The 51,282-nt window shown below is 61.5% G+C and carries 55 protein-coding genes; 26 read left to right on the plus strand and 29 right to left on the minus strand.

Annotated elements, in window-relative coordinates; translation table 11 throughout:
• From BRA42_RS12635 to BRA42_RS12660, 6 genes are all read right to left on the minus strand, one after another.
• The coding region (locus tag BRA42_RS12635; protein ID WP_342772160.1) for a hypothetical protein at positions 1-485 on the minus strand (485 nt) is incomplete at its 3' end.
• Positions 486-555: 70 nt separating this feature from the next.
• Complete coding sequence (locus BRA42_RS12640) at positions 556-1,401, minus strand: metal ABC transporter permease (protein WP_292409691.1); 846 nt, start codon at positions 1,399-1,401, stop codon at positions 556-558.
• Position 1,402: 1 nt separating this feature from the next.
• Positions 1,403-2,170, minus strand: a complete 768-nt coding sequence (locus BRA42_RS12645) for a metal ABC transporter ATP-binding protein (protein WP_292409689.1) — start codon at positions 2,168-2,170, stop codon at positions 1,403-1,405.
• Positions 2,167-3,132 carry a metal ABC transporter solute-binding protein, Zn/Mn family gene (locus BRA42_RS12650; RefSeq protein WP_292409687.1) on the minus strand — a complete coding sequence of 322 codons (966 nt, stop codon included), beginning with the start codon at positions 3,130-3,132 and terminating at the stop codon, positions 2,167-2,169. Before BRA42_RS12650 ends, BRA42_RS12645 begins: the two co-directional genes overlap by 4 nt.
• Positions 3,133-3,198: 66 nt before the next feature.
• On the minus strand, positions 3,199-3,642 hold the full coding sequence (locus BRA42_RS12655) for a metal-dependent transcriptional regulator (RefSeq protein WP_292409685.1): 444 nt from the start codon (positions 3,640-3,642) through the stop codon (positions 3,199-3,201).
• 44 nt (positions 3,643-3,686) lie between these two features.
• Entirely contained in the window at positions 3,687-4,925 is a 1,239-nt protein-coding gene (locus BRA42_RS12660; RefSeq protein WP_292409683.1) for a tRNA (N(6)-L-threonylcarbamoyladenosine(37)-C(2))-methylthiotransferase, read from the minus strand.
• Positions 4,926-5,062: 137 nt separating this feature from the next.
• Here BRA42_RS12660 and nadX point away from each other — a divergent pair, with 137 nt between their 5' ends.
• The 3 genes from nadX to nadC are packed head-to-tail and all read left to right on the plus strand — an operon-like array spanning position 5,063 to position 7,576.
• Positions 5,063-5,821, plus strand: coding sequence for an aspartate dehydrogenase (gene nadX, locus BRA42_RS12665; protein WP_292409681.1), 759 nt, complete (start codon positions 5,063-5,065; stop codon positions 5,819-5,821).
• A 2-nt stretch (positions 5,822-5,823) separates the two neighbouring features.
• Positions 5,824-6,717, plus strand: a complete 894-nt coding sequence (gene nadA / locus BRA42_RS12670; protein ID WP_292409679.1) for a quinolinate synthase NadA — start codon at positions 5,824-5,826, stop codon at positions 6,715-6,717.
• A gap of 4 nt (positions 6,718-6,721) precedes the next feature.
• Entirely contained in the window at positions 6,722-7,576 is an 855-nt protein-coding gene (gene nadC / locus BRA42_RS12675) for a carboxylating nicotinate-nucleotide diphosphorylase (protein ID WP_292409677.1), read from the plus strand.
• Here the strand turns inward: nadC and BRA42_RS12680 are convergent.
• Both BRA42_RS12680 and BRA42_RS12685 read right to left on the minus strand, forming a co-directional pair.
• Entirely contained in the window at positions 7,515-8,453 is a 939-nt protein-coding gene (locus BRA42_RS12680) for an MEDS domain-containing protein (protein ID WP_292409675.1), read from the minus strand. The genes nadC and BRA42_RS12680 overlap by 62 nt on opposite strands.
• Positions 8,454-8,651: 198 nt before the next feature.
• Positions 8,652-9,077, minus strand: coding sequence for a hypothetical protein (locus BRA42_RS12685; RefSeq protein WP_292409673.1), 426 nt, complete (start codon positions 9,075-9,077; stop codon positions 8,652-8,654).
• A 110-nt stretch (positions 9,078-9,187) separates the two neighbouring features.
• Here BRA42_RS12685 and BRA42_RS12690 point away from each other — a divergent pair, with 110 nt between their 5' ends.
• Positions 9,188-9,730 carry a HEAT repeat domain-containing protein gene (locus BRA42_RS12690; RefSeq protein ID WP_292409671.1) on the plus strand — a complete coding sequence of 181 codons (543 nt, stop codon included), beginning with the start codon at positions 9,188-9,190 and terminating at the stop codon, positions 9,728-9,730.
• 305 nt (positions 9,731-10,035) lie between these two features.
• On the opposite strand, the gene BRA42_RS12695 is transcribed toward BRA42_RS12690, so the two are convergent.
• The gene (locus tag BRA42_RS12695; protein ID WP_292409669.1) at positions 10,036-10,575 is read right to left on the minus strand and encodes an archaemetzincin family Zn-dependent metalloprotease; all 540 of its coding nucleotides are present in this window, start codon (positions 10,573-10,575) and stop codon (positions 10,036-10,038) included.
• A 17-nt stretch (positions 10,576-10,592) separates the two neighbouring features.
• Between BRA42_RS12695 and BRA42_RS12700 the strand changes: the two genes are divergently transcribed.
• Positions 10,593-11,000, plus strand: a complete 408-nt coding sequence (locus tag BRA42_RS12700) for a UPF0146 family protein (RefSeq protein WP_292409667.1) — start codon at positions 10,593-10,595, stop codon at positions 10,998-11,000.
• Here BRA42_RS12700 and BRA42_RS12705 read toward each other — a convergent pair.
• A complete protein-coding gene (locus BRA42_RS12705; RefSeq protein ID WP_292409665.1) occupies positions 10,997-12,364 on the minus strand; it encodes a replication factor C large subunit in 1,368 nt (455 codons plus the stop codon). The genes BRA42_RS12700 and BRA42_RS12705 overlap by 4 nt on opposite strands.
• 246 nt (positions 12,365-12,610) lie before the next feature.
• Between BRA42_RS12705 and BRA42_RS12710 the strand changes: the two genes are divergently transcribed.
• The 3 genes from BRA42_RS12710 to BRA42_RS12720 all read left to right on the plus strand — a co-directional run bounded on the left by BRA42_RS12710 (position 12,611) and on the right by BRA42_RS12720 (position 14,767).
• Positions 12,611-13,621 carry a methanogenesis marker 2 protein gene (locus tag BRA42_RS12710; protein ID WP_292409664.1) on the plus strand — a complete coding sequence of 337 codons (1,011 nt, stop codon included), beginning with the start codon at positions 12,611-12,613 and terminating at the stop codon, positions 13,619-13,621.
• Positions 13,612-14,373, plus strand: a complete 762-nt coding sequence (mtxX, locus tag BRA42_RS12715) for a methanogenesis marker protein Mmp4/MtxX (RefSeq protein WP_292409662.1) — start codon at positions 13,612-13,614, stop codon at positions 14,371-14,373. The genes BRA42_RS12710 and mtxX overlap by 10 nt, the downstream gene beginning before the upstream one ends.
• Positions 14,374-14,560: 187 nt before the next feature.
• Complete coding sequence (locus BRA42_RS12720) at positions 14,561-14,767, plus strand: histone family protein (RefSeq protein ID WP_066955067.1); 207 nt, start codon at positions 14,561-14,563, stop codon at positions 14,765-14,767.
• 317 nt (positions 14,768-15,084) lie between these two features.
• On the opposite strand, the gene BRA42_RS12725 is transcribed toward BRA42_RS12720, so the two are convergent.
• Positions 15,085-15,810, minus strand: coding sequence for a peptidylprolyl isomerase (locus BRA42_RS12725; protein WP_342770736.1), 726 nt, complete (start codon positions 15,808-15,810; stop codon positions 15,085-15,087).
• A 197-nt stretch (positions 15,811-16,007) separates the two neighbouring features.
• On the opposite strand from BRA42_RS12725, the gene BRA42_RS12730 reads away from it, so the two are divergent.
• Together BRA42_RS12730 and cyaB are read left to right on the plus strand one after the other, a co-directional pair.
• Positions 16,008-17,537, plus strand: a complete 1,530-nt coding sequence (locus BRA42_RS12730) for an ATP-binding protein (protein WP_342770737.1) — start codon at positions 16,008-16,010, stop codon at positions 17,535-17,537.
• Between the two features lie 8 nt (positions 17,538-17,545).
• Positions 17,546-18,076 (plus strand): class IV adenylate cyclase, encoded by a 531-nt coding sequence (gene cyaB / locus BRA42_RS12735; RefSeq protein ID WP_292409656.1) that lies wholly within the window; start codon positions 17,546-17,548, stop codon positions 18,074-18,076.
• On the opposite strand, the gene BRA42_RS12740 is transcribed toward cyaB, so the two are convergent.
• Both BRA42_RS12740 and BRA42_RS12745 read right to left on the minus strand, forming a co-directional pair.
• Positions 18,063-18,704 (minus strand): metallophosphoesterase family protein, encoded by a 642-nt coding sequence (locus tag BRA42_RS12740; RefSeq protein WP_292409653.1) that lies wholly within the window; start codon positions 18,702-18,704, stop codon positions 18,063-18,065. The genes cyaB and BRA42_RS12740 overlap by 14 nt on opposite strands.
• A 3-nt stretch (positions 18,705-18,707) precedes the next feature.
• Positions 18,708-19,817 (minus strand): TIGR04013 family B12-binding domain/radical SAM domain-containing protein, encoded by a 1,110-nt coding sequence (locus BRA42_RS12745; RefSeq protein ID WP_292409651.1) that lies wholly within the window; start codon positions 19,815-19,817, stop codon positions 18,708-18,710.
• A gap of 165 nt (positions 19,818-19,982) precedes the next feature.
• Between BRA42_RS12745 and BRA42_RS12750 the strand changes: the two genes are divergently transcribed.
• Positions 19,983-20,744, plus strand: coding sequence for a helix-turn-helix transcriptional regulator (locus tag BRA42_RS12750; RefSeq protein WP_342686224.1), 762 nt, complete (start codon positions 19,983-19,985; stop codon positions 20,742-20,744).
• Here the strand turns inward: BRA42_RS12750 and BRA42_RS12755 are convergent.
• Positions 20,714-21,484: a hypothetical protein gene (locus BRA42_RS12755; RefSeq protein ID WP_292409646.1), complete on the minus strand. Its 771-nt coding sequence runs from the start codon at positions 21,482-21,484 to the stop codon at positions 20,714-20,716. The genes BRA42_RS12750 and BRA42_RS12755 overlap by 31 nt on opposite strands.
• A 245-nt stretch (positions 21,485-21,729) precedes the next feature.
• On the opposite strand from BRA42_RS12755, the gene BRA42_RS12760 reads away from it, so the two are divergent.
• The 4 genes from BRA42_RS12760 to pfkA all read left to right on the plus strand — a co-directional run bounded on the left by BRA42_RS12760 (position 21,730) and on the right by pfkA (position 25,840).
• On the plus strand, positions 21,730-22,869 hold the full coding sequence (locus tag BRA42_RS12760) for a PAS domain-containing protein (RefSeq protein ID WP_342771175.1): 1,140 nt from the start codon (positions 21,730-21,732) through the stop codon (positions 22,867-22,869).
• A gap of 238 nt (positions 22,870-23,107) precedes the next feature.
• Complete coding sequence (locus tag BRA42_RS12765; RefSeq protein ID WP_342770739.1) at positions 23,108-23,476, plus strand: PRC-barrel domain-containing protein; 369 nt, start codon at positions 23,108-23,110, stop codon at positions 23,474-23,476.
• 109 nt (positions 23,477-23,585) lie between these two features.
• Complete coding sequence (locus tag BRA42_RS12770; protein ID WP_342771176.1) at positions 23,586-24,872, plus strand: phosphoglycerate kinase; 1,287 nt, start codon at positions 23,586-23,588, stop codon at positions 24,870-24,872.
• Positions 24,869-25,840 carry a 6-phosphofructokinase gene (pfkA, locus tag BRA42_RS12775; protein WP_342770741.1) on the plus strand — a complete coding sequence of 324 codons (972 nt, stop codon included), beginning with the start codon at positions 24,869-24,871 and terminating at the stop codon, positions 25,838-25,840. Before BRA42_RS12770 ends, pfkA begins: the two co-directional genes overlap by 4 nt.
• Before the next feature lie 147 nt (positions 25,841-25,987).
• On the opposite strand, the gene BRA42_RS12780 is transcribed toward pfkA, so the two are convergent.
• The 11 genes from BRA42_RS12780 to BRA42_RS12830 form a co-directional block, all read right to left on the minus strand.
• Positions 25,988-26,407, minus strand: coding sequence for a pyridoxamine 5'-phosphate oxidase family protein (locus BRA42_RS12780; protein WP_292409638.1), 420 nt, complete (start codon positions 26,405-26,407; stop codon positions 25,988-25,990).
• 85 nt (positions 26,408-26,492) lie between these two features.
• Positions 26,493-27,668: a hypothetical protein gene (locus BRA42_RS12785; RefSeq protein ID WP_292409637.1), complete on the minus strand. Its 1,176-nt coding sequence runs from the start codon at positions 27,666-27,668 to the stop codon at positions 26,493-26,495.
• A 131-nt stretch (positions 27,669-27,799) separates the two neighbouring features.
• The gene (locus BRA42_RS12790) at positions 27,800-28,615 is read right to left on the minus strand and encodes an ABC transporter ATP-binding protein (protein ID WP_342770742.1); all 816 of its coding nucleotides are present in this window, start codon (positions 28,613-28,615) and stop codon (positions 27,800-27,802) included.
• A 106-nt stretch (positions 28,616-28,721) separates the two neighbouring features.
• A complete protein-coding gene (locus BRA42_RS12795; protein ID WP_342770743.1) occupies positions 28,722-29,450 on the minus strand; it encodes a DUF1673 family protein in 729 nt (242 codons plus the stop codon).
• On the minus strand, positions 29,447-30,151 hold the full coding sequence (locus tag BRA42_RS12800; RefSeq protein WP_342770744.1) for a hypothetical protein: 705 nt from the start codon (positions 30,149-30,151) through the stop codon (positions 29,447-29,449). The genes BRA42_RS12795 and BRA42_RS12800 overlap by 4 nt, the downstream gene beginning before the upstream one ends.
• Entirely contained in the window at positions 30,151-30,888 is a 738-nt protein-coding gene (locus BRA42_RS12805; RefSeq protein ID WP_342770745.1) for a hypothetical protein, read from the minus strand. Before BRA42_RS12805 ends, BRA42_RS12800 begins: the two co-directional genes overlap by 1 nt.
• Positions 30,885-31,364: a hypothetical protein gene (locus tag BRA42_RS12810; protein WP_292409627.1), complete on the minus strand. Its 480-nt coding sequence runs from the start codon at positions 31,362-31,364 to the stop codon at positions 30,885-30,887. The genes BRA42_RS12805 and BRA42_RS12810 overlap by 4 nt, the downstream gene beginning before the upstream one ends.
• Complete coding sequence (locus BRA42_RS12815; RefSeq protein WP_292409625.1) at positions 31,361-32,092, minus strand: hypothetical protein; 732 nt, start codon at positions 32,090-32,092, stop codon at positions 31,361-31,363. Before BRA42_RS12815 ends, BRA42_RS12810 begins: the two co-directional genes overlap by 4 nt.
• A complete protein-coding gene (locus BRA42_RS12820; protein WP_292409623.1) occupies positions 32,083-32,697 on the minus strand; it encodes a DUF1673 family protein in 615 nt (204 codons plus the stop codon). The genes BRA42_RS12815 and BRA42_RS12820 overlap by 10 nt, the downstream gene beginning before the upstream one ends.
• Positions 32,694-33,071 carry a hypothetical protein gene (locus BRA42_RS12825; protein ID WP_292409622.1) on the minus strand — a complete coding sequence of 126 codons (378 nt, stop codon included), beginning with the start codon at positions 33,069-33,071 and terminating at the stop codon, positions 32,694-32,696. Before BRA42_RS12825 ends, BRA42_RS12820 begins: the two co-directional genes overlap by 4 nt.
• Positions 33,072-33,296: 225 nt before the next feature.
• Positions 33,297-33,743 (minus strand): hypothetical protein, encoded by a 447-nt coding sequence (locus tag BRA42_RS12830; RefSeq protein ID WP_342770746.1) that lies wholly within the window; start codon positions 33,741-33,743, stop codon positions 33,297-33,299.
• A 213-nt stretch (positions 33,744-33,956) separates the two neighbouring features.
• On the opposite strand from BRA42_RS12830, the gene BRA42_RS12835 reads away from it, so the two are divergent.
• The 3 genes from BRA42_RS12835 (at position 33,957) to BRA42_RS12845 (ending at position 38,944) form a co-directional block, all read left to right on the plus strand.
• Entirely contained in the window at positions 33,957-34,625 is a 669-nt protein-coding gene (locus BRA42_RS12835; RefSeq protein WP_292409617.1) for a DUF169 domain-containing protein, read from the plus strand.
• 574 nt (positions 34,626-35,199) lie between these two features.
• Positions 35,200-37,692 (plus strand): PAS domain S-box protein, encoded by a 2,493-nt coding sequence (locus BRA42_RS12840; RefSeq protein ID WP_292409615.1) that lies wholly within the window; start codon positions 35,200-35,202, stop codon positions 37,690-37,692.
• 166 nt (positions 37,693-37,858) lie between these two features.
• Positions 37,859-38,944 (plus strand): AI-2E family transporter, encoded by a 1,086-nt coding sequence (locus BRA42_RS12845; protein ID WP_292409613.1) that lies wholly within the window; start codon positions 37,859-37,861, stop codon positions 38,942-38,944.
• Positions 38,945-39,429: 485 nt separating this feature from the next.
• On the opposite strand, the gene BRA42_RS12850 is transcribed toward BRA42_RS12845, so the two are convergent.
• Positions 39,430-39,831, minus strand: coding sequence for a cupin domain-containing protein (locus BRA42_RS12850; protein ID WP_292409611.1), 402 nt, complete (start codon positions 39,829-39,831; stop codon positions 39,430-39,432).
• A 213-nt stretch (positions 39,832-40,044) separates the two neighbouring features.
• Between BRA42_RS12850 and BRA42_RS12855 the strand changes: the two genes are divergently transcribed.
• The gene (locus tag BRA42_RS12855; protein ID WP_292409609.1) at positions 40,045-40,602 is read left to right on the plus strand and encodes a DNA-3-methyladenine glycosylase; all 558 of its coding nucleotides are present in this window, start codon (positions 40,045-40,047) and stop codon (positions 40,600-40,602) included.
• Here BRA42_RS12855 and BRA42_RS12860 read toward each other — a convergent pair.
• The gene (locus tag BRA42_RS12860) at positions 40,535-41,455 is read right to left on the minus strand and encodes an ATP-binding protein (protein ID WP_292409607.1); all 921 of its coding nucleotides are present in this window, start codon (positions 41,453-41,455) and stop codon (positions 40,535-40,537) included. The genes BRA42_RS12855 and BRA42_RS12860 overlap by 68 nt on opposite strands.
• A gap of 134 nt (positions 41,456-41,589) precedes the next feature.
• Between BRA42_RS12860 and BRA42_RS12865 the strand changes: the two genes are divergently transcribed.
• Both BRA42_RS12865 and BRA42_RS12870 read left to right on the plus strand, forming a co-directional pair.
• Positions 41,590-42,900 (plus strand): condensation domain-containing protein, encoded by a 1,311-nt coding sequence (locus BRA42_RS12865; protein ID WP_292409605.1) that lies wholly within the window; start codon positions 41,590-41,592, stop codon positions 42,898-42,900.
• Positions 42,901-43,014: 114 nt separating this feature from the next.
• Positions 43,015-43,503 (plus strand): SAM-dependent methyltransferase, encoded by a 489-nt coding sequence (locus tag BRA42_RS12870; RefSeq protein WP_292409603.1) that lies wholly within the window; start codon positions 43,015-43,017, stop codon positions 43,501-43,503.
• Positions 43,504-43,709: 206 nt separating this feature from the next.
• Here BRA42_RS12870 and BRA42_RS12875 read toward each other — a convergent pair whose 3' ends face one another.
• The gene (locus tag BRA42_RS12875; protein ID WP_292409602.1) at positions 43,710-43,892 is read right to left on the minus strand and encodes a hypothetical protein; all 183 of its coding nucleotides are present in this window, start codon (positions 43,890-43,892) and stop codon (positions 43,710-43,712) included.
• 35 nt (positions 43,893-43,927) lie between these two features.
• Between BRA42_RS12875 and BRA42_RS12880 the strand changes: the two genes are divergently transcribed.
• From BRA42_RS12880 to BRA42_RS12895, 4 genes are all read left to right on the plus strand, one after another.
• Entirely contained in the window at positions 43,928-44,311 is a 384-nt protein-coding gene (locus BRA42_RS12880; protein ID WP_342771177.1) for a hypothetical protein, read from the plus strand.
• Positions 44,312-44,470: 159 nt separating this feature from the next.
• A complete protein-coding gene (locus tag BRA42_RS12885; protein WP_292409598.1) occupies positions 44,471-46,015 on the plus strand; it encodes a radical SAM/SPASM domain-containing protein in 1,545 nt (514 codons plus the stop codon).
• Positions 46,002-46,490 carry an AsnC family transcriptional regulator gene (locus BRA42_RS12890; RefSeq protein ID WP_292409596.1) on the plus strand — a complete coding sequence of 163 codons (489 nt, stop codon included), beginning with the start codon at positions 46,002-46,004 and terminating at the stop codon, positions 46,488-46,490. Before BRA42_RS12885 ends, BRA42_RS12890 begins: the two co-directional genes overlap by 14 nt.
• Positions 46,487-47,674, plus strand: a complete 1,188-nt coding sequence (locus tag BRA42_RS12895; RefSeq protein ID WP_292409594.1) for a radical SAM/SPASM domain-containing protein — start codon at positions 46,487-46,489, stop codon at positions 47,672-47,674. The genes BRA42_RS12890 and BRA42_RS12895 overlap by 4 nt, the downstream gene beginning before the upstream one ends.
• Before the next feature lie 21 nt (positions 47,675-47,695).
• Here BRA42_RS12895 and BRA42_RS12900 read toward each other — a convergent pair whose 3' ends face one another.
• The gene (locus BRA42_RS12900; protein WP_342686222.1) at positions 47,696-49,153 is read right to left on the minus strand and encodes a catalase; all 1,458 of its coding nucleotides are present in this window, start codon (positions 49,151-49,153) and stop codon (positions 47,696-47,698) included.
• A 567-nt stretch (positions 49,154-49,720) separates the two neighbouring features.
• On the opposite strand from BRA42_RS12900, the gene BRA42_RS12905 reads away from it, so the two are divergent.
• A complete protein-coding gene (locus tag BRA42_RS12905; protein ID WP_342770749.1) occupies positions 49,721-50,803 on the plus strand; it encodes an ABC transporter substrate-binding protein in 1,083 nt (360 codons plus the stop codon).
• Positions 50,804-51,282: the final 479 nt, after the last annotated feature.

The raw sequence follows: 51,282 nt of genomic DNA on the forward strand, positions 1-51,282 counted from the left end.
GTCAGTTCCTCCTCCTTCTTTGCATACTCGTACAGCGCCCGGTAGAGCATGAAGGCGAGATCGTAGCCGTAAATGTCGAACGCCTCCTCCGGGGTGAGAGGATCAAGGTAAGAGTCGACCCGGATCTCGGTGTTGGTGTACATGACCTCGTAGAAGACCCCGTCCTCGCCGAGGACGCAGACCTGGGTATCGACGGGCATATTCGGATCGTCGGGGCGATACGGAAGCGGGTCGGTCTTTCCGAGGACGATCATCTTCTTCTCGTAGTATTCCTGGTCGTAGAGGTCCCCGGACGCCTCTCTCTTTGCGCGCCGGAGCATCTCAAGGCCGATCCCGCCGACGACCGGCACCGTATCGGCGGCCATTCGTGCGAGAAGCGCTTCGGCATTCTCCTTTATCGCCGTAGTCGCCTCTTCCTTCTTCGCCTGCAGGTCCCCGAGGGTGTCGAGGAGCCGGGTGTATCCCTCTTCGATGATCGGATCCATTTTGCTCACCTTACTCTTACGCGCGCCGGCATAAGGACACCGGTTTGTCCCCCGAACCCCTTCTTAAGGACTAAGCCGCCTTTTTCGTCTTCTCTCTCGGCGCTGTCGTCAGGGTCTGTCGGAGGCGCTCTATGCCGAGGGCGCCTCCGTACGCGGCCGTGCTCACGAGAATGATCGTCGCTCCCGACGGGACGTTGAAGAGGTAGGAGAGCCATATCCCCGTCACGGAAAAGACGATGCCGAGGCCGACGGCGCCAAGCATCATGCTCCAGATGCGGGTGGTGTAAAGGCGGCTGATCGCCGCCGGGAGCGTGAGGAGCGCGATCACGAGGATGATCCCCACCACCCGGATCAGCATCACCACCGTGAGCGCAATCAGCACGAGGAGGAGAAGCGAGAGCCGCTCGACCGGGAGGTTCATGACCGTCGCGTAATCCGGGTCGAACGTGATCGCCTGCAGTTCCCGGTAGAGGTATGCCACGACGGCGACGATGATGACGATGAGGGCCGCCATCAGCAGGATATCGCCTCGCGGCACGAGGAGGATGTTCCCGAAGAGGTAGGAGAAGAGGTCGGGGGCGAACCCCGGCGTCAGGTAGACAAAGAGAATTCCGAGCGCCATCCCGGCCGCCCAGACCGCGCCGATGAGCGTATCCATCTGCTGCTTTACCCGGAGCTGGAGCGCGCCCATCCCGAGCGCCACGGCAACGGTGAACCCGGTGGCGCCGAGAAGCGGGTCTATCCCGAGAAAGTAGCCGAGACCTATCCCGCCGAAAGCCGCGTGGGAGATGCCGCCGCTGACCGAAACCATCCGCCGCACCACGACGTAGGTGCCGATGATCCCGCAGGCGACGCTCGCGAGCGCCCCGGCGACGAGCGCGTTCCTGAAGAACTCGAAGTCGAGAACCTCGAACATACTACTCCTCCTCTGAGTGTTCCGAGAAGACCCGGTGCGGGACGCCGTGGGCGATCAGGTCCACCGGGCAGCGGTATGTGGCCTCGAGCATATCCGCCGTGATCTCCTTTGTATCGTGTGTATAGAGGCGCCGGTTCAGGCAGGCGACTCTGGTCACGTGCTCCGGGATCACCCCGATGTCGTGGGTCACGAGGACGATCGCCATCCTGGCGCGGAGCCGGTCCAGAGTCCCGTAAAACTGCGCCTCCGTCGGGGCGTCGACGTAGACCGTCGGCTCGTCGAGGAGGAGCACCTTCGGGTCGCCGACGAGCGCCCGGGCGATGATCGCCCGCTGTTGCTCCCCGCCCGAGAGGTCCCGTATCTGCCGGTCCGCAAGATGGGCGATCTGCATCGTCTTAAGCGCCTCCTCGGCCCGGGCGCGGTCTACGGCATCGTAGCGCCGGGGTCTGCGGGAGATGTGGCCGAGGCGGCCGGAGAGGACCATCTCCCGCACGGTGATGGGATACTCGAAGTCGAACGTCCGGAGCTGAGGGACGTAGCCGAGGTTCTTTCGCATCGCCGCTTCCGTGCTGCCGAGTATCCGGACCTCCCCGCGGCAGGGAGGGAGGAGGCCGAGGATCACCCGGAGGAGCGTCGTCTTCCCGCCGCCGTTCGGCCCGATGATCGCGTAAAAATCGTCCGGATCTATGGTGAGGCTCACTCCTTCGAGCACGGTCTGACCGCCCAGCCTGACCCAGACGTCGTCGACCTCGATCACGGGGTTTTTCATGGACTGCTGTTCCCAACGAACTTCGCGGTCATTCTCCGCATGCTCTCCAGATAGTCTTTCTCAAGCAGGTCTACCGGCACCACGGTGCCGCCGATCTCGTTTGCAATCACCTCAGCGCTCCGCGATGAGTGACTCGGCACCACGAATATCGTCTTGATATGCTCCTCCCTCGCCTGAGTGACAAGTTCCGCTATCCTCTGCGGCGAGGGCTCCTTCCCCTCGCTCTCGATCGCGATCTCGGTAAGGCCGTAGTCCCGGGCGAAGTAGGCCCACGCCGAGTGATAGACCATAATCTTCGTCACCCCTGATCCGGCAAGCGTATCGGCGATCTCCGCGTCAAGGGCGTCGAGTTCTGCAAGGTAAGCGTCGGCGTTCCGGCGGTAGTCGTCGGCGTGCTCCGGGTCGACCTCCGTGAGCCCCTCACGGATGTTCTCGACCATAATCTTTGCGTTCCGTGGAGAGACCCATACGTGGGGGTCGGCCCCGCCGTGATGGTGGTGCTCCTCCTCTACCTCACCATGTTCCTCTTCTTCGTGTTCCTCTTCCTCATGGTGGTGCTCCTCTGTAGTTGCGATCATATCGATGCCGCGCGAGCAGTTGACGACCAGCATATCGGGATTCTGGGCGGCGATCTTATCCTTCCAGGCGAGCTCGAACTCTACCCCCGATCCCACCGCGGCATACATATCCGCCTTTGCGACATCGGCAAGGACTCCCGGCGGCGGTTCGTAGGTGTGTGGGTCGGCCCCCGGCGGCACCAGCAGGACCACCCGGACGTGGTCGCCTCCCACCCGCTCCACGAACTCCTGTTCGGGGAGTATGGTGACCGCGACGACGACCTGCCCATCCTGCTGCCGGTCGGTTTCGGTACACCCTGCCATGGCTGCCGTCATCAGGAGAATTCCGAAAACGGCTGCAACGAGCGAAAAAGAAATGATTTTGCTTTTATCCTGTGGCTTCATGATTATCCACCCAAAATTTGGTGTGAATCTAAATATTCTCCCTTCCCCGGTAAAAATATTTTGCCGTTACGTCTCGTGATCGCCAGAGGGGCAGCAGCAGCAACAGTCATGCTCGATCTCCCCGCAGACACTCATCATCGGGTGTCCGAGCGACGCACATATCCTGTCGGTCAGACTCTTTGAGACGCACGGCTCGATCTTTTTCGCCTCCTTGCAGGCCTCGTCTGGCTCAAGGCCGTAGTGGCTGAGCACCAGGGCGACGATCCGATGACGCCGAACCAGGAACCTGGCGTAGGCAGTGCCGGTCGGGGTGAGTCGCACCCCGTGGTAGGGTGTATGTTCTATGTATCCTGCTTTTGCAATCTCTGCGAGGGTCTTTGTCGCCGTCGAAGGCGCGACCGAGAAGTTGGCGGCAATCTCGGTTGTCTTCACGACATCGCCCTGCATGTGGATGTACTTGAGGTATTCAGCCTTCCGCGAGGAGAGCTCGTACCCGGTGATCCCCTGCATGGCAGAATGGTATGCCTCTCCCGGAAGAAAAATTTTCTGTAGGGCTAAATTTTCTCTCCGTCATCGGGCGGGACCACCTCGCCGATGACATAGTGCCGCCGGTTTTCCCGGACCACCGCCCTCCCGGAGAACCCGAACGGCAGATCCTCCTCGACGACGACGTTGAGGTAGCAGGGGTTGCGGCAGACGGTCGACCCGGGTGCGTTCTTCTCGGTCGCAACGACCGGCGTCTCCCTCCCGATCCAGCGCTCGTTGTAGCGGTCGTAGATCCGGTTCGCCTCGCGAAGGAGCGCCCGTGAGCGGTCTTTGCGTATCCGCTCGGGGATGTCTTTTAAGGCGGCGGCGGGCGTGCCGGGTCTCCTGGAGTAGCGGGTGATGTTCACCTTCACAAACGCCGCTCTTTTCAGGAGATCGAGGGTCTGTCGGAACTCATCGTCTGTTTCACCGGGAAACCCGGTGATGAAGTCGGAAGAGATCATCATCTCCGGGTAGCGCTCCCTGAACGCGTCGACGATCCGGAGGACATCGGCCGCAGAGTAACCGCGCTGCATCCGTTCGAGAACGGAATCCGACCCCGATTGGACAGGGAGGTGCAGAAACCGAAAGACTTTATCGCTCCCGTAGACATCGAGGAGCGGCTCGAGGACCCGCATCACCGATGCCGGGTGCATCATCCCCGGCCGGACGGCGAACCGTCCGGGGACTTCTCCGATCGCCCGCAGAAGGTCGGGGAGCGACTCGCCCCGGTCGAGCCCCCAGGCGGCCACGTCCTGACCGGTCAACTGGATCTCGTAGGCCCCCGACGCGGCAAGACGGCGGACGGCATCGAGAACGTCTTCAGGCGGCGTGCTCACGAGTTCTCCCCGTGCGTACCGGGTGATGCAGTAACTGCACCGGCCGACGCACCCGCTCGCCACCTGCACCACGCCGACCGCTCCTGCACCCGGGGTACCGCAGTTGCCGCACCGCTCGTGGATCTCGTCCGGGAGGATGACGTGCGGCATACAGACCGAACGGATCTTTTCCATCTGGACAAGCGGCATGCACCCGGTCACGTAGAGGTCGCGGTCGGAGAAGGCCGCCAGACGCCGGAGCATCTTCCGTTCGGTCGCGCCGATCACCGTGCAGGTGTTGATGATCACGGCGTCCGCCTCGTCCGGTCCGGTCGGTGTGCAACCGAGACGCTCCAGCACCGCCTCCAATCGTCGGGTGTCGGCATGGTTGTAGGTGCAGCCGTAACTTTCAATGTAAACTCGTTTTCCTCGCAGGTCTTCCAGGCTCATGGTGATGACTCCCCGCGCGCAAAGTCGGTAACCGGCTCGCTCTTCTGACGGCTGAATTCCCTATCAGCAGGAATTCTCCGGCCGATTTCATGCGAGAGCGCAACGCTTAACCGCTGGTGTTACAACTTCTTTACCTGATGATTAAAATAGGGTTGCTGGGATGCGGCAACGTCGGCCATGTCATCGCCACGCACGCGGAGAACATCCGGGTTGTCGCCGTCTTCGATATCATCCCCGGGCGAGCCGAAGAACTCGCGGCGCTCTGTCACGCCCGGCCATATACGGACTTTGACGCCTTCATGCGGGAAGATTTTTCTATCGTCGTGGAGGCCGCTTCAGTCGGTGCCGTCAGGTCCTACGCGGAGACGGTCCTTCGATCCGGAAGGGATATCATCGTCCTCTCCGCGGGAGCTCTCGCAGACGAGGAATACCGCGAGCGTCTCATCGAGGCTGCCCGGGAAGCGGGAAAGACGATCCGTATCCCGAGCGGTGCCGTCGTCGGGCTCGACAACATCAAGATCGGCCAGGTCTCGCCGCCGAAGACACTCCTCCTGCGGACGACCAAACCTCCCGCATCACTCGGGATGACCGCCGACACCCCGACGGAGATATTTAAGGGGCTGGCGCACGATTGTATCAAGCAATTCCCGAAAAACATCAACGTTGCGGTGGCGCTGGGGCTCGCAGCCGGCAGGGACGCCGACGTGGAGCTCTGGGTCGATCCTGCGGCGGAGAGAAACGTCCATGAGATATTCGTCGAGGGCGACTTCGGAGACATCTACGTGCGGGTCAGGAACGTCCCGAGCCCTGATAACCCGGCGACAAGTTATATGGCGGCCCTCTCCATCCTGACGCTCTTAAAGAACCTTGAGAACCCTCTGGTGGTGGGAACGTAACAATGGAGGAGGAGATTCGTGCGCTTAAAATCAGGAAGAACGCAATCGTCATGGCGCATAACTACCAGCCGATGGCGATCCAGGCGCTTGCAGATGTGGTGGGCGACAGTCTCGAACTTGCGGTGAAGGCGAAGGAGGCCGAGGCGGATCTGATTGTCACCTGCGGGGTCCGGTTTATGGCCGAGACGGCAAAGATCCTCAACCCGGAACGGAAGGTAATCATGCCGGTAAAGGATGCGGGTTGTCCCCTGGCCGACTTTTTGACCCCGGACCTGATCCGGGAGGCGCGGCGGCGCTACCCGGACGCAGCCGTTGTGGTCTACGTCAACAGCACCGCGGAGAGTAAGGCGCTCGCGGATATAACCTGCACCTCCGCGAACGCGGTTCGGGTCGTGCGGTCGCTTCCGAACGACACCATCCTCTTTGGGCCGGACGCAAACCTTGCCGCATACGTCCGGCGGGAGGTCCCCGAGAAGACGATCATCCCGGTGCCGCCCGGCGGTCACTGCTACGTCCATACCGGGTTCACCCTCACCGATCTCGAAACGGCGCGAAAGATGGGCGGCCTGGTCGTCTGCCACCCCGAATGCCCGCCGGAGGTCCAGGAGCGGGCCGACCAGATCGTCTCCACGGGGGGCATGGTGCGAAACGCAGCCGGCGCAGACGAGCCCTGGTCGGTCTTCACCGAGCGGGAGATGGCCGCCCGCCTCCGGGCGCTCTATCCCGGACGGGTCTTTTACGAGAAACCGGAGGCCGTCTGTGCGGATATGAAGAAGACATCCCCCGCCGATCTCCTCCTCGCGCTCGAGCGCGAGGAGGAGGAGGTCGTCCTCCCCCCCGGGGTCATGGGCCGGGCACGGCGGGCTATCGAGCGGATGATCGCCGTCGGGGCGTGAGTGCATGATCCCGGTTGAGGAACTGCTCCGGTTCGTCCGGGAGGATGCACCGTGGGGCGACGTCACCTCGGAAGCGGTCGTCCCCGATGTCGTCTGCCGTGCGGTGATCCGGGCGAAAAACTCCGGCATCGTCGCGGGCCTCGCGGAGGCGCTGGTGCTTTTCGAGCACTACGGCGTCACGGTTCGTGTGCGTATCCCCGACGGCCGTGCGGTCGCTCCGGGCGCGACCCTGCTCGAACTCGACGGCTCCGCACGGGCGATCCTCCTTGTGGAGCGGACGGCGCTCAACATCATCGGGCGCATGAGCGGGATTGCAACCCGAACCCGGGAGGCGGTCGATGCGGTCCGCACGGTCTCGCCGTGCGTGCGGGTTGCCGCGACACGGAAGACGGCCCCGGGACTGCGGATGCTGGACAAGAAAGCAGTGGTCCTCGGCGGGGGCGACCCGCACCGCTACTCTCTCTCGGATATGATCCTCATCAAGGACAATCACCTCGCGCTGGTGCCGCTCCCGGAAGCGGTTCGGAGGGCGAAACAGCAGAGCCTCTACCGGACGGTAGAGGTGGAGGCGGAGACGGTGGAAGACGCCGTCACGGCTGCAGAGGCCGGGGCTGATATTGTTCTGCTCGACAACATGACGCCGGATACCGTTCGCGAGACGGTCCGGGCGCTCACCGGACGGGGCCTCCGGGAGCGGGTGACTCTGGAAGTCTCCGGAGGAGTCGCCGTCGATGACCTTGCCGGGTATGCCGCAACCGGGATCGATATCATCAGCATGGGTGCGCTCACCCACACGGTCAGAAACTTCGACGTGAGTCTGGATATCCTGACGGGTGCGGGAACGGTCCGGATCCCGTGACCGGCGCCGTGCGCCCTCCGGTAAAGTCGCGGTTCTGGAGATACTCCCTGACCGCCCGCGATCCCGCCCAACCGGCGTCAAGTTGCCTGACGATGGCATCGATCTTCTGGACCTGCTGCCGGATCACTTCCGAATATTCGTTCTCGCTCAGGTCGGCCGTCGCCATGAGCAGCTGGAGGGGATGGCGGATCCGGTCGGCAAGCGTCGCGAATTGTTCGATGTTCGCTTCAATCTGGCTGATGGCCATTCTTGTCGCTTCGCCGGGGAGTGTCTCCTCCCCCAGGGCGACTTCCCGCCATATCCCGTCCTGCCGGATGGCGGCGGCCCGGTGCGTGGAGGCAACCTCCAGCAGTTCGCGTGCCCCGCAGGCGCTGAGCGGATAGGCGCAGATAGCGGCGATCCGGCTGTTCCCGATAACCTGATTCACTACCGTCTCATACTCCATGAACATATCCCATTCCGCTCCCGTCAGCCAGGATATGTTGCCGGTGAGGAAGAGACCCTCGTAGCCCCTCTTCTGCGCCTCGATTCCTTTCTGGATGCAGTTGTTCAGTGCCGCGGAGCATGAGAAACGGCCGTCCTGGAGATACCAGTCGCGTGCGTCAAGGATCTGGATCTCCCCCCGCTTCAGGCGTCGATCCAGGTCTTTGACGCTCCTTGCGAGCACCTTTTGCGCAGCATCAGCCTGCAGGGGTCTTGCGGTGAGCCATACGCAGCAGGCATCCCGCTCGAACCCTGACTGAAGATAGGGCACCAGGGTATCGATGAGGTCCCGCCGGTGCTGGTAGATGAGGCAGGCGTGCGTGCCCCAGGGCGGGCTGAAGAGGGCTGCCGGTCCGGCCGTAAGGTAATCCGGTTCTGTCAACGCGGGCACCATTCCCATGAAACCCCGGGACCCGTTTCCGGGTCTGTGCAGGTCCGCACATCATCTCCGGGGGATCTGCGATAGGACGTGAAACGTTGGGATACAAGAGGCTTCTGATCTTTTGCGGTACCGGATCTCATCCGGCCGGCATCTACCGGCGCAGGATATCGCTTCCGTCGGATGATTGTCCTGTGAGGAACGAGGTGGAAGTCAGAATACGCCCGGTGCGTCCTCCATCGTGAGCTCGTCGAGGAACGGCATCACCCCTTTGATGTACGGCACGGGTTTCCCCTCCCGTAGTATGAGTTCCCCGTAGGCGACGATCTCCACGATCAGCGGGAGTTCGTCCAGGCGCCGGGAGAAGAGAGGGTCCGACTCGGTAGCGAACCGGAGAAACTCCTCCAGCCTGATGAACGGACGCTCGAGGTCCGGGACGTCGCTGTACTCCTGCAGGTCTTCCCGGAGCGTGGAGGATCTGGCCAGGTCTTCCTCAAAGTAGAGAAAAACCTGGAATTTGTGGCGTTTTCCCATCGTATCGAGTTCCTGGATGTCGATCTTTGCCCCCGGGGCGATGCCGAGATGCTCCAGGTCCGGCGGGAATATCGTGCCTTCCGGTGTACCGGTCGGGCTCTTCATGATTATGGTGAAGGCGGCGAAAGTAGAAAAATGCACCTCCTCAAAGCAGCACCTGCCCCGCGGGGGCAAAACCTTATACTCCGGGGGCTCAAGACGGGGTGAGGTGGCCTATGGCAGGGAGGGGTTCGCCGGTACCGGGAGGAGGGGTTGCAGGCCCCGGAAGGGAGACGAAACTCCACAGGTTCCTTTCGATGCTGGAATCCGGGAATCTGAACGAGCGGTGGCGGGCTGCGGATGCGCTCGGGGAGATGGGCGACCGCCGTGCGGTGCAACCGCTGATCCGGGCGCTGGATGACGAGTTCGTCGAAGTCCGGTGGAAGGCCGCGAGAGCGCTCGGGACCCTTGACGGACGTGAACCTGTCCTTCCGCTGATACGGAGCCTGGAGGACGGGAGTTCCTGGGTCAGGACCGGCGCCGCATGGGCGCTCGGGAACATCGGCGATCCCCGGGCCGTCGAGCCGCTGATTCGGCTGCTCGACGACGCAAAACCCCGGGTCCGGAGGATGGCGGCATGGGCGCTCGGCCGGATCGGGAACCCACGGGCCCGGGAGCCGCTCGTGCGCCTCCTCGGCGATGCCGACCGCGACGTCAGGCTTGCTACCCGGCAGGCGCTCGACGAGATCGGGACCGAACGGGAGATCCCGAGCGTCTGATGTGGTGTCCCCCTCTACTCGACGTTGATGCCCTGCTTCCTCTGTGCGGGATCGGGAAGGTCGCGGCGGGGGAGTTTCCTCAAGTCTCACGGGGTTGAGGTGCTCGACCTGGACCTCGATGTCTGTAAGACGATTGATTGCACGCGTTCATCGAGGCGCATCCCGACCTCTGGTATGAGGGTATCGGGGCGTTGTGAGGGGTGGCTGTCACCGGCTGAAGAGGCGTTTCTTCGCCACGCCGTCGTCGCTTCCGCACCCGGGGTCTTCCGTGCCCCTGCGGTTGTATCTCTCGTTGACGGGTGCAGTCAGTTCTCTTCGCGGGCTCGGAGCGCCTTCCGGCATGCCGGGCAGAGCGTCTTCTTCTTCCGGTCCAGTTCGTCCAGCGTCCGCGGTTGGAACATGACGCATTCGGGGTTGCTGCAGTGCCCGAGCCCGAGGAGGTGCCCGAGTTCGTGCGCCCCCTCTTTCGCGGTCCGGTCGATAAGGTCGGCATCGTCCGGCGTCCGGCCGTAGTATTCGTTTCCGAGGCGAGCGGTCGAGACGACGGCGACGTCGCACGTCGGTCTTGCGAGGCCGAAGACGAAGTCGCATCCGTCGACGTAGAGGTCCCGGGAGGTGACGAGCAGCAGGGGGCCGGAGATTGGATATCGACGGGTAAAGGTGTCCTGCAGGCGGTCCAGGATACTCTGTGCATCGTGCTGGTTGCGGCATCTGTCGTAGCCTTCGATGAGGAACGGATAATCGATGAGTTCAGGTTCCCTTTCGAGGATCCTCGCGATCATCCGGATGACCGGAAGTTCGATACCTTCCGGTGCCTGCCGGTCCCAAAGAATATTGACGCCCATTACCTAATCTCTGGGTAATGTGTCACTATAAACGTATTGAACGAAGCATCGGGGAGTACATCGCCGGTCGTTACCGGCGGGTTGTGGAAGTAGGCATCGGTAACAACCCCGAAGCCGCGCGGATGATCGCGGCCGCCGGCGCTCTTATGCGCTGCACCGATATCAGGCCCGGCATTCGGCACGCCGGGCTCACCGTGGTGGCCGACGATATCTTTGAGCCCGAGATCGGGCTTTATGCGGGTGCGGACCTGATCTATGCCGTGCGTCCCGGTGTGGAGATGGTCCCGCCGCTGATTGCGCTTGCCGGCCGGGTCAACAGCGACCTCCTCATCTACCACCTGGGGTGTGAGATATACGGGGACGGCGGCGAACTTGTGGATTGCGGCCCTGTTCTTCTCCACTGCTATCACCGCCGCCTGCCTTAAAAGAGCGTCGCCTGGCCCGGGGGGAGGTCCTGCTGCACATCCCCGGAATCATCGCCGGGCGGGTCGTTATCCCGGGTCTTTCTGCCCTTTCCGGAAGGTTTCTCTTTGCCCGATATTTTCTTCTCCTTTGCCTTCTCCTCCTTTGCCACGTCTTTGACCACCTTCGTGGCCATGGCCCTGTCGTGTATGAGGAGAGCGAGTTCGTCGGCATCCAGCTGGAACTCGCGGACGTAGGTTGCGGGGTCCTGCTCGACGATGATGCTGATCGCGGTGAAGAAATCTTCACGCAGTGCGTCCTCCGGGATATGCGTCATCCCGCTGAGTTTTCGGGCGAGGCCCCCCCTGACCGCCTTCTGTTTCTTTGACGTTCCCATCTTCTGCCAGCGCGCCGGCGGCAGGATGCGGCCGTGGACGCCGTGCGCGCCGGCGGCGTCGGCGACGCCGATGAGCATGATTGCGCTCGCGTAGCGCCAGAGGGTGTAATACTGCCGCCGGTAGGTTCGGCCGATAAACTCGTCCGCTCTTGATAAGCAGGCGTAGCCCTTCGCCCGGGAGGCGGAATCGGGCATGTGGTCGATGCTCCCTTCGAGCCATTGCTCGACGGCATCGGGGGTATCCTCGACCTGCACCGCCATGCGGAGCAGGTCGGCGTCCCGGAGCCCCTTGTACGCTCCTCCGACGAGCTCGAAGATGGTGGACCGCTCGTCCTTTGCCGAGGTGTGGAGGTCTTCTGCCGTGAGGTGCTCCTTCCCGATCGCCGCGGCGTAGAGCATGTTCACCGCGGCACGCATATCTCCGCCGGCACGGTTCGCGATCTCGTCGAGTGCGACAGGATCGCATGCCATGCGCTCTGCCGCGCAGATCTGGCGGAGGCGGGGGACGATCGAGCGGGCCTGGAGCGCCCGGAACTGCACCGGTTCCGTGGCCGCTTTGAGGTCCCGTGAGAGGGCATAGTAATCGTTTGCGATCAGGATGATCGGTTGTCTGGCCGCCGCGATGATCTCCACAATCGCCTTCGCCCCGCCCCGGTCCGCCTGTCCGTGCAGGTTGTCGGCCTCGTCGAGCAGGATCAGTTTACGGGTCGCGCCGGAGAGGCTGGCCGTGGTGGAACCCGCTCCCGCCACCCGTTCGAGGGCTGATTTGGTCCGCTGGTCGGAGGCGTTCAACTCCACCACCTCCCAGTTCATATCGTTTGCAAGGGCATGGGCGCTTGATGTCTTGCCGATACCGGGTTTCCCGTACAGGACGAGCGGCTTCTTCTGCCGCGACCAGTCCCGCGCCCACTCATACATCTGCCTGACGGCGCCGGAGTTCCCCACAACGTCCTGGAGACGCTGTGGCCTGTACTTTTCCACCCAGTCCATAGCGATCTATTCGTCGCGGCGCATCAAAAATACAACCCCGGTGCGGCAGACATCCGGTGTTCCCGTACAGGGAGAGCAACGCTTGCCCCGGCGGATGTCATCCGGGCTCCTTTTCCCGGGGGGAACCGACCGGATGCGCATCGCCGGGAGCGGCTCTTTGAACAGAGTGCATAATATCGGTGAATCAAATACATTATCTCTGATGAGGCAGAATACCATAAAGAAACGTGGAGTGCTGGTGTTCTTGTGGTGAAGGATTGCTCCACCGATACGGTAGCACAGGCCGTCAGGGAATACGAGGGCGTTACCCGGAAGCGGGTGATCGGGGATATGGTCCGCTTGCTCCGGATGGAGAGCCCCGACGTTGTCGCCTCGTTCGGTGAGGATGCCGCGGTTATCCGGCATAATGCAGAGGATGCATTGCTGCTTGCGGCAGACGGCATCTGGAGCAGGTTGATGGAGGCCGATCCGTTCTGGGCGGGGTACTGCGCTGTGCTCGTGAACGTCCACGATATCGCCGCCATGGGTGGACGGCCCATTGCGATGGTCGATATTCTCTCCGTTACGAACGACCTGATCCGCGATGAGGTGACCCGGGGCATGGTCGCTGCGTCCAGGCAGTTCGGCGTCCCGATTGTGGGTGGGCACCTGCACCCGGAAACGCCGTACAGCGTTGTGGATGTGGCCATTCTCGGGACGGCTAGGATGGATCAACTCATCTTCTCGGATACGGCAGAGGAGGGCGACGTGGTGGTCGCGGCGATAGACCTCGCCGGGCGGGTGCACCCGTCCTGCAGCTTCAACTGGGATTCGGTCACGATGAAGTCGGCAGAGGTGGTGCGGGCTCAGATCCGGGTGATGGAGGACCTCGGGAAGGAGCACCTCGTGACGGCCGGAAAAGACATCAGCAACCCGGGCGTCATCGGGACCCTGGGGATGCTCCTTGAAGTGAGCGAGAAAGGTGCGGTGATCGACCTTGAAGCGATTCCAAGACCGGACCTCTCTGCAATAGGTCTCCCCTTCGAGCACTGGGTGCGCATGTATCCCGGTATGGGATTCATCCTGACCGCAAAGGAGGAGAACGTGAAGGAGGTCTGCCGCCGCTTTAGCGATACCGGCATCGCTGCTGCTCCTATCGGTACGGTTGACGGGAGCCGGATACTGACCGTCAGGTACCTGGGTCGGGAGACGCAGGTCTTTGACCTGGACCATAACGGCATCATGCGGATCTTCACCGAAGGCGGGATATGCCGGTAACGATCGGGCTTGGTGCCGCATCCCCCGGGGAGAGCGTCTTCTCGACCGTCCGGGCGGTCGGCGGGGCGGTCGATCTCGTTCTGTTTTCCTATCCTGGAACTGCCGATTCGTTTGGAGGTGCCGTGGAGGTCGTCGAGGCAAAAGAGCCGGAGACGGCCCTCATCGAGGCTCTTGCCGACGGCCGGATCGATGCCGCCGTCAGGGGCACCCTGCCCGCATCCTCCACGCTCGCGGCCCTCAAACGGGCCGCGGGCGTCGATCACCTCGAGCGGATTGCCCTTCTTGAGACCGCCGACGGACATCTCTTCCTCCTCGCCCCCGTGGGGGTCGATGAGGGCTGGACGGTCATGGAAAAGATCCGGTTCGTTGAGCGCGGCCGGGAGATCGCCCGGCGTTTCGGCCTCTCCGGGGGGGTGGCGGTCCTCTCGGGCGGACGGCTCGGCGATCTCGGGCGGCACCCGGTCGTGGACCGGACGATGGCTGATGCCGAACTCGTTGCCCGTCTGACCGGTGCGGAGCACACCGAGATTCTAATTGAGGAGGCGGCGCGGCGGTATGGGGTGGTCGTCGCTCCCGACGGGGTCTCCGGGAACCTGATCTTCCGCACGCTCACGTTCCTTGGGGCCGGTGTCGGACATGGGGCTCCGGTGGTAAATATCGATAAAATTTTTGTGGATACGTCGCGCGCCTCAGTAAATTATACCAATGCAGTAATGCTCGCAAAATCTCTTGCGGAAACTCCTGTCTCTTAAATTTTCGCTCTTTTAACAAAAATACCCCCGATATGGAGGTATTCCAATCGCCATAATTTACTGCCGGGTATCCGGATGCTCAGCCCGGATGTACCCTCGATGGGGGAGAGGGACGTAAATTTTGGAGATAATCCCGAAATGTTTAAATATTAACTCATACACTTCTTTTTAGAGGTGAGATTAGATTATGGCAGATCTACCTATTGCTGCGGTCGTACGTATCGCAAAGAAGAATGGTGCTGAGAGAGTGGGCAGCGATGCCGCTGCTGCACTGGTAACGAAGGCTGAGGCGTATATCGCCGAGCTGACCAAGGAAGCCAACAGGCTTGCCCAGCACGCAGGACGCAAGACGATCAAGGCAGAAGACGTCGAGCTCGCGGTTAAGTCCGCGTAACTCGGTCTCTCTTTCTCTTTACCCGGGGCTTTCCAGGCCCCTTTCTCTGATTGTTCCGGTAGCGGAAGGCGTCCCGGAAAACCCGGTTTGAGGGTCTTTTCGACGGCTGCCCGGGGGGAGTGTTAACGTCCGAACCGGTGCTTCACAGCCTCCGGATAGCGCCCGGTTGTTGTGGGGGTGCGGCAGCATGCCGCTGAGAGGGGTTTTACCAGAGTCCAGAGACCCTCTGCCGAGAGCCGTTGGGGCCCATCCAGGGGATGCCCACAGCGCCACCGGGTAAAATTCTAAAAAAAAAGCAGATGTGGAAGCGAGGTCGATTACTCCTCGGCTTCTTTCGTCTCTTCTTCCGTCCCGGGGACTTCCGGCGCCGCTTCAGGCTTTGCCGGGCGCGGGAACGTCTCCTTCATAACAACGTTCTCGATTTCGGGGTTGTATTCGAATATCTCGCGGATGAGGGTGCCCCGCCAGACCAGCCAGCGCCGGTCGTACATGATTGCGGGAGGAAGCGCCAGTTCGGCCACGCCGTCGGCGATACTGATCTTGATGTCGGTTCGGCCCGAGAAGAGTTTGATGAGACCCGCGATCTGTTCGACCGGGTCATCGACCTTCTCGAGGATTGCATAGGAGTAGTGCAGGGTTTTTCCCGCAAGCGGGTGATTGAAGTCGACGACCGCGCGCCTCCCGATGACGTCGACGACGATGCCCTCGCGGCCTTCAACCTCGACCCGTATTCCTCGCTTGGGTTTCTCGCGGAACTGCGTGGCCGGCACGGATCGCACCTGCTCTTCCTCGTGCGCCCCGAACGCTTTCTCAGGCGGGACGTCAACCTCTCCTTCGGCGCCGACCTCTTTCCCGATCAACTCGTCTTCAAGGCCGACGATGACGTGGTGGCTCCCCAGGCGGACGGTGACGGGACCGTACTCCGCCTGCGGGTTGTAGATCCCCTCTTCCTTTGCGATCTCTTCATCGGTAGTATCGAAGATATTCTCACCGACGCGGCCGGTGTACCTGAGCCTGACAAAGTCTCCTTCCTTAAGTGCCATTTCATTCACCTTTGGTAAGCGGATGCGTTACGGTTCCGGTACGGGAGGCGTCCCGATCCGTCGCATACCGCGCGTCTCGTTGTTCCTTTTCATTTGGATGGAATGGTATTTACTGTTTGCCGCCGCATTCCGGCGGCCCGGCACCCCGCCCAAACGTTGAAGTCCCCTTCAAGAGTAAAGTGTCCGACGGCAGGATCATGGATGAGACGCAGCAGGGGGCAGGGGATGTCTCGTATGCCCCTTCTCCCCCGGAAGAATTTTGCGGTAGACGGGAGGAACGCGAGCGGCTCCTGTCCATTCTCGCGCGGGCAGGAGCGCATGGGCAGGCGGTGATGATCTCCGGGCCGCCCGGGATCGGGAAGAGCTCGCTCTTAACCTGGCTCGCATACGAAGTGCAGGACCGCCCCGGAGGGCTGCAGTCGCCCGTCCTCAGGGGTGAGGTCTTCGACCTCCCGGGAATGATCTTCTTCGCGATTCGTGAACTGCAAAACGACCTGCGGAGGCATGTCGTATCGGCCCGGTTCGGGGATCTCTTCGGGGGCGAAGGCATAAGGGAGGCGATCCGGTATGCCGACGATGTCTTCGAGAAGTATGCCGCCCCGGTGGAACCGGTCGGCCTGCTCCCGAAGACCGGCGAAGAGATCATCGGCATCTACGCCCGGTCGCCCAGGGTCGGGTACGACCGGGTGCGCGGGGCGTTTATGGATTTGCTCCGGGAACTCGGGGAGTTGACGGCCGGGACCGGCCATATCGCGTCGGTCCTGCTGGACGACGTTCATCTTGCTTCAAGCCTTGACAGACGTCTCCTCAGGGATATCCTGCACGACCTCCCGCCCGGCATCTTTCTTGCCTTCACCTGCGGGGCCGGAGGCGCGGCCGGTCCCGGTTGCGCACCGGTGCAGGAGGAAGAGATCCGGGACCTCGGTGTCCCGGAAGTGGCCCTCTCCGGGATGCGGGGGCACGAGATCCGGGAGATGGCAAAAAGGCGTTTTGACCTCTCCCTCGGCGACGAGGCTGTCGGCCTCCTCGCCGGGACTGCAAGCAGTCCGTTCAGCCTCATGGCCTGCTTCAACGCCCTGCGCCGCCGGGGTCTCCCTCCCTCAACGACGAACGTCAGGGGCGTGCTCGCCGGGGCAGGGGACCCGGCGACGCTGGTTTTTGCCCTGCTCCCCGGGTCCGGGAGGGAGTGGGTGGAAGAACTCTCCGTCTTAAACCCCCCGTTCCCGGTACCGGTCATGGCCTGCATGCTCGGTCTCCCGAAAGCAAGCGTAACGGACCGGGCAGGGAAGAGCGGCATACTCCGGAGGCTTCCCGGCGGAGAGTACGCCTTTGCGCACCCTCTCCTGCAGGAGCACTGCAGGCGCACTCTCCCTTCCGGTGCAAAGGTAGCCCTCAATGCCCGTGCCGCCGACTGCTTCGAACGCTCCATGCCCCGTCTCCCCGACAGGCTGTACGTTCTCCTCTCGCTTGCCTGCCATCTGTTTTATGCGCGGGAGTATGAGAAGGCGGCGGACCTGAATAGGGAACTCGGGCTCCGGTTCTACCACCGCGGGGATTACGCGACGGCTCTGGTGCTGACAAAACGGACGATCACCTCCGCAGAGCATCTCGGGGATGAGGCCCTCCTCGCCGCAGCACAGGAGCAGAGAGACCTGATCCGGCAGAAAATCCCGGCACGGACCGGGCCGTGCGGTGAAGGTTTATCGTCGTTCCGAAGAGACGATTGACGACTGGTATGATTGAGGTAGAAGCAAAGTTTGCGGTCCCCGACATCTCCCGTGTCAGGGACCGGCTGAGCCTGCAAGGGGTGCGGATGGCCGGGAGACAGCAGGAGCGCGACGTCTACTACAATGCCCCCCATCGTGATTTCGGGGAGACCGACGAGGCGTTGCGTGTCAGGTACGACGATACCGGGGTTACCGTGACCTACAAAGGGCCGAAAGTCCTGGTCGGGAGCGCGAAGGCCCGTGAGGAGTTCAACCTCGCGGTAGCCTCGGGGGAGACCTTCGAAACGATCCTCTCGCGTCTTGGTTTTCGGCATGCCGCCACGGTCTTGAAGGTGCGGGAGTTCTACGAGATGGACGATGTGACGGTGACGCTCGACGACGTTGCATCCCTCGGGACGTTCATCGAGATCGAGATCCTGACAGAAGGGAATAACGAAGAAGCTGCCGACCGGATCGGGGTGATTGCAAAAGAATTAGGTGTAGATGGTCCACCGATCTACACCTCGTATCTGGAGATGCTGTTATCTAAACGGCAATAAGATCTATCTGAATATCTTTTGGCTCTTTTCCAAAGTGGATGAGAGCACCGTAGCCGTCTGAGGCGGGTCCGGGGTTGACGACGGTGACGCCGTCGACCTCGGTGACGCCCCGCGCTTCGTGGATGTGGGCGCAGCAGACCAGGTCGAACCGGGTCATGTGCTTCCTGATGCTCTGGCTCCCGACGTGGTTCTCACCGACGCCATCCAGCACTCCATACGGCGGAGCGTGGCTGACCAGAACGTTGTGGACGTTTTTGTCCATGCGGTTGACGATCCGGGTGAGTTCTTCATCGATCTCTTCTTCCGTCAACTCAAACGGCGTGCCGAAGGGAGTCGCGTTCGAACCGCCGAGACCTGCGAGCGTGATCTTGCCAAGCGCGATCCATGAGTCGTGCAGGCAGACCGCATCGGAGTGCTCGAGCACGTCGACGATCTCGCGGGGGTCGCAGTTTCCGGGGATTGCAAAACACGGTACGTCAAAATTGGAGAGTACCGACTCTACAGGCTCAAGTGGACCGAAGTTGGTGATGTCGCCTGCAATGATGACTGCATCGTAGTCGTAGCCGGGAAAAGCATCAAGCTTTCCGTAGTTACCGTGCAGATCTGCTAGGAGTAGCACATCCGTCATGCACTATAGATGAGAAGTGTGTCTAAAAAACCTTATCTCATGATCCATCCAGGATCCGGTTATCCTGCCGCTGAGCGCCAGTTTGCCGAGAACTTTTTTCGTTTCCGGAAGGAGGCTGCGTGGCGGGTTGTTCTGGAGCGGGGTCCCGGGCAGCGGCATAAAGTAGTGGATATGCGCCGTTCCCGCCCGGGTGACCAGCTTCACGAGGTCGAGCGTTGCGCGCTGGTCGTCGTCGCTCTCAAACGGCAGCCCGAGGATGAAATCGACGACCGGAACGAGCCCGTTCTCCCGGCAGAGGTCGACGGCGCGGATGACATCGTCCACGGTATGCCCCCGATGCAGGCGGCGGAGCACCGCATCGCTCCCCGACTGGGCACCGAAGTGCAGGCGGGTGTTGGCGCACGTGTCGAGAATGAGGTTGATAGATTGCCGCGAAACGCACTCCGGGCGCACCTCGCCGGGAAAGGTGCCGAAATAGATCCTGCCGTTGAGGCTCCGGAGAAGCCGTTCCACCCGGTCCAGCCGAAGATGGATGCCGTCCGATCCGTAGGCGAATGCGTTTGGGGTGACGAACCGGATGTCCCGGTAGCGTGAGGAGTAGCGGGCGATCTCATCGACGGAGCGGTGGCGCATGCACCGCCCGAAGAGGCGGGGTGTCTGGCAGTATCCGCAGGAGAACGGGCATCCCCGGGTGATCTCGATGAACCCCGTGATCCGGGAGAAGGGCGGGTAGCCGTCGAGGAGGACGGTGTGGCGGGCAGGTATATAGCCGGCGGCGGTCGCGACGCCGGGCGGCGGCTCCTTCCCCTCTTCAAGGGCGGATAGGAGCGCCGGGAGCGTATACTCACCTTCTCCGACGACGACGTAATCGGCGTACTGCGCCGCCTCCCGGTAGCACGCAGAGGGGTGAGGCCCTCCTGCAATCGTTATGCAGTCCGCTCCCGCGATTTCGTCGCGATAAAGACGTTCGTTGATGGAGTTCAGGCTGTAGATGGTGACGTCCGGGCGCGGTCGGTCGGTAACTTCGATGTGGTAGCCGTGGACCTCGCACGCCGCGGAGAGTACGGCGAGCGTGTTGTTCGCCTGGGGTATGGCGCGCCAGTTGACGTTCATGGCATGGAGAAGTTCCTCATCCTGTTGCCCCGTCGGGAGATCGGGGCCGGCGGGAGAGCCCTCCTGTATTCGATCGATCCGTGGAACCGGGGCATAGTCGGCTCTCTTGGGCTCTGTATACCGTCTCTTCCAGGGAGAAGATTAATGTGACGTTGCCGACGAAATATGAGAAGGTACATGAAAATCACTGATTTCATGAAGATCTTTTCGAGCGAACGCCGAATTGAGGTTCTGGATGCACTCCTGCAGCAGGAGACCAAGGATACGATTAAACAGCACATTCCCTCCTCAACGTATGCCTTTACCGTCAATTATCTGAAGAAGGCGGGTTTTGTCAGGGAAGTCGACGGCGAGGTCTCGTTGACCGACAGGGGACACGCAAGCCTAATCATATTCCAGCGGTTCAAGGAGAGCATCGAAACCCTGCGCATGCTTTACGAAGCCTTCCCGGACCATGTCATTGCTTTCCCGGACGAGTTCGCTCTTCGTCTCTGCGAGATCCGCGATGCTCAGGTGATCACCTCGGAGCCGTTCGACATATTAAAACCGCACCGCGTCTTTACTGATTATCTGAAGAATACCCGGGAGATATACGGAGTATCCCCACTCCTTTTTCCTGATTACCCGGAATTCTTCAAGGGCCTGGCGGAGAGCGGCGATCCTATCTCTCTGGTGGTCACGCAGGAGGTTTACGATCTCATCTCGGCCTACCCGCTTGAGAATTACGGCAACCTTGAGGTATACCTCACTCTGGAAACGCCCAGGATCGCTGCCACTGTCACGGATACCTTTCTCTCCATCGGGTTCTTCTACAAATCGGGGAGTTATGACTTCACACGGGACCTCATTGCAACGTCTCCCGAAGCGATAAATTTTGGAATGGATCTGATCCGCCACTATAGAACCAGGTCCCGCAGAATCGTATAGCCTGAATAGAGAATCCACTCCCCGTCGACGAGTGCGTTCCTGAGCATCTCGAACTGGTTGCAGTAGGCAACGATGTAAAAAGCACTGTGAACCAGACTGATGAGCAGAACGTCGATGCCGGCAATACAGCCTGTGAAGTAGGCGCCAAAGACTACAATGTGGGCGGAAAGGCTGATGCCGAGCAGCAGGGTGGTGACCTGCGGCCGGGAGAGGAGCGTCGGGATCGTTATGATCCCCGCCATTTTATCCTTATCGACGTCGCGGACGTCGTAGATGACGGTGTTGACGAAACTTTTGCAGAAGAAGAAGAGGCAGATCAGCACGATCGGCAGGGTGACGGCGCCAAGGAAGATGAGGATGCCGAGCGACCAGGTGAGAGCGACAATGCAGTTTTTCATTCCGCTGCTTCCCTTTAACCGGTGACCCCCAATGCCCTTTGCATAGAGGTAAGCAACGAGGAACGGTATGAGGAGAGCGGGGTTCGGGTAGAGGACGAATGTGCCGATCATCGCGATGCCGGCCGTCACCAGAAGAGCCTTTCGGAACCGACTTCCCCGCTTCTCATCCTCTTTATTCTCCACGCCGCGGTCGAACGCATAGGCCGAGTATGCAATGAGCGCCGCGGCGGCAAACTCGGTGAGCGGTACATGTTCGCCGAGAAACCCGTATGCGAATTGCAGTTTGAGGGCTCCCGAGAGCGTAACTACAAGTATCGAGATGATAAGAGACTGTGCTTGCATAGTGTACACGATCCGGGATAGCAAAATATTACATTCTGACCGAAATTGTACAGTACTCTTGTAAACGCTCCGTACCGTTGTAATTTCTCAAAAGGGCGGTATTTCTTCGTTGAAAGGGTAAGAAACTCATATATACCGGATATTTTTAAAATAGATCCGGGGAAGACGGATGCATGGTCGGGGCGGCGGATATGGATTGTAACAGAGCCGGGCTAAATGGATCGGAACGAGAGCGGATAGCCGAGATGTTACTTTGCCGCGACAGTTGCTGCACGCAGGGCGAACCCCGCGGTGCGACTGCATCTACCAGGAATATGCTGGTGCTGCTGGTGGACCGCCTGGGGGACGGAGTCGTAGTGATCGGTCCGGATCAGGCCGTCGTCTGGATGAACAGGGCCATGGAGAGGCTCTTTGGGGTAAGCGGCTACGAGACCATCGGTATGAACGCCGTGGAGTTCATTTCCCTCTGCGTCTCCCCGAACCTTCAGGGCGGCGAGGATTTAAAAGCGGACTTCATCGGGTCCTGCTTTTTCTGTGAGAATATTCCGACGAGGCGATACCGCATATCCCGAAATCCGTGCAGGGGAATCTGGGTGGAGTACTCGAGCACCGTCATCCCCAGCGGGCCGAACCGGGGCGCGCGCCTGGATACCTTTCATGTCAGCCAGGATTCCGGCCGACTGGAAACGAATCTTCAGGAATATCGGCAACGCTACGACTTCCTTGAGACCGTCTCTTCCGACCTGGTCGTGTGCCTCGACCCCGGCCTTGCGATAAGATCGGTGAGCCCCTCGGCAAGGCTCCTCCTTGGGTATAATCCGGGAGATCTGGCCGGTAAACACCTCTCTTCTATAATGACTCCGGAGTCTATTGCTGAATTCCAGAAGGCCTGTTTTCTGGACCGTGTCTCCAGGGGATCGACAGGACGCTCCGTTCTGCCAGGGAACGTGCGTACGATAGAAGCAACCCTCACGGATATGCAACGTCAACCGGTTGCGGTGATCTTCGGGTTCGCGCTTGTCGGCGACGATGAAGGCAATCCCGCCGGGACCATTGCGGTTGCGCACCGAAAGTCCGGTAACCAGAGCGACGAACACCTGTGGCAAGAGGTCTGCTCCCAGTTTAACCGGAACATTGAGCACCTCGCGTGCCTTGGCGATCGCATCAAAAACCCGCTTGCCGTCATCATCGGTCTCGCGGGCATGCAGGACGGTGCGGCCGCCCGGCAGATCGCCGAACAGGCGCAGATCATCGATAGGATCGTCACGGAGTTGGACCAGGGGTACGTCGCATCGCTGAACGTCAGGCAGTTCCTGCGAAAGCACTATCATCTGGAAGATGACGCCCAACCCCGGGTTACGCCCCCTAAGTCCGGGTCGGCATGAGGCGTCGTCGGCTGGCCCGATTCGTCCCGCTGAACCATTACGTGACACGATAATTTTTCGTTGGGAGGCCGCTGCAGTGAAATCGCCCGAAAGCCGCTCCCCCCAAGGTATATTTGCTCTTTACTATACTGTAGCAAGAATTAAATATGGCCCATCCCGTATGGACCCTCTTGCTGTGGGATGGAACAGCCCACGCTTTCGTGGAGACGTGATGCACATGAGAGGAGCTACTACACAGATGGAGAGACGGAACATTATACGGGGAAAAGATATTGCAGATTATTCGGTCAGAAATCCGAGTGGCGAGGACCTCGGAAATATCAAGGATATCGTGGTCGATATCAACGAAGGCTGCACCGCCTATGCCGCTCTCTCGTTCGGCGGCATCATGGGGCTTGGCGATAAACTCTTCGCCGTTCCCTGGGCGGCTCTCCAGTACAACGCATCCGACGACTCCTTCGTTCTCGACGTACCTAAAGAGCAGCTGGAGAACGCACCGGGATTTGACAAAGGGAACTGGCCGACGACCGCCGAACGCGAGTGGCTCACCGGTATGTACAGCCACTACGGCTACACGCCTTACTGGGAACGCCGTCAGGAGCGGTGAACTCCCTCACAAGAGCCGTGATTGGATTGGCCGCGGGCCCGTGTGAAGAACCGGGTTTTCGGCCGGGAACACTTTAGATCGGCCGGCCGGGGAGACCGCAGAGCGCCGGATGGAGAAGGACAGCCGGCCCATGCACCCGGCACCGATCTCCTGCAGTTCTTCGCCGCTCCGGGGGTATGCTGGTATGCAGAACGGATTATCAAGACGAAAGAAGACGATCCGGGATATCGATGTGCGGGAGAGAAGGGTGCTCGTCCGTGCCGACTTCAACGTGCCGCTCGACGCCGACGGCGCCATCGCCGACGATACCCGAATCCGGGCCAGCCTCCCGACGATACGCTACCTCTGCGAGCGGGGCGCACGGGTCATCCTCTGCTCTCACTTGGACCGGCCGGATGGCGTGGTCGTGGAGCGGCTACGCCTCGCCCTCGTGGCGAATCGTCTTTCGGTGCTGCTCGATCGGCCGGTCGCCGCGCTGCAGGAGTGTGTCGGGCCGGAGGTGGAGGGCACGGTTGCGGGGATGAACAATGGAGACGTCGTCCTCCTTGAGAACCTCCGGTTCCACCCGGAGGAGAAGGTGGACGACCCGGTCTTTGCGGCGAACCTCGCCGGCCTCGCGGATATCTATGTCGACGATGCCTTCGGCGTTTCTCACCGGGCCCATGCATCGGTCGTGGGCGTTCCTGAGCATCTGCCGGCGGTTGCCGGGCTCCTGCTCGAAAAAGAGGTGGACACCTTTACCCGCATCCTGGAAGACCCCGAACGGCCGTTTGCCGCCGCGATCGGCGGGGCCAAGGTGAGCGATAAACTGGCGGTTCTCGAACACGTCATCTCCCGGGTGGATCTGCTCCTTATCGGAGGCGGCATGGCAGCGACGTTCTTCGCGAGTCGGGGATACGGGACCGGTAGATCACGCGTTGAGACCGATAGCCTCGATGCCGTCAGGGATCTTGAGGCAAAAGCCGCGGAACGTGGCGTCCGCCTCCTTCTGCCCCGGGACGTCGTCGTTGCGGAGAAACTGGAGCCGGGCGTCCCGGTCCGGGTTGTACCCTCAACGGCGATTCCGGACGACCGGATCGTTGCTGATATCGGACCGGGGGCTGCCGATGAGTTCTGCCGTGCACTTGCAGGCTCGCGAACCGTTGTCTGGAACGGGCCGATGGGGGTCTTTGAGGTCCCGGAGTTTGCCGAAGGGACCCGCCGGATTGCCGCGGCCCTCGCCACGCTCCGTGGTACGACGGTTATCGGCGGCGGTTCGACCGCGGATGCGGTGGGGATGTTCGGGCTTGCCGACGAGATGACCCATGTCTCGACCGGCGGCGGGGCCGCCCTCGCGATGCTTGCGGGAAAGCCGCTTCCGGGCGTTGAGGCACTCGACGATGCGGGGGACCCATGAGACGCATCGGCGTCCTGACGAGCGGCGGCGACGCCCCGGGAATGAACGCCTGCATCCGGGCGGTGGTGCGTACCGCACTCGCGCACGACCACGTCGTCCTCGGGATACGCCATGGGTATGCCGGGCTCATTGCCGGCGACGCGGTGCCGCTCGACCGGACGGCGATCCGGAACACCATCCACCAGGGCGGTACGATCCTCGAGACCTCCCGGAGCCTGGAGTTCTCCACGGAGGAGGGGCGGCTCCGGGCGGCGGCGGCCATTGAGCGGCTGGAACTTGACGGCCTCGTCCTGATCGGAGGAGAAGGGACGTTCCACGGTGCAAGCCTGCTTGCCGCCGAAGCGGATACGGCCGCGCTCGTCGGGGTGCCGGCGAGCATCGACAACGACGTCTACGGGACCGACTACTGTATCGGGTTCGATACCGCAGCGAACTGCGCGGTTGAGGCTATCGACCGCATCCGCGACACGGCCCGGTCCCACGAACGCCTCTTCTTCATCGAGGTGATGGGGCGCACGGCCGGATTTCTGGCACTCGAGAGCGGCATCGCCGGCGGTGCCGAGGAACTGGTCATCCCGGAAGAAGAACTCTCGATCGCCCGGATCAGCGAGCGGATACGGGAGGGGTTCACCATCGGGAAGAAAAGCGCAATCGTGGTGGTGACGGAGGGAAAGACGCCGGGGATCTCCTTTCAGATCGCCCGGGAGGTCAGTGAACGCCTCAACTTCGAATCGCGCGTCGTCGTCCTCGGTCATCTCCAGCGGGGCGGGCCGCCGACGTTGCGCGACCGGGTGCTCGGGAGCCTCTTCGGTGTCGCCGCCGTCGAGGCGTTGCTTGAAGGCCGGAGCGGGTGCATGGTGGGCGAGGTCGGGGGCGACCTTCTGTGCACGCCGCTTGAGGAGACCTGGCAGAAGAAGAAACCGCTCAACGAGCACCTGCTGTGGATATTTCAGTTCCTCTCGGAGTAGGTGGAGGCATGCGTCCGCCTCCTCGTGGCATGGGGGCGCGGCAGGAGCACAGGGGGAAGCCCCGGGGTCGGTCGTCTCTGAGGGCTGTTCTTGGGCCTCCGGAATGGGAGACCGGGGAGTCCTCCGACGAGGCCCCCTTCCCGAAGCTCAGATGGATTTCTCCCAGCCCTGGCCCATATCGATGAGGGGCCGCACCTCACCGACCTCAAACGTCACCGAGGCATGGATCATCGCCGCCGCATCTTTGCCTGCGGCCATAGCGATCTTCTTCCGGTAATCCTCCAGCGCCGCTCCGGATGTTGCAAACTCCTTCATTTTCAGGTAGACCCGAAGCCCCTTCCAGTCCATAAGCGTCGCTCCCTGCTCCATGATCGTGAAGACGGCATTCGGGTTCTCCTGCAGGTAGGCAAACGTGCGGTTGTTCCCGAGCCCCATAACGACGGTCTTCTCGTCGACCATCATCGGCGAGCCGAAGACCGCCGCATCGACCTTGCCCTCTCTGTTTGCTGTGCTGAGGACGCCGAGCCGCGGCTGTTTGTTGAAGTAATCCATCAGTCTGGATGACATGATTCGTTCCTCTTTTTAAGTCCGATCTTATCGCCTCTCCTTAAAAGAGTATGGGTGCCGGGACACGGCGGGGTACCGTCTCCCTCTAGATTGCCAGGAACTCCCCGGGAGCGAGGCTGGTGGCGAGCATCACCGTGTTGATCTCCCGGTTTCCTGTCCAGGTTCCGGTTTGCCTGTTTCCTGCATCCATCCAGAACCGTTCGATTCTGCCGGCAAGCGGCACGTACTCCACGAGCGCTCCGGCTCGCCGCTGCACGGGGCTCTGCCGCCCGAAAAGGTCAGGGTTCTCCCGGATCCGCTTCACGAGAGCGTCCACCCCCGATAGGCCGATCGAGAGCCCGAACTCCCTGAAGGCAAGGCGGTACGCCGCAGGGTACTCGAGCGCACCGCTCCCGACAAATGCGGCGAGGCCTGTCCGGGCAGCATCGAGAACGGAGGCCAGCAGGTCTATGTACGCAAAGCCGCCCCTGATCATCATCTCCACTACCCGCCCGGCATCAAAGAGGAGACCGCCAATGCCGAGCGGGTCGTCCGTGGCCAAGCCCCCTTCCCGACAGATGCCAGCCATATCGACGATCTCCGGGGATAGGTCGGACTGCAACGATCCTCCGCATCCACTGCCCCCCGCCATCTGGAGCTCGCTGTAGGTGACGAACCCGTCAAGCGGGTCGTGCTGGCCCATTGCGGGAACGAGCGGCCGGGAGAGGTCGATGCTCATCTTCCAGTACATTCTCTTCCCGCCGCCGGAGGCGGGGACGTAGGTGAACGCGGCATGGGCCGTCTTTGCAAGTTCAGCCGCCCATCGGGTATACGCCGGGTCTCCGGTGACCCGTCTCACCCGGTTGAGGGCGTGCATCCACTTGGTCAAATAATGATAATACTGCCCGTCCCGGTCCCATTCCAGTTGCTCGTCGAACGGTTCGCCCGGCCCGCGTTCGGGAAGCGGTTTACCGATCCGGAGGCCGCCCCGGGTCGGGTGCGCCTCTCCCTCCTTTTCGGAGAGACCGCTGATCCAGCCGGTCCTCCGGTCATCGTCACGGTGCCGGCCGAGGATGTGATGCACCTGGTCGACGAGACGGAGGGCGAGGTCCCGATAGGACGCGTCGCCCGTCCGGCGGAAGAGTCCAAGGTAGTTGCAGACCGCGTAGGCGTCCGTCCAGAGGTAACGCCGGGGACGGATACCCGACGGGTCAAGCCCCGTCCGGGCGGCAAACTCAGCCATGAGGTCCCGGACGGCTGCAGTACTCGCATCGTCTCTCATTCCTCTCTCCTCGGGAATAGCGACACCCGGTGAGGTGCCGCAGGTATGCGGGATGGTCCCCGCCTTAAACGTTCTGCTGATCGAGGAACGACAAAATTCGGAGCCCGGGTAGGTGAAGATGTGGCCCTCGCTCAGTATCCCGTCGCGTAAAAGTACCCGTCTTCCTCCACCACACGCACCGGGACGCAAAAGAGCCCGCCGATGGCTTCATTGGTCAGGACATCCGTCTTCGGGCCGTCCATCCTGACGGCGCCGTCCCGCATCAGAACGACCCGGGAGACCTCCGGGATGATATCGGGGAGGCTGTGGGTGACAAGGACGATGCCGGTGCCCGACCGTGCGATCTTCCGGAGAGTCTTTCGGAAGATGTGGAGCGCGGCGAGGTCAAGGCTGTTCGTGGGTTCGTCCAGAACGAGAGTGCCCGGGTCGTGGACCAGGGCCCTCCCGATCAGGAGCCTGCGCCCCTCGCCGGAAGAGATCTCTGTCATCGGGCGGTCCGCGAGGTGGGCGACCTCGAGGAACTCGAGGATCTCGTCTGCCTTTCTCTCCATATCGGGCGTCACCTTATGGGAGAAGAGCCCGACGCTCGAGAAGAACCCCGAAAGCACGACCTCGCGGCCCGATATGCCGCGGGTGAAGGTGTGCTGAAGGTCGCCGGAGACAAGCCCGATGTGGGAGCGCAGGTCGAAGGCGTCCCACCGGTCCTGCCCCCGGAACCTGAAGACGACGCCCGGCCCCGGAGAGGAGGGGTAGTACTCACGGGTGATCGCCCGGATGAGCGACGACTTCCCGGCACCGTTCGGCCCGAGGATGGCGATCTGCTCTCCCTCCCGGACCGTGAGCGAGACAGAGTCGAGGAGTTTCCGGCCGCCCCGGACGACGCTGACGTTCCGAAACTCGACGAGCGGCGGGGAGGACGGTTGAGCGTCGGCGGTACCGTCAACCAAGCTGACCGTTCCGTCGGATGGGGGTTGCGGGAGGGTATTCGGTGTAGGGTCCATTGAATGTCGCTACCGTGTACATTGGGCTGTTCTCTTCAAAAGGTATGCTCCGTCATCGCGGGGCGCCGAACAGCACGGCCAGCTTCTTCGGGTCATCCGTGTAGACGTGGAGGAACCCTGCGGGCTCCAGCCTCACCCTGAGATGGCCGGGATACCGCAGGCTGACCAGGGAGCGATAGAGCAACTCCAGCATAAACACCGCAAAGCCGACCTCAAAGAAGACCTGGAAGACGAATTCGGGGTCGACAGCCTGGGCGTCCGGATACCGCATCCACCCAACCCCTGCCCTGACGAAGAATACCCCCGCATACGTGAGGACCAGGAGCAGGGCAAACGCCCGGCGAAGAACGGGAGGATACGCCTTTATCATCACGACCGACCTGAAGGCATCCTTTCCGAAGGCGAGCGGCCGGGAACGCGATCTTCGGACGATGACGGAATTCTCGGACGACTCAATCACGGTCCCCTTTGTATCGTGATAGAGGTGCACCGCGGCATACGTCATAAAGGAGAGACCCATGAGAATAGAGAACCCGGGACGCAACGCGGGTATCAGGAGGCCTGCCACGAAGAGCCCGCCGAAGACGAGAATCGAGATCGGTAAGAACCAGGGACTGACGTAATCCACGAATACGCCCTCCGCCATTTCCCGGCTGCCTTCTCTCGCCGCGGTCTCGATCTTGCCGTCCGGCACGGCATACCGCTTCCGGTCGATTCCGGCCGCCGCTGTATTCGGGCACCAGCCGAGTTTCTTTCTGAGATACTCCACAAAGATTATCATCGGGAAACCTCCAGCGTCCGGGCTATCCGTTCGGGGTCGTCCGTGTAGATGGCGGCAATCTTCTTCTCTGCGGTCGTTATCGTCAGGGTCTGCGGGTAATGTGCCCGCGCATAGGTGCGGTAGAAGATCACCAGGAAAAAGATCGCGGCGGCAAACCCGAAGATAAACCGCATGGAAGCCGGGTTGGAGAATCCGCTGTATATGCTGCCGGCCGCCGAAACGAGAAGCGCCGTCAGAGCCGCCGCGAAGATCCAGGAGGGGACGGGGGGTTTGTTCTCTCTCACCTCCGCCTTCACGACGGCATCCTTCGGGATAACGATTGGCCGGAAGAACGGGCGCCGAATCACGATGATGCCGCGAGCGATCTCGATACTGGCTTTTTGTACGACTCCATACAACTCCACCCCGGAATATGCGGCGAGTATTATCGCCAGCAGAAGACGGCCCCCTGCTTGAGGCAGAACGAAGAAGCACCCGATGAGAAGAGCGCCGGCAACGAGCAGCACGAGGTAGATTCCCGGAGTGCCGATAGGGCCGTAGTCCACAAGGACACCCTCCACTACCTCCCGTTCTCCGCCCGCCGCGGTCCTGGTCCCGAACGCGGCCTCCGGCACAGCATACCGCCTCCGGTCGATTCCGGTGGCGGCCACATTCGGGCACCAGCCGAGCCTCTTCCGGATATACTCCAGAAATATCGCCATCAGGAAACCTCCAGTACCTGGGCTACCCGTTCGGGGTCGTCCGTGTAGACGTGGAGGTACCCGGCGGGCTCCAGCTTCACCCTGAGATGGCCGGGATACCGCAGGCTGACCAGGGAGCGACAGAGCAACTCCAGCATAAACACCATGAAGCCGACCAAATAGAAGGCGTGGAAGATAAAATCGGGGTCGGCCGGGCTGCCCGGATACCGCATCGCCCCGATCCACACCATGCCGTAGAATACCCCCACATACATGAAAATCAAGAGCAACGCGGACACCCAGCGGGGTATGGGCAGGTAAGGTTGTTTCACCTCGACCGATCTGACGGCATCTTTTCCGAAGACGAGGAGGCGAGTACGCGATCTCCGGACAACGACCGAACCCCCGGATGACTCTATTTCAGCCTTTTTCGTATCGAGATAGAGACGCACCACGGCATACGCCATAAAGAAGAGGCCTGTGAAAGCATAGAATCCGGGACGCAGGGAGGGGATCAGGAAGCCCACCACGAAGAGCACGAAAAAACCGCCGAAAACAAGAATCAACAGCGGTAAGAAACGGGGACCGACGTAATCCACGAATACGCCCTCCACCGCCTCGCGTCTGCCTTCTCTCGCTGCTCCGATCCCGACCTCGCCGGCCGGCGTGGCATACCGGCGCCGGACGGTTCCGGCCGCTGCTGCGTTCGGGCACCAGCCCATCCACCTCCGTATCGCTTCAGCGAATCTCAGCATCATGCGGATGCCTCCCCGCCGAAGTTTGCGCGGTAGATCTCCTTGCGGTGGAAGAGGTAGATCGCCATGATGATGATCCCGCCGACAAGCGTCGCCGCCCCCCAGGTTAACGGCTGCCAGGTGACGATATCGCCGAAAAGCGTCTCCTTCTCGAACTTGTCCCCGGCACGGATGCTCTGCGCGTCGTAATACACGACGACTGCGGAGAGGATGATGAGGATCGGGAGGAACTCACGGTCGTACACGACCGGAAGAAGCCAGGCCAGAGCAATGAGGATCAGCAGCATGTTGTCCTGGTAGCCGCCCCGATCGGCGCCTGCGGCGCCGGCGAGCTCCGGGCCGGGGTTTGGTTCCGGGCTCCTTCCCTTCCACGCATCCCCGTAGCCCGCTTGTGCGCTCGTGCGCTTGATCGGTTCGACGGCGCCGGCATTCGGGCACCAGCCGAGCTTCTTCCGGATATACTCCATGAAGACCGTCATCCGGCCACCCCCAGCGTTCGGACTACCCGTTCGGGGTCATCGGTGTAGATCACAGCAATCCTCTTCTTCGTGGTCGTTATCGCCAGGGCCTGCGGGTAGCGGGTCCGCACGTAGGTGCGGTAGAAGAGCGCCGGAAAGAGGACTGCGGCGGCAAGCCCGAAGAGAAACCGCATTGAGGCCGGGTTTCCAAACCCGGTGTATACGCTGCCGGCCGCCGAAGTGAAGAGCGCTGCCAGCGCTACCACGAGGAGCCAGAGGGGGACGGGGAGTTTGTTCTCTCCCACCTCCGCCTTCTCGATGGCATCCCTCGGGATGACGAGCGGCCGGAAGAGCGTCCGATTGATGGTGATGACGTCGTGGGCGATATCGATACGGGCTCTTCGTACGGTCCCATACAACTCCAGAGCGGCGCAACCCAGTGCGATAGCCAGCAGAAGGAGGCCTCCTGCCGGAAACATAACAGAGGTTGTCGGAACCGTAACGAGGGTTGCCGGAGTCATGGCAAAGAAACATCCAATGAAACAGGCACTGGCAAGGAGCAGCAGAAAGAGCCTTCCCGGAGTGCCGATCGAGCCGTAATCCACCAGTGCACCCTCCACCACCTCCCGGCCGCCTTCTTTCGCCGTCTCGACCTCTACCTCAAGCGCGGCACACCGTCTGCCGGTCATTGCCGCATTCGGGCACCAGCCCATCAACCTCCGTATCGCTTCAGCAAACCTCAACGCCATATGAGTTCGCCCTCCGTTGCCGTATCCAGGGTATATACCGACCCCCACTCCGCGATCATGACCGCCTGGTGCCGCCGCTCCCAGAGGATCGTGAGGCCGAACCAGACCCAGCAGATGAGACTCACGCCCAGCATGATCCCGAGAAGTCGGTCGAACAACCCTCCCAGGACAAGATACGCCATACCGGCGGCGACGAGAACGGCGGCCGCCGGCATCCTCAGGTGCTGGACAACGCGCTGTCTTCGGCTCATGTTCTCTCTGCGGAACTCGCCGGCGGCAACCCGCGCATACCGGGAGCGGTAACTGAGCAGAGAGCCGAAGAGCGCCCCTATCCCGACGGCAAGGCCCGTCCACATGGCGAGGTGCCCCGAAGCATCCCCGAACAGGATAACGAGCGCCGCTGTCGCCGCCGATGCACCCAGCGCCGCGACGAGCAGCTGGTTGTGGTGGCGATGCCACCATCCGGTGCCGGCCCGGAAGGAACCGTCCTGCCCGCCCGGTATCGTGGTCGTCGTCGTCAGCGCCGCGAGATCCATCCGCACCGATCCTGCCATGGGGCACCAGCCCATCAGCCTCCGTATCGCCCTGGTGACCTTCAGCATCATGCGCTTTCGCCCTCCGCTGTCGTATCCAGGGTGTACATCGATCCCTTCTCTGCGATCAGGGTTGTGCAGTGTCCCCGCTCCCAGAGAATCGTGACACCGTACTGAGCCCAGCCGACGAGGCTCAAGGCCAGCGTGAACCTGATGATCCAGCCGGGCATGCCGCTCAGGACAAAATAACCCATAAAGGCCACGAGGAGAACGGTGGCCACCGGCATGCTCAGGCGCCGGACGATGCGCTGTCTTTTAGTCATGTTGGCCTCGATGAACTCGCCGGCAACAATCCGTGCGTACTGCTTCCGGTAAGCAAGCAGGAAGCCGAGGACCGCTCCCGCCCCGATGGAAATACCCCAACACGACCGGATACCCTGAAACATCCTCGACCAGGAGAAAAGCTACCGCTGCCGCCGCCGAGAAGGCTACCGCCGTAACCAGCACCCGGTTGTGGTAGCGGCTCCACCGCCCGGGCCCGGTTCGGGAGAGCCCGGCCCTCCTGCCCGGCACCGCGGCTGTTTTCGTCCACCGCACCGGCGGGTCCGTCCGCATCGACCCTGCTCCAGGGCACCACCCGAGATAGGCCCGTATCGCCTCTATGAACGGCATCATACGAGCTTCCGGAGTTTCGCGAAGAGTTCTTCGGCCATCCGCGTGGGGTCGCCGGTCTTTTCAAGCGCGATACCCAGTTCGTCCGCGTAGTCCCAGAGGAGCTCGATGCACCGGGCGTATCGCGGGCATGCGCCGCAGTCGCCCTCGTGCTCGTACCAGACCTGCACACCGCGGTCTGCCGATATAAACACGACTGCGTTCACGTTGAACGGGACGGAACGCCCGAAAAGGACTCCTTTCTCCGCGTTCAGGCTCTCAACGTCGATCTGGTTTGCATGCGCCATCTCTAGAAGCGTCTTCTCGACTTTCCGGTCCATGGCAAGCAGCGCCTTCGAGACCGCCTGGCGGGATATGCTGAAGCGATCTGCGATACTGACGTTAGGGAGGCCGTTGCGGCGGAGTTTCCAGAACATAAACTGCCTATCGTTCAGGGGAAGAGGCATGTGTCAATAGTCATTGGTTGACATTATATACTTTATGATCTGCCCTTCTCCGGACCCGCCGTCCGGGAAGCGGATCAGAAGATTCTTCCCCGTCACCCCGGAAAAGGTCTGTATGGACATGGAACTGCGTGAGGCCTACATCCGGTTCCATGAGCAGTACTTCCCCGGGACGGAACTCCGATCACGTTCGAGGTCGGGGGCAGGACCGACGGGGTGGAGCGGGCCTCCGTCCCGAAGGGCTGGAGGTGCTTTGTCTGCGACCTTGTCAGGGTGAGAAAAGGGACGGGCCTCGTCTTTTCCGAAGACTCGATCGGGTGCCGCGGGGGGAGGTTCTACCTTGGCTACGACGCCGAGCGGTTTCCCGATTTCCGTTACTTCCTCTCCTACGGAAAACCCGGCGTTATCGAAGGAGAACGCTACAAGCAGACGCCGGAGATCGTGGACGAACTCGACCGGGGGACTGCCCGGATGCCTGCGACGGGAAAGCACATCGTCTTCAAGCGCTGGGACCGGCTCACGGATGCGGACAGCCCGGACGCCGTGGTCTTCTTCGCGCGGCCTGAGGTGTTTTCCGGCCTCTTCACGCTCGCAAACTTCGATAGAGCCGACCCGAACGGCGTCGTCTGCCCGTTCGGAGCCGGGTGCAGCTCGGTCTTCTACTACCCCCGGCTTGAGCAGCAGAACGAGAACCCGAGAGCCGTGCTCGGGATGTTCGACCCGTCGGCACGGTCCTGTGTCCCGTCCGACGTCTTGACGATGGCTTTCCCCATGAAGAAGTTTGCAAAGGTAGTCGGCTATATGGAAGAGAGTTTTCTCACGACCGGGTCCTGGGATACGGTGATGAAGAAGATTATTCGAAGCAACGCGCTGAATTCACCCTGAACATGGACCGGAGTTGCCGTATTTCCGGCAACTATCGGTCACCGGGCCGGCGATACTATCGGTTCGGTCTCTGCCGGGGAGTGCCGTTGGCCCGGCTGCAGAATAATGGGACAATCCCAAAATTTATCCATTGATTTATAGGTGATAATTTATAAAAATTTCCTCTTATACTTCTTTATTGGTCCTTACGTCAGGAAACATGCATGTCTGTGAGTTGCCTGATATTAAAGGGCAATTCCGGTAAATCTTTCATAAATGTGAGGATATAGATCAGAATCTTCCTGATGATTTCGGGATTGGCGCGGTGCTGACCAGAGGAATAATATACCACTGCTGATGGTATTTACTATTGAGTTGCAGTGGCACGGAAGGAATCATGACGTGCTCGCCATACAGCAGAAGGACGCCTCTCTAAAGAGCAGGTCCGTACGACGCCCGAGGGTGATGAAGATCAGGTCCGCCGAAATGGGAGCCCGAGAGTGATATGGCCGATGAGATTTCCCGTGCGGTTGATGCAGATTTCCCGGGATACTCGTCCGCTCGCCGATGCATCATTTAGAGGAGACTCTCGATTTTGACATTGAATTACGAATCGCTCAGAAAGATGGCGGAAACGATCAAGTCTCTAGAGAACCTGATCGCGTGCGCGAACGTCCCCATCATCGTCTGGGATGCGGCGCTCAGGATCACCCTGTTCAACAACGCCTCCGAGCGGCTGACAGGTCGTGCCGCTCACGCGGTCCTCGGTCAGTCTCCGGCCATTCTCTTCCCCGAAGACAGACAAGAAGAGTTGATGGATCTTGTCCGGAAGGTGACCGCCGGGGAGTGGTGGAAATCCGTTGAAATTCCTATATTCACGGTAGATGGTGAGATCAGGACCGTCCTGTGGAACACTGTTGCCGTATATGATAGCGTTCAAAATACGGTCTCTTCGGTCATCGCACAGGGGCAGGATATTACCGAGCGTAAGCGGGCCGAGGGGGGACTGCAGATATTACGCGACGAACTGGAGATGCGCGTCCTGGAAAGCACCCGGGCACTCCTGGAGTCCGACAAGACCCTGCAGGCTGAGATCGCCGGGCGCGTTCGGGCAGAGGAGGCGACGAGGGCGGAGCGGAAACGTCTCTATGACATCCTGGAGGTGCTGCCGGTGTACGTGACGCTGCTGTCGCCGGACTATCGCGTGCCTTTTGCCAACCGCTTTTTTCGGGAACGGTTCGGCGAGCCCGGGAGCCGGCGCTGCTTCGAGCACCTTTTTTCACGCACGGAGCCCTGTGAGAACTGCGAGTCTTACCATGTCATGAAGGCAAAGGAGCCTCACCACCGGGAATGGACCGGTCCGGACAACCGCGACTACGAGATCTTTGATTTTCCCTTCACCGGCACCGATGGCTCTTCCTTCATTCTGAAGGTGGGCATCGACGTCACCAGGCGCAAGCGTGCCGAGGATGCCCTGCGGAAGTTAAACGAGACGCTCGAGCAGCGTGTCATTGAGCGTACGGACGAACTCGCGAAGGCCAGCGTCATCCTCACCGCCATCACCGAGAACACGCCGGCGCCCATCTACGTTACCGACCGTCTGGGCCGTTTTGTGATGTGCAATCCTGCCATGCTCAGAGTGATCGGCCGATCCGCCGGCGAAGCGCTTGGACGGTCGGCGATTGAACTCCTCGGCCCGGAGGCGGGCGGCCCCCTCATGACCAACGATCGACTCATTATGGAGACCGGGGCTACTGAGACCTTTGATGAAACGATCAGCGGCCGAATCTTCTTTTTCACAAAGACGCCCCTGCGGGGCGCGGGGGGAGACGTCACCGGGGCCATTGCCGTCGGAACGGAGATCACGGAGTTAAAGCAGGCTGAAGCGCAGACGCAGGAACTTCTGGAACGGTTGCAGCGGTTCGCCGAAGAGATGGAGGTCCAGAATGAAGAACTGCAGCGCACCACCGAGCAACTCCAGCAGAAAGGGGACGAATTGGCTCGCCTCAACCGGGTCTTGCAGGAAAGTGAGGCACATTTCCGCTCTCTCATAGAGAATGTATCGGATATTATCGTGCTCCTCGATAAAAAGGGGTGCATCACCTATACGAGCCCTTCAATCAAGCGGATTGGAGGCTACGACCCTGCCGATCTCATCGGTCGGAGCCTGCTCGACCTGGCACATCCCGACGATGTGCCGAAGGCGGTGGAAGCGATGAGAACCGGAGCGGCCCGGTCTTCGGCGAGACTCAACTTTGAGGTCAGGATTCGCGACATTGCCGGGCGATGGGTATTCCTCGACGTCACGGGCGCGAGCCTGCTCCGGGAGGGGAACGATTGTGGTTTCATCATGAACGCACGCGACATCACCGATAGAAAACGGGTCGAAGAGGAGCGGAACAGGCTGGTGGCCAGTCTTGAAAAGGCGCACAGGGAGGCAAACCTCTATCTCGACATCATGACCCACGATATCCGGAACGCGAATAATGTCTCCAGCATCTACGCCGATCTCATGCTCGACCTGCTTGAGGGTACCGAGAAGGTTTACGCTCAAAAACTCCGCGACAGCATCGTGCGGAGCACTGAGATCCTCATTAATGTGGCGACGATCCGACGAATTCATACTGAATCGGCGGTATTTGTACCGATCGATCTCAGCGCCGTTGTCGGGGAGGAGATCCGGAATTTCCGTGGAGTATCGATACGAATGGAGGTCCCACCGTTCAGGGTCCTGGCAGATAGCCTCCTGTCGACGGTTTTTACGAATCTCATCAGCAATGCCGTGAAGTTCGGCGGACTGGACGTGGAGATCGTCGTTCGGGCGGAGGAGCGGGACGGCGGGGTGCTGGTCTCGGTGGAAGATAACGGGCCGGGTATTCCGGACGACCTCAAAAGAAAACTCTTTCAGCGGTTCGAACGGGGGAAAGCCCTGGGAAAAGGGGAAGGACTCGGACTCTTCATCTGCAGAACGCTCGCCGAACGCTACGGAGGGCGGATCTGGATCGAGGACCGCGTGCCGGGATGCCCGGATAAAGGAGCGGCGTTCCGATTCGTACTCAAAAAGGCGGAGCAGGACCAAAAAGGTTGATTTTGCCGATGGTCTTCCGCAGGGCCCTCCTCTGCACGCGGCGGCATCCCCGCGCAGCGGGAGGTTCAGCGCTCCCGGTCGGTCGCATCATTCGGATTGGAGCGGGAGACCCTCCGGGACATTTCGCGGCATTGATATAGTTCCCGCGAAAAACACCTCCCCCGGGATGGCAGACACTCCAGTTCTTTCCCGGTCCGCGAGCACCGTGTTCTTTCTCGCTGTAGCGGTATTTCTCATCATCGGCATCAGGGCGATCTCGTATATCGCCACCATCATCGTCGTATCGCTGATCCTCACCATGATCGCATATCCCGCGGTGAAAGCGCTCCGGTCACGGGGACTGTCGGGGACCGCCGCCGTCGGTGCGGTCACCGTCGCCGCATGTCTTGCAGTCCTGCTCATCTGCTATCTTGTCTTCTTCTCGTTCGAAAGCCTGATCTCGGCGCTCCCCCTTTACCAGCGGGAGTTGACCGTCAGGCTCTCAGAACTTCTTGCCGTCTTAGAACGGTTCGGATTCAGCACGGGCTCGTTCTCCCCCTCTTCAATCGACCTGCAGCGGGTTGTCGGGCTCCTCTCTTCATCGGCCATAGGCCTCGCAGACCTCCTCCTCTATCTCTTCTTCATAGCGGTGACGACCATCTTCATGCTCCTTGAGGCCCCCCGGGTGCCCGCCCGCATACGGAGCATTACGGATCGATCCGAGAGTGTCGAGGCCTTCTCCCGCATGAGTAAGTATCTGATCGACTTCGTCATCGTCAGAACCGAGGCAAACCTCGTCCACGGTTTTCTTTTCGGTGCGTTCCTCTGGGTCATGGGGGTGCATGGAGCGGTTCTCTGGGGCGTGCTGACGTTTCTGCTCGCATACATCCCCTACATCGGTCTCATCATCGCGGCGCTCCCGGCGCTCTTCTTCGCCTGGCTGCAGTACGGGCTCTGGGGCGTGGTTCTGGTGATCGCCGCAGTTGTCGTCTTAAACGCACTGGTAGAGAACCCGATATTCGCACATTTCGCGTCGAGACGTTTTGACATCCCTGCTCTCGTCGTCATTCTCTCGGTCATATTCTGGGGATGGGCTCTCGGAGTCGCCGGAATGATCTTTGCCGTTCCGCTTACCCTTATCGTCCTGATGGCCGTCCAGTTCAGCGACGATTGGGCCTGGATGAATACGGTCCTGGGAGTCGACCATCTCTTTAAGGGTGAGCAGAAGCCCCGGACCGCGAGCAAGGAGACCGGGGCGCCGACGGCGAGATGAGAGGGCGGCCCGGACATGTTGCGGCGCCGGAAGGTTGATGCCTGCTTTGCGCACCTCGCGCATGAGATCGTCTGGAACCTCCGGAACGCACAGGGTCACGGGTATTTTCCCTTGCAGGGTGAGGGATTCTCGCACTGCACCTATCGGTGCTCAGGTTCGCTTGCGCTCACGTTCCCGGGTTCCCTCGCACCCAACGGTGCCCGTGCGATCCCACCGCGGTCCACTGCGGGCATGCCCGGTGAAGGATCAGGTTCCGGGCTATCCCTGTATGGACGAGCCCGGAAGACACACAGGGTCTGGCACCGGTCCCCCTGGAGATGGATGACGGGGATCGGAAGGGTATTTCAACAGCGTAAAACGTCTTTTCCGCATTCTTCAAGCCCGATCTCCTCCTGGCGGGTCCCTCAACGTCGGACGTTGCCGTCCACGACTCCGGCTTGCTCGCCGGCAGCAATCGCCAAAAAAAGATAGGATGTTTCGAAGAGTTACTCGGTCGGCTTTCCGTCGTAATGCTCTTCCTGTGCCATGGCCTCCGCGCGGGTCTTCCGGACGACCTTGTCCTGGTGCTCCGGCGGGGAGTAGATCGTATAGAGTTTGAGATCGGCGGCCTTTGAGGTGTTGACGACGTTGTGCCTTGCGCCGCTCGGTACGATCACGGCGCTGCCGTCTTTGACCGCGTGCTTGACGCCGTCGATCACAACAACTCCTTCCCCTTTCTCGAACCGGAAGAACTGGTCGACGGTGTCATGCACTTCCTCGCCGATCTCCTCGCCGGGCTTGAGGCTCATCAGCACGAGCTGGCTGAACTTCCCCGTATAGAGGACTCTACGGAAATCGGTGTTCTTTACAGTCTCAGTCTCGATGTCTGCCACAAATCCTTTCTTCATATTCACAACCTCTCTGTTACCGGGGTCGATTAGCAAATGGTGTTAACGGTTCAATGTGAGGCGCCGCAACTATTTCATCGTATTGATCCCGGCATGACCACTCCCGACCCGGCCCCTTTATTCAAAATCTTGATGGGATGAGGGAAGAGACCTTTCAGGGAAAAACCCGGGACCCTCATGATCCTATCACCTGCATTCTATGAACGAGATACCGTGACCGTCGCAAAGGACCTGCTGGGATGCCTGCTTGTTCACCGGGACGGGGCGGGGACGACGATGGGCTGGATCGTCGAGGATGAGGCCTATCTCCGGGGGGACCCGGCGGCCCACTCGTTCCGGGGAGAGACAAAGAGAAATTGCGTTATGTTCGGTCCGGCCGGCCATGCCTACATCTATCGGATCTATGGTCTGCACCTCTGCGTCAATGTCGTGACCGGAGAGGAAGGAGCGGGTGAGGCGGTCCTGATCCGTGCGCTCGAACCGGCCGCCGGGATCGACCGGATGCAGGTAAGGCGCGGGATCGACGACCCGGTCTCTCTTGCGAGCGGCCCGGGAAAACTGACGCAGGCGCTCGGCATCACCATGGACCTCAACGGCAGTTCCCTCCTTGACGGCCCCCTGCAGGTCTGGTCGCCCGGGAGCCTCCCCGGACGCCGACCGGAGGGAATGCCCGGGGAGGTGGTGCAGACGACCCGGGTAGGGATCACGAAGGCGGCGGACCTCCCCCTCCGGTTCTACCTGAAGGGGAGCCGGTACGTCTCGCGGCGGTGACGCCTCCGGGACCCCGGCGCCGGGGCCTGTTCCCCTCCGTCGCCCGGCCCTGCAGCGTTACGGTATATTCGGTCACCGGGATCTCTTTTCCCGCATGTCTCAGGGCCTCGTCCACGACAGAGCGCACCCCGCTACAGCAGGGCACCTCCATGTGCAGGACCGTGATCGACCGGATCGTGTGCCGCGAAAAGATCTCCGCAAGTTTGGTGACATACCCCCCGATGTCTGCATCCAGTTTCGGGCAGAAGACGAGCATGATCCTGCCCCGCAGGAACTCGCGGTGAAAATCCGCGTAGGCAAAGGGGACGCAGTCCCCGGAGACGAGGAGGTCCGCGTCGTCGAAGTAAGATGCCGCAGGGTTCACGAGCGTCAACTGGATCGGCCACTGCCTCAGTTCAGACTCCGTCCGCCCGGCACGCCCCTGATCGCCGGCCTCCTCTTCTCCTGGAAGGCTCCGCGCCACGGAACCCGGGCACGGCGCCGCAGGAGGCCGGGCGGCGTGCCGGGGAACCGGGATACCGTGCCCGGCGAGATACGCGACCGCCTGGCGGTAGAGTTTCTCCTCTCCGTGGCCAAGAAGGTGTTCAAGGTGCGCCCTGACGACGGCCTCCCCCTGGGGGACAATCTTTGCCATCACTGCCTCCTCGTCGTACGGCCCGGCCTCCCGCTCAACGACGCAGATCGCCCCCTCCGGGCACGCCCCGATACAGGCACCGAGTCCGTCGCAGAAGAGGTCGCTCACCAGCCGTGCCTTTCCCTCGATGATCTGGAGCGCTCCTTCCGGGCAGTCGGGTATGCAGAGCCCGCACCCGGTGCACTTCTCCTCGTTGATATCGATGATTTTTCTCTTCATCCGGGACTTCCTCCATCCGATAGATCGTAACCGGCCCCCGCTCAAAAACGTTTGCAACCCGGGGACGATCTCCCGGGTGCAGTATCGCGCCTCACAAGAAAGCAGTTATCCCTGAAAAAAAGATTTATATGGTAATGTCCTCATCACCGGTCCGTCGCCCTGCGTCTACCTTCGATATCTTCAATGTTTATTTTGAGCGCATCTACGACCCGACGATGCACGTTGTCTTTGTATTCGACGGCGAACTCGACGACGAGGTCCTGAGGAAGGCGACGAAGCGGCTGATCGCGTCCGATCCCTACCTGCGGTCGAGGTTTGCAGAAACGGACGGCCTGCCCGTCTGGGAGGAGGTCCCGGAAGAATTGTGGGAGCGGGCGTTCGTCCTCGCCCCGCCCGGAGAAGATGAGAGTCGGCCCCTCAGCGAACCCCCGCCGCCGCTCGATCTCCGCTCCGGGCCGCAGGTGCGGGTCGGTCTCTACCGCCGGGCGGGAGGCGACATCCTCGTCGTCACCTGCCACCACGGCTTCTGCGACGCCCACGGCGCCACCGTCCTTGCACGAGACCTCTTTGCGACCTACCGGGGGATCATGGAGAACCCGGATTTTCGGCCGGTTTCCCGGAGACCTTACGACCGGAGCACGGACCGCGTCCTCGCGCTCTACTCTGAGGAGGAGCGGGAGCGCGCACTCGCCGCGGAAGAACCCTTCGTCGACCGGTGGCGCTTCCCGGTCGAACGGATGGGGAGGGGAACCCCCAGGATCGCCTCCCGGACGCTCTCTTCCGGACGACTCGGGCTCATAAAAGCGTTCGGCAAGCCACATGGGGCTACGGTGAACGATCTCCTCATCGTTGCGTTCTTCCTTGCCTTTATAAAGATCCGGAGCGATCCTGCGGACCTGGGAGCGCCCCGCTCTCTTCTGACATCCGCCGACCTGCGGAGGAAACACCCCGGTTGCCCGGGCAGGGACCTCCCGATGAATTTCTCCGTCTCCTATGAGGTCACCCTCATCGCAGAAGAGGGAGAGCGTCTGGAGGACCTCATCGACCAGGTAACGGCGATAACGGCCCGCCGTAAGGCAGGGGACCTCGGCCTCGCACCCATCCTCTTCTACGAAGGGATCATGGCGGGCGGGATGCCGGCGATGCGCGCGTTCTTTGACGAGATGATCGAGCGGTACCAAAAATCCGGCCTGAAAAACCCGGTCTTCTCCAATCTCGGGATCTTTGATCCCGGCGACTACCTCCCCGTTCCGGGGAAGAACGGCACGGACCTCGATCTCCTGGACGTCCGGTACCTCCCCTGCGTCTGCTGGCCGTATGGATTCCTGATGATTGCCTCCACCTTCCGCGACCGCCTGACGATCACGACGGCGTACGAAGAAGGGCCCTACTCGACGGCAGCCATGGAGCGTTTCCTCGAGTACGTGGATGAATTCCTCCCGTGAGGCGTGCAACTCTCCCCCGCGGGAGACTCATACCTTTTTTGCTGTTGCGCCCACCATTGCACGGATAGGGCGGTGCCGGGCCGAAGGTCGGGCATCGTACGGGAGAGCACTCATATGAATGCGCGCACGTTCAGCGTAAAGCCGGTCGGCATCGTGCATGCCGACGAAGGATCGTTCTTTATAGAGATAGCCGAACCGTTTCGGCCAGCCCTCCTGGGGCTTGACGGGTTTGGCCATATACTCGTGCTCTGGTGGTGCGATCGATCCGATACGGAGGAGTGCCGGAGCGAGACCACGTGCAGAAAACCTTACACAAAGGGCCCTGAGATGATCGGGATCTTCGCCACCCGGTCGCCGGTTCGGCCAAACCCGATCGCACTCTCGGCGGTCCCGGTGCTCGGCATCGATACCGCCGCAGGCATTATCAGGGTTCCATTCATCGATGCCGACGATCACACGCCGGTGCTGGACATCAAGCCCTACCTTCCGGCTACCGAGCGGGTCCGGGATGTGAATGTGCCTGCATGGTCGTCTCACTGGCCGCAGTGGTACGAAGACAATCGGGGGTTCGACTGGGCGGCGGAGTTCACGTTCGGGGAATGAGCGAGCATATGCCGGCCGGCGCAGCGTAACCTCCACCAAAATCACGGTAGATGACCGAGGAAATACGAATCCGGCGGTGAGCCGACAGAGAAAGACGCTGCTACGACCGGATCGCGGAACCTCTGTGAGGTGGTCGGTATCCCTCCGACATCGGGGCTGCTCTCGCCGGCTCGATCATCGGCCTCCACCTCACCGGCCTCGACTTCTCAGGTGTGGGGCATTGAGGAGGGCGCGTACGCGATGCTCCAGGGGACCCGTCCGTAGACCCTTGCCTGCGGGATGTTTGACTCCCCCGTCGGTCTGGCCGCATGGATCATCGAGAAGTTCCGCCCATGGAGCGCCGGTGATCCCGGGCCGGTCTTCTTGAAGGACGACCTGCCGACCAACATTATGCTCTACCGGATCTGCGATTTTCCGGTCAAGGATGACCGGCAAGGGTCACCCTTCCGGGTCGTATGATCCGGACATGAGGATATCCCCGGTCACAGAGAGCCCCCTTAGCGGATTCCTGTATTCTGCAGCGATATACGACGAACATGTCTCCTTCGGGACCTACTCCCCGCACCCGAACGGACGCCTTCATACGCTCCGATACGAATTCCCGGAACGTCTATGCGTGATAGCGCGCTCCCTCAAATCGTCGGTTTGGCGACTTATAGTAGACAGAGACAGGGCCGTCAGGTACCGCGAAGAGTGGGTCTCGCTCTCCCCGGAGGGTATCGGCCCGGTCCCGCTACGTGAGTATGCAGAGCGCACGCCGGAGGATATCCGGGCGTTTTTCCATCCGTTTCGTGAGGCGTCGGCGTAACGAAGCTGGTTCCCGGAAGGGAGCAATTTTTCCCGGGATCGGGTCGGCCCATCCAAAAGTTGAAGTCGGCGGCGACCAGAGATACGGAAGAATGCAGCACACGAAGAACGGGTACGGGACGGGCCGCTTCCGAAACACAGGGGCAGGCGGGGTGAACCCTTGATCTGCGCACCGGGAGGCCCTGCCCTGGTCTCGTGGAACGTCACCCTCCGCTGTCCGCTGAAGTGCGCCCACTGCTACGCGGACGCAGGCGAGAACGAAGCGGAGGGGGTGCTCTCGACCGATGAGGCGTTCTCGGTCATCGACCAGATAGCAGCGACCGGAAAACCCGTCGTCGTCCTCTCCGGCGGGGAACCCCTCCTGCGGGAGGACATCTTCGAGATCGCCCGGTACGGGACCGAGCGCGGGCTCGTGATGGCGATGGGCACGAGCGGCTACCTCCTCGATCACGAGACGGCAGAACGGCTCAGAGAGGCGGGAATCCGGTCGGTAGCGATCAGCATCGACTCGGTGGATTCACAGCGGCACGACGCGTTCCGCGGCGTTGCCGGGGTATGGGAGCGGGCGGTCGCGGCGATCAAGCACTGCCGCGACGCGGGGATCGACGTCCGGATCAACATGACGGTCATGCGTCCCCTCCTCGCCGACGTCGAGGCGGTCCTCGCCCTGGGTGAATCCCTCGGCGTACGTGACTATCAGGTCTTCTTCCCGGTGGAGACCGGGAGGGCACGCGGGCTTGGCGCAGGCAGCCCCGGCGAATATGAGACGCTGATCCGGGAGATTCTCGTCAGGTACCGGAAAAGCGATCTCCGGATTCGCCCGACGTGCGCCCCCCAGTTCCGCCGCATCGCAGACGAGGCTGGGATCGAGAACTCCGGGTGGAGCCGGGGGTGTCTGGCCGCCATCAGTTACTGCCGGATCTATGCGACCGGGGAGGTGACGCCCTGCCCCTACCTGCCGGTGAGTGCGGGCAACGTCCGCACCACCCCGTTCCACGAAATCTGGTACAACTCCGACCTATTTTCAGCTCTGCGCGATCCGGACCGGCTCACCGGGAAGTGCGGGCGGTGCGACTACCGGACAACCTGCGGGGGGTGCAGGGCGCGGGCGTACCGCGGGGCCGATACCGTCCCCGCCCGGTGGTGCGACGGTCTCCTGCGGCCGGACGACCCCTGCGGAGAGGTCTCGCGCGAGGACCCGTGGTGCCGGTACGAGCCCCGGAGCATCGACCGGACCGACCTCGCGATCCTCGATGCCCTCCAGGACGACCTCCCCCTGGTGCCCCGCCCGTGGGCCGCCATCGCGGCGCCCCTCGGGATCACGGAGAACGAACTTTTGGCACGGATGCAAAGGCTGCACGTCTCGGGCATTCTCCGCAACGTCTCGCCGGTCTTTGAATCACGCCGGTTTGGGCTTGCCACCGCGTCCCTGATCGCGCTCCGCGTGCCGGAGGACCGGGTGCGGGAAGTGGCCGGGATCGTCAACGGCTACCCGGAGGTCTCGCACAACTTCCGGCGGGACCATCCCTACGCCCTCTGGTTCACCCTCGCCGCCCCGACAGAGGATCGGCTCGACGAGGTGCTCGCGGATATCCTTGCCCGAACGGGCATCTCCGGGGAGGATGTGCTCAACCTCCCCACCGTGCAGGCCTATAAAATTGACGTCCGTTTCCGTCTCTTCGAGGAGGACCATGGACCCGATTGATGCCGGCCTTCTTGCAGAACTTGAGAAAGGGGTGCCTACGGTCAGTGAACCGTTCTCCGAGATTGGAAGACGGCTCGGCATCCCGGGGGAGGAGGCGCTCGCGCGGACCCGCCGCCTCCACGACGCGGGGGTGATCCGGAAGATCCGGGCGCGGATAAACCAGCGGCTCGTCGGGATCACGGCAAACGCCCTCGTTGCGTGGCGGCCGCCCGCGGAATGGGACGAAGAGGCGTTTTCCCGGTTCGCGTCCAGTCCCGGGATCTCCCACTGCTATCTGCGCCGACCGGTGCCGGGGAGGTGGGAGTACGTCCTTTATACCGTGCACCACGGCAGGAGTCGCGAGGAGGTGCTCCGCGCGGTCGAGGAGATTGCACGGGCGGCCGGGTGCGGGGAGTATCTCGTGCTCTTCAGCACCGAGGAGTTCAAGAGAGTGCCGAATGTACGTATCGGCGAGAATGGAGGTGACCTGCCATGAACAGGATTACACAGTGTATGCATGGACGGGGCACGGTCAGCGGCGTCATGCGTCACCAGAACCGCCCTCTTTCCGAGATGCCGGGGAAATACCTCGCGTTCGCGCGGGATTACAGGCCGGTCGTCTTCTGGAACCTCACCGACCGGTGCAACCTCGCCTGCGCCCACTGCTACAGCAGGTCCGGGCCGGCCTGCGGGACGGAGGAAGAACTCTCGACCGGTGAGGCCCTCACGCTCATCGAAGACTTTGCCGCAGCGGGCGTGCCGCTCATCCTTTTTTCCGGCGGCGAACCCCTGCTCCGCGAGGACCTACCGGAACTCGCACGCGCGGCGGCGAACCGGGGGATCAGGACTGCTCTCAGCACGAACGGCACCCTGATCACCGCCGACGCCGCCCGGATGATCCGGGACTGCCGGATCGGGTACGTCGGGATATCCCTCGACGGTGCGGGACCGGAGACCCACGACGCGTTCCGGGGAACGGCCGGTGCGTTTGAACGGGCGATGGAGGGGTTTGCCCGGTGCCGGGAAGCCGGCATCCGGACCGGCCTCCGGGTCACCCTGACGAATGCGAACCGGGGAGAACTCGAAGCCCTGATCGACCTCGCGGCGGCGCTCGGCGCCTCCCGGTTCTGCCTCTACTGGCTTGTGCCCAGCGGGCGGGGGGGCGACGCCTACGACCGTCTCCAGGTGGGGCCGGAGGAGGTGGACGGGGCGCTCACCCTCCTTTACCGGAGGGCGTTGGAGACCGATCCTGGGTCCATGGAGTTCCTCACCGTCGACGCCCCGCAGGACTGCGTCCATCTGCTCCGCGCTATGGAGCGGGACGGGTCCTCCGACGTTGCTGAGGCGGAAGCACTCGTCCGGTCCCTGAACGGGGGGTGCAGCGCGGGCAGGCGGGTGGCGAACATCGATCCGCAGGGAAACGTCTACCCCTGCCAGTTTGCCCGTGCGCGCGAGTTCCTCGTCGGCAACGTCCGGGAGCAGCCGTTCTCCCGGATATGGCAGGAGGCGGAAAACCCGGTTCTCTCCCGGTTCAGGGCCGTTCCAAGGGAACTCGCGGGGAAGTGCGGAAAGTGCGGATACCGCGACCTCTGCGGTGGGGGCTGCCGGGTGCGGGCGTATGCGGCCGGCGGGGACCATGCTTCGGAAGACCCGTTCTGCTTCGTCGATACCGGCCGGTAAAAAGAGAGTGAGCGGCGGGCGCTACTCCACGCGGTCGAGCGGGATGCCGAGCGCCTCCGCAACGCCTTTCCCGTAGGCCGGGTCGGCCTTCAGGCAGTTTCCGATGTGCCGGATCTTGATGAACTCGGGCGCATCTCCCATGGCGCGGGCGGTGTTCTCGAAGAGGACCTGCTGCTCGCCCGGGCTCATCAGGCGGAAGAGTTTACCAGGCTGGGTATAGTAGTCGGAGTCGTCCTCGCGGAAGTTCCAGGCTCCCGCCGCGCCGGAGATCTCGAGGGGCGGCTCCCGGTATTCCGGCTGCTCCTGCCATTCGCCGAAACTGTTCGGTTCGTAGCCGACGGCGGCGCCGGCGTTGCCGTCCACCCGCATCTGACCGTCGCGGTGGGAGGGGTTCGCAAAACACTTCGGGCGGTTGACCGGGATCTGGTGGTGATTGACGCCCAGGCGGTAACGCTGCGCGTCCCCGTAGGCGAAGAGACGCCCCTGCAGCATCTTATCGGGCGAGAACCCGATGCCCGGCACCACGGCGGCGGGGTTGAACGCGGCCTGCTCCACATCCTGGAAGTAGTTCTCGGGGTTTCTGTTCAGTTCGAGCACGCCCACCTCGATCAGCGGGTACTCACCATGGTACCAGACCTTGGTCAGGTCGAAGGGGTTGTAGGGCATCTTCTTCGCCTGTTTTTCAGTCATCACCTGGATGTACATCGTCCAGCGGGGGAAGTCGCCCCGTTCGATGCTCTCGAAGAGGTCGCGCTGGTGGCTCTCGCGGTCTTTGGCGACGATCGCCTCGGCCTCCTGGTCGGTCAGGTTCTTGATGCCCTGCTGGGTCCGCAGGTGGAATTTAACCCAGACGCGCTCGTTTTTTGCGTTGATCATGCTGAACGCATGGCTGCCGAAACCGTGCATGTGGCGGTAGGAGAGGGGGATCCCGCGGTCGCTCATGGTGATGGTCACCTGATGGAGCGCCTCCGGAAGGGAAGTCCAGAAGTCCCAGTTGCTGGTTGCAGAGCGCATGTTCGTCCTCGGATCGCGTTTTATGGCGCGGTTGAGGTCAGGGAATTTGTGGGGGTCGCGTATGAAGAAGACGGGGGTGTTGTTGCCGACCAGGTCCCAGTTTCCTTCCTCGGTATAGAACCGCATGGCAAAACCGCGGATGTCGCGCTCTGCATCGGCTGCACCGCGCTCACCGGCGACCGTCGAGAAGCGCACGAAGACCTCGGTCTCCTTGCCCACCTCAGAGAAGAGTTTTGCCTTGGTGAACCGGGTGATGTCGTGGGTGACGGTGAACTTGCCGAAAGCGCCGGAGCCCTTGGCATGCATACGCCGCTCCGGGATCACCTCCCGGTCGAAGTGAGCGAGTTTCTCCTGGTACCAGACGTCCTGCATCAGCATGGGGCCGCGGGGACCTGCGGTCACGGCGTTCTGATTGTCCGGCACGGGTGCGCCGGCGGCGGTGGTCAGTTTCTTTTTATTCTCCATGATCTACTCCTCGTTTCTCTGTGCTCGTTGAATGAGGCAGGGTGGGGAAATCCCTTTAATGTAGACTTTATCTCCGTTCATTTAAATCTTCCCGGACAAGCGTCCGCCGGAGCGGCAGGGCGATCCCGGTCCCGGCGGCTACGGAGGGAAAGGGTCGTTTGCGGAGGAGACTCCGGAAGGGAAACCGTTTTCTCCCGATAGTGGACGCAGGGAGAGTGTCAACAGGCGGACCAGCGCCCGATACCCCGTGATCCGGCAGTTTGCGCCTCCGGTGTTCAGGTCCCCGGGCGTTCCGGTATCCTGCCTGATCTGCCATGGGAGGGCCGGCCGCTCGCTCCGGGTTGCTCACAAATATTGCCGCAATCTATGCGTCTTCATGAAGGATTCAGCGGGTTTTACCATTTACTCCATGTATTTATCATCTTTTTACAAAGCAGTAGTCAGCGCTTCACCGTTCCGGACATGGACCGTACGCCGGAAGATGCGCCAGGACTACCTGAGTTCCACCACGCAGGGTTCGGGCATACCCTTGTTTCGGAAACAAACGTGATGAGCTGGAGGACTTGAATGGAAAAAAAACAAATTTACATCGGTCTCGCGGTTATCGTCGTTGTGATCATTGCAGGTGTCGCGATCTTCTGGTCACAGGGGGGGCAGGCAGCACCTGCAGCAGACCCGGTGACCTCAGCCGAACTAAAGACCCTCAGGGTGGGCTATCTCCCGAACAACGGCGGGACGCTGATCTTCGTTGCGCAGGAGAAGGGCTTCTTCAGGGAGCAGGGCCTCAACGTGGAACTCTCGTCGTTCACGAACAGCGCCGAAGGTGTTAACGCAATCATCTCCAAAAAACTCGATACCGGTGGATTCGGGGTTGCCCCTCTTGTCTTCATCGCAAAGGGTGCAGACCTCACCGTATACGGCGGACAGATGGGTGCCGGAGCCGGAATCATCGTGAAGCCGGAGAATGCTCAATTGTATAACGATCTCTCCGATTACAAAGGAAAGACCGTCGCAACCGTCCGTATGTCGTCGGGGGACATCAACTTCCGGGGAGCGCTCCTGGACGCCGGGTTCGACCTGAAGAACGATATCACCATCCAGGAACTGGAATCGGCCGCTGCGGTCACGGAAGCGGTGAAATCGGGCAAAGTCGATGTGGGGCTGACCTGGACGCCGTATATGGAGATCGCCAAGAAGCAGAACCTCCCGGTCGTTCTCTATACGGACGACTACTTCCCGAAACATCCCTGCTGCCGCATCTCGGCCCTCACCGAGACGCTGGAAAAGGACCGGGATACCTACGTGAAGTATGAGAAGGCGCTCATCAAAGCCTACCACTACTCAAAGACCAATCCGGAAGAGACCGTCGATGCGGTATTGAAGTACGTTCAGACCGATAGAGACGTCCTCACCGAGGCCATCAACTCTCCGCACTTCTACATCTCGCCGGACCCGAACACGAAGGGCATCCTGCACACCTACGACCTGCTTACGAGGATTAAGTATGTCGACACGACGACGGTCGACGTCAACGATCACATCAACACGTCCATCTACAAGGAGGCGCTCGACGAACTTATCAGGGAGAACCCTAACGAGACGTTCTACCAGGAGCTGAAAGCGGAATTTGCGACCCTGAACCCCTCGTAACGGGAAAGATCATCCTGCAACTCTTTTTTCCGCTTCTTCAGCGATCTTTCACACCTCATCGAAAATATGCATGCCGTCAAAAGATTGAAATATCGGCCTGGCAGACCGGTTGCGTGATGTGGAGCCATCCCGATACTCTCCGGATCGACAATACATGAAGTCATCCCAGAAGTGTCTAGCGCTGAAGATTCATATCGTTCAGAGTATTTTGACACATCCTGGGAGGAATTAAGCAATTTTTGGTGTCAAATTGCTGACACGGCTTCCCTCCGGGTATCGCCACGCGGGGGAGGGGCCGGGAGGGGGATGGCCCCTTCGAAACTCTTCGAGTTTCTCAAGTGCCCGCCCTGTGGTCGGGCACCCTTCGCAGCCTCACGGTGCTCATGCACCCGGTTCGAAGACCAAAGGTCTTCTCAAGCTCCGGCCCTTCGGCCCGTCGCACCGTTCCGCCGGGTACACCTCCCGATCCCTCACTCGAA

The organism is Methanoculleus sp. UBA374 (assembly GCA_002508705.1).
Classification (GTDB): domain Archaea; phylum Halobacteriota; class Methanomicrobia; order Methanomicrobiales; family Methanoculleaceae; genus Methanoculleus; species Methanoculleus palmolei.

What these genes read in the sequence shown, in the direction of transcription:
- BRA42_RS12640 (WP_292409691.1), bottom strand. Translation starts at nt 1,401, where the DNA reads ATGTTCGAGGTTCTCGACTTCGAGTTCTTCAGGAACGCGCTCGTCGCC.
- BRA42_RS12645 (WP_292409689.1), bottom strand. Translation starts at nt 2,170, where the DNA reads ATGAAAAACCCCGTGATCGAGGTCGACGACGTCTGGGTCAGGCTGGGC.
- BRA42_RS12650 (WP_292409687.1), bottom strand. Translation starts at nt 3,132, where the DNA reads ATGAAGCCACAGGATAAAAGCAAAATCATTTCTTTTTCGCTCGTTGCA.
- BRA42_RS12655 (WP_292409685.1), bottom strand. Translation starts at nt 3,642, where the DNA reads ATGCAGGGGATCACCGGGTACGAGCTCTCCTCGCGGAAGGCTGAATAC.
- BRA42_RS12660 (WP_292409683.1), bottom strand. Translation starts at nt 4,925, where the DNA reads ATGAGCCTGGAAGACCTGCGAGGAAAACGAGTTTACATTGAAAGTTAC.
- nadX (WP_292409681.1), top strand. Translation starts at nt 5,063, where the DNA reads ATGATTAAAATAGGGTTGCTGGGATGCGGCAACGTCGGCCATGTCATC.
- nadA (WP_292409679.1), top strand. Translation starts at nt 5,824, where the DNA reads ATGGAGGAGGAGATTCGTGCGCTTAAAATCAGGAAGAACGCAATCGTC.
- nadC (WP_292409677.1), top strand. Translation starts at nt 6,722, where the DNA reads ATGATCCCGGTTGAGGAACTGCTCCGGTTCGTCCGGGAGGATGCACCG.
- BRA42_RS12680 (WP_292409675.1), bottom strand. Translation starts at nt 8,453, where the DNA reads ATGGTGCCCGCGTTGACAGAACCGGATTACCTTACGGCCGGACCGGCA.
- BRA42_RS12685 (WP_292409673.1), bottom strand. Translation starts at nt 9,077, where the DNA reads ATGAAGAGCCCGACCGGTACACCGGAAGGCACGATATTCCCGCCGGAC.
- BRA42_RS12690 (WP_292409671.1), top strand. Translation starts at nt 9,188, where the DNA reads ATGGCAGGGAGGGGTTCGCCGGTACCGGGAGGAGGGGTTGCAGGCCCC.
- BRA42_RS12695 (WP_292409669.1), bottom strand. Translation starts at nt 10,575, where the DNA reads ATGGGCGTCAATATTCTTTGGGACCGGCAGGCACCGGAAGGTATCGAA.
- BRA42_RS12700 (WP_292409667.1), top strand. Translation starts at nt 10,593, where the DNA reads ATGTGTCACTATAAACGTATTGAACGAAGCATCGGGGAGTACATCGCC.
- BRA42_RS12705 (WP_292409665.1), bottom strand. Translation starts at nt 12,364, where the DNA reads ATGGACTGGGTGGAAAAGTACAGGCCACAGCGTCTCCAGGACGTTGTG.
- mtxX (WP_292409662.1), top strand. Translation starts at nt 13,612, where the DNA reads ATGCCGGTAACGATCGGGCTTGGTGCCGCATCCCCCGGGGAGAGCGTC.
- BRA42_RS12720 (WP_066955067.1), top strand. Translation starts at nt 14,561, where the DNA reads ATGGCAGATCTACCTATTGCTGCGGTCGTACGTATCGCAAAGAAGAAT.
- BRA42_RS12725 (WP_342770736.1), bottom strand. Translation starts at nt 15,810, where the DNA reads ATGGCACTTAAGGAAGGAGACTTTGTCAGGCTCAGGTACACCGGCCGC.
- BRA42_RS12730 (WP_342770737.1), top strand. Translation starts at nt 16,008, where the DNA reads ATGGATGAGACGCAGCAGGGGGCAGGGGATGTCTCGTATGCCCCTTCT.
- cyaB (WP_292409656.1), top strand. Translation starts at nt 17,546, where the DNA reads ATGATTGAGGTAGAAGCAAAGTTTGCGGTCCCCGACATCTCCCGTGTC.
- BRA42_RS12740 (WP_292409653.1), bottom strand. Translation starts at nt 18,704, where the DNA reads ATGACGGATGTGCTACTCCTAGCAGATCTGCACGGTAACTACGGAAAG.
- BRA42_RS12745 (WP_292409651.1), bottom strand. Translation starts at nt 19,817, where the DNA reads ATGAACGTCAACTGGCGCGCCATACCCCAGGCGAACAACACGCTCGCC.
- BRA42_RS12750 (WP_342686224.1), top strand. Translation starts at nt 19,983, where the DNA reads ATGAGAAGGTACATGAAAATCACTGATTTCATGAAGATCTTTTCGAGC.
- BRA42_RS12755 (WP_292409646.1), bottom strand. Translation starts at nt 21,484, where the DNA reads ATGCAAGCACAGTCTCTTATCATCTCGATACTTGTAGTTACGCTCTCG.
- BRA42_RS12760 (WP_342771175.1), top strand. Translation starts at nt 21,730, where the DNA reads ATGTTACTTTGCCGCGACAGTTGCTGCACGCAGGGCGAACCCCGCGGT.
- BRA42_RS12765 (WP_342770739.1), top strand. Translation starts at nt 23,108, where the DNA reads ATGGAGAGACGGAACATTATACGGGGAAAAGATATTGCAGATTATTCG.
- BRA42_RS12770 (WP_342771176.1), top strand. Translation starts at nt 23,586, where the DNA reads ATGGAGAAGGACAGCCGGCCCATGCACCCGGCACCGATCTCCTGCAGT.
- pfkA (WP_342770741.1), top strand. Translation starts at nt 24,869, where the DNA reads ATGAGACGCATCGGCGTCCTGACGAGCGGCGGCGACGCCCCGGGAATG.
- BRA42_RS12780 (WP_292409638.1), bottom strand. Translation starts at nt 26,407, where the DNA reads ATGTCATCCAGACTGATGGATTACTTCAACAAACAGCCGCGGCTCGGC.
- BRA42_RS12785 (WP_292409637.1), bottom strand. Translation starts at nt 27,668, where the DNA reads ATGAGAGACGATGCGAGTACTGCAGCCGTCCGGGACCTCATGGCTGAG.
- BRA42_RS12795 (WP_342770743.1), bottom strand. Translation starts at nt 29,450, where the DNA reads ATGATAATCTTTGTGGAGTATCTCAGAAAGAAACTCGGCTGGTGCCCG.
- BRA42_RS12800 (WP_342770744.1), bottom strand. Translation starts at nt 30,151, where the DNA reads ATGGCGATATTTCTGGAGTATATCCGGAAGAGGCTCGGCTGGTGCCCG.
- BRA42_RS12805 (WP_342770745.1), bottom strand. Translation starts at nt 30,888, where the DNA reads ATGATGCTGAGATTCGCTGAAGCGATACGGAGGTGGATGGGCTGGTGC.
- BRA42_RS12810 (WP_292409627.1), bottom strand. Translation starts at nt 31,364, where the DNA reads ATGACGGTCTTCATGGAGTATATCCGGAAGAAGCTCGGCTGGTGCCCG.
- BRA42_RS12815 (WP_292409625.1), bottom strand. Translation starts at nt 32,092, where the DNA reads ATGGCGTTGAGGTTTGCTGAAGCGATACGGAGGTTGATGGGCTGGTGC.
- BRA42_RS12820 (WP_292409623.1), bottom strand. Translation starts at nt 32,697, where the DNA reads ATGATGCTGAAGGTCACCAGGGCGATACGGAGGCTGATGGGCTGGTGC.
- BRA42_RS12825 (WP_292409622.1), bottom strand. Translation starts at nt 33,071, where the DNA reads ATGTTTCAGGGTATCCGGTCGTGTTGGGGTATTTCCATCGGGGCGGGA.
- BRA42_RS12830 (WP_342770746.1), bottom strand. Translation starts at nt 33,743, where the DNA reads ATGCCTCTTCCCCTGAACGATAGGCAGTTTATGTTCTGGAAACTCCGC.
- BRA42_RS12845 (WP_292409613.1), top strand. Translation starts at nt 37,859, where the DNA reads ATGGCAGACACTCCAGTTCTTTCCCGGTCCGCGAGCACCGTGTTCTTT.
- BRA42_RS12850 (WP_292409611.1), bottom strand. Translation starts at nt 39,831, where the DNA reads ATGAAGAAAGGATTTGTGGCAGACATCGAGACTGAGACTGTAAAGAAC.
- BRA42_RS12860 (WP_292409607.1), bottom strand. Translation starts at nt 41,455, where the DNA reads ATGAAGAGAAAAATCATCGATATCAACGAGGAGAAGTGCACCGGGTGC.
- BRA42_RS12865 (WP_292409605.1), top strand. Translation starts at nt 41,590, where the DNA reads ATGTCCTCATCACCGGTCCGTCGCCCTGCGTCTACCTTCGATATCTTC.
- BRA42_RS12870 (WP_292409603.1), top strand. Translation starts at nt 43,015, where the DNA reads ATGAATGCGCGCACGTTCAGCGTAAAGCCGGTCGGCATCGTGCATGCC.
- BRA42_RS12875 (WP_292409602.1), bottom strand. Translation starts at nt 43,892, where the DNA reads ATGTTGGTCGGCAGGTCGTCCTTCAAGAAGACCGGCCCGGGATCACCG.
- BRA42_RS12880 (WP_342771177.1), top strand. Translation starts at nt 43,928, where the DNA reads ATGACCGGCAAGGGTCACCCTTCCGGGTCGTATGATCCGGACATGAGG.
- BRA42_RS12890 (WP_292409596.1), top strand. Translation starts at nt 46,002, where the DNA reads ATGGACCCGATTGATGCCGGCCTTCTTGCAGAACTTGAGAAAGGGGTG.
- BRA42_RS12895 (WP_292409594.1), top strand. Translation starts at nt 46,487, where the DNA reads ATGAACAGGATTACACAGTGTATGCATGGACGGGGCACGGTCAGCGGC.
- BRA42_RS12900 (WP_342686222.1), bottom strand. Translation starts at nt 49,153, where the DNA reads ATGGAGAATAAAAAGAAACTGACCACCGCCGCCGGCGCACCCGTGCCG.
- BRA42_RS12905 (WP_342770749.1), top strand. Translation starts at nt 49,721, where the DNA reads ATGGAAAAAAAACAAATTTACATCGGTCTCGCGGTTATCGTCGTTGTG.